The organism is Enterococcus sp. 2201sp1_2201st1_C11_2201SCRN_220225, assembly GCF_040925905.1.
GTDB classification, from domain to species: Bacteria; Bacillota; Bacilli; order Lactobacillales; family Enterococcaceae; genus Enterococcus_C; species Enterococcus_C asini_A.
The window spans coordinates 5,028-62,698 of sequence record NZ_JBCOJC010000008.1 but is presented as its reverse complement, the minus strand read 5'-3'; the positions used below and the strand labels follow the sequence as shown (position 1 = coordinate 62,698).

Here is a 57,671-nt window from a genome sequence, read left to right as displayed (position 1 = left end):
GGCAAGAAGTCATGGTTCACGGCTCTGGTCGCACCGATGCTGGTGTTCATGCTTTAGGCCAAGTGATTCACTTTGATTTTCCTTATGAGCGTCCTTTAGAACGCATGCGTTATGCCTTGGATACTCAATCTCCAGAAGATATTGCCGTCTCTAGTGTGGAAATTGTTTCAGAGGAGTTTCATGCCCGTTATTTAGTGAAAGAGAAGACCTATCAATTTAAAGTGGATATCGGCAAGCCACGCAGTCCTTTTCGTCGCAATTACGCGAGCTACTATCCTTATCCCTTAGATTTGGAACGGATTTGGCAAGCTTTACCGGATTTAGTAGGCACCCATGACTTTACTTCTTTTTGCGCTAGTGGCAGTTCGGTGGTGGACAAAGTGCGGACAATTCATGAAGCGAAGATGGTGGTTAATGAAGCCGGGGATCAGCTGACTTTTACTTTTCGCGGGGATGGTTTTTTGTATAAGATGATTCGGATTTTAGTAGGCACTTTGCTGAAGATTGGCAATGGGCGTTTGGCGGCGGACAGTATTCCCGCTATTATTGCCGCAAAAGATCGCAATCTAGCCGGGCCCACCGCCCATCCAGAAGGACTTTATTTAGCAAAAGTCAGTTATGGCGATGAAAAGGAAATAAAGCTTTAGTATTGGATGCTTAAAAGCTCTTTATGAGGCTTTAAGCCACAATCTAGGGGAAAATATAAAGAAACAACGCATCTTGACTGAGGGGCTACTAAGGCCCCTATCAAGATGCGTTGTTTAGTTTAATTGGTGCTTTTTACGATACTGACGGTCATAAAAGAGAAATAAGCTTAGGCACAGGACAAAGGCAACTGCTCCTGGCTTCAATCCTTGGGGCAAGTAGTTGAAGGTGATGTTGTGTTTGCCACTAGGGACTTTAATGGCCACAAAAGCATCTTGAAAGGCGGTAACTGCTACTTTTTTGCCGTCGATTGTAGCATGCCACCCTTTTTCATAAGGAATGGTAGTCACCAAAAGTTGTTCTTGGTCACTGTCTGTAGTTCCTGTTGCGTTGTGTTTACCCACGTTAAGAGCTACTCCTTTGGTCTGCAAAACATCCATGGCTTTTTGGTAGGCCACGGTGTCTAAAAGCAAGACTTGAGGGTTTTGCAAGCCGATGGACGTAGTGCCGTAGAAGCTAGCAGTAAAAGAAATAGTCGTTTCCTGATCGTAATAACCTAAGTCATAGTACTGACCGGTGATATTAATCTGGCTTTTGCGCTGGGTACCGTTGACGAAAAGAGTCACAGTAGAGCTTTTCAACTGGGCGTAATCTTGGGGGTACAAGCTGAGATAAGCCTGTTGATGAGCTGGAATCGTGACTTGCCAAGTGACGTCTTTTGCTAAGTTGCCTTCTTCTTCTGTGATGGTGGTGTAGATGCCGTTTTGAGTTACCGTGGCATTGCTCGTTTCGGTAATGGCAATGGGCTGGAAGGTAAAGTATTGTTGGTTTAAACCTGCCAAGGCATTTAATAAGTTTGTTTGGCTGGTTAAATTGTCATTTGCCGGTTGCTCTACATCGACAGCCTTAGGATCGGTTAAGAGGCCTAAAGGTAGTGCATTTTCATTTTCATAAGAGGTATAGTTCTTCGTATTGTCATTTTTGGTAAAGCCGTATTTGCTTAAAGGCTCTTTAGTCAAATTGTATTTAATGCCCATTAAGCTATCCATAATTAATGTATTGTTGGCATAGCGAATGTTTAAATTGGTGCCTCGAGAGCGGAAACCTAATTTTTCCAAGTAGCCAGAAGAGTGGCGATTGCGAATGGACGAAAACATACTGATGCCACTGTAGCCGTAATTCAAACCGTCATTGGAAGAAACAGGGTCAAGGTTTTCTAAGCGATAAAAAGTATCGGGATTTGCCTTGGCATTGTCATCTACCAGTTCTTTGATTTCTGGATAAGGCTCGGTGTACAAGCTGCGTGAAGCGTAGTTCCAGTCGTTTAAAATTCCCCGCAACATGCCATTGGTATTGGCTCCCACTTCAATACAAGTCAATAGTAAAACTAAGAACGTAAACTGTTTAATGGTAAAGAAATTCCACTTGCGGAAAGTGAAGAGCATTAAGTAAATTGCGAGAAAGATCAAAGTTAAAATAACAGAAGAAATCTTGATGTAGTTGTAACTTCCCTTAGGTCGCAAACCGTATGCTAAAGCAAAAGTGCCCATTAAAACTAAAAGTAAGCTGGCAAAGGTTTGCCAGTGTTGGTCTTTTAATTGCTCCCAGCCATAGCCTGCCAACATCACCACTAGAAAGGAAAACAAGAAGGCGTAGCGGAATAAAAACATATTAGGCGCGTGCATGCCATGCCAAAAGAGATTTAACGGCACCAGATAAAAACTAGCAATTAAAATGGCGAAGAGACTAGCGTAGAGTACTTTGTGAAGCCAAGGTACTTTCCGACTAATAAAGTAATAAAGACAGAGCGCTAAGGGCAATAATCCAGCGTAAATAAAGGGAATAGAGCCGTATTTGGTAGTATCATATACTGCCACCATGTTTTTCATAATCAAATCTAGCGGCGCCGTTGCTTCGGTTTTTAGCTTAGTGACAGTGGATAAGGTTTCCCCATTTGCCTGTAAATCTAAGACTGCTGGCAAAATCATAATCATAGAAGCGCCTGTGGCCAGTCCAGCGGTAAGAAAATAAGGAAGTAAACTTTTGAGTTGTTTTTTCGGTGCCATTAAAAAGCGAGTGATAAAGTACAGGCCGGAAAATAAAGCGACCATAAAGCCCATGTAAAAACTGGTGATAAACATAAGCAAATAGCTGAAAAACAATAGTTTCGGGCTTTTTTTCGCTAATAAGCGGTCAATGCCCCAAATAATCAATGGCAACCAGACAAAGGCATCTAACCACATGATTAATTCAGAATGAGCGGTAGTAAAGGACATTAAGGCGTAAAAAATTGCTAAAATCACATAGGCCAAATTCGGTAATTTAAAGCTGTGTTTGGCGTAGAGCCAGAAGGTCAATCCAGCGGCACCGATTTTTAATAAAGTCAGAAAATACAAAGCATCTGGCATGTATTGATTAGGAAACAAAATTACAATCGGCGTAAAGACGCCGCCTAAGTAATAGGAAACCAAAGACAAGTAGTTTAGGCCTAAAGACGCATTCCACGTGTAGAAAAAGCCTTGCTTGCCTAGCATCATATTGCGGAAACTGGCGTGAAAATTGGAAAATTGGGAAAAAGCGTCACTAGCTAACACGCTGCGACTACTGCCGGGATAAATACCTAAAGTCAAATAGACCAAGGCCATAATCAGAACTGGCAAGGCAAAACTAGCCAGCAAGTAGCGTTTATTTGCTTTGATAAATTGTTTTTGGGAAATAAACATCAAGTCACCTACTTCTAAATTTCTCTGATAAGTTTACCATATTCTCTAGGGATTGAGAAAAGTCTGCTGGTTTTACTAGCGGATTTATGAAGATGTTAAGAAGGTAAAGCAATTACTGGCTAAGTATGTGGCGTGGCACTTTTGGCGGTCTTGTGGTGGTAGGGCTAGAAGGATTTTGGGATGAGGTGAGTGAGGGCACTATTTTTATCGGCAAGTCCTGCTGGTTTGCGGGATTTGTTGGTTTTCCAAGAATGAAAGGCACAAAAAAACCGCCTGCTAAACAGACGGTTGCAAATTTGTTGTGAATTAAACGCGCTCAACTTTTCCTGATTTCAAAGCACGAGCAGAGACCCAAACTTTCTTAGGTTTCCCGTCGATCATCACGCGTACTTTTTGCAAGTTAGGTTTAACTGTACGTTTTGTAGCGTTCATCGCGTGGGAGCGGTTATTTCCACTTTTTGTTTTGCGTCCTGTAAAGTAGCAAACTTTAGCCATGTGATTCGTTTCCTCCTTTGCCTTGATCTTGGAGCGCAGATTTCGCTCATACCAAAAGAATTTACCACAAATCCAGAAACTTTGCAAGTAGATTTTCGGGGAAACATTGACAAGTGAGGGGAAACCATGTAAATTTGTAACGTTGCAGTCCAATAAGTAAAGGCTAAAGGGACGCTACTTTTAATTCCTGCGGGCCTATGATAGAATATTATAGAAATAATTGGGCGTATTTTGCGTCAAAGGAGGCTTATTCATGGCTGTAAAAATTAAGACTCAATCCGGCACAATCGAAATCACCAATGAAGTGATTGCAACAGTGGTCGGCGGTGCAGCAACCGATGTCTTTGGCATCGTGGGCATGGCCAGTAAAAAACAAATCAAAGACAATATCAACGAAATTTTAAAACGGGAAAATTATTCCAAAGGGGTTGTGGTGCGCCAAGAAGAAAATGGCATCGCAGTGGATGTTTACACCATTGTGAGTTATGGTACCAAAATCTCTGAAGTTTCTCGAAATGTGCAAGAAAAAGTGAAGTACAATTTGGAAACCATGTTGGGAATCACTGCGAATTCTGTTAACGTGTTTGTCCAAGGGGTACGAGTACTGCCTGACTAGGTAGCGGATCTGCTGTCTTTACCGGTGGCGATCGATTTGAAGGAGGATTACAGTGAAAGTAACGAATATTAGTGCCGGCCAGTTTTCTGAAATGGTGCAGGCCGGTGCCAATCGCTTGCAGGCAAATGCCGAATATGTCAACTCTTTAAATGTCTTTCCAGTACCCGATGGCGATACGGGCACGAATATGAACATGTCGATGGAATCCGGAGCAAAAGCTGTAGCGGATTCTCCTGCGGAAACCGTGGGAGCTTTGGCTCAAGTCTTTGCTCGGGGTCTTTTAATGGGCGCTCGAGGCAATTCTGGGGTAATTTTGTCCCAATTAATCCGGGGTTTTTCCAAACAAATTCCTGATGTGGTGGAATTAGGGGCGGAAGATTTGGCCCATGCCCTTACCCACGGGGTGGATACTGCTTATAAAGCGGTAATGAAACCAGTGGAAGGGACGATTTTAACGGTCGCCCGGGTAGCCGCAGAATACGGGGAACGAAAAGCCAAAGAAACCGATGACTGTATCGAAGTCATGGAAGCTGTCGTCAGCGGGGCAAAACGGGCTTTAGCTAAAACACCAGACTTATTACCAGTCTTAAAAGAAGTTGGCGTAGTAGACAGTGGCGGCCAAGGTTTGCTTTATGTCTATGAAGGATTTTTGGCTGCTTTAACCGGCGAATACGAAGCTACTGAAGCCTTCGAACCAACTCCGGCAGCTATGGATGAAATGGTCAACGCAGAACATCACCGTAGCGTTCAAGGACATTTAGCCACAGAAGACATTAAATTTGGTTATTGTACGGAAATCATGGTGAAAATCGGTGAAGGGCCAACGGTGGATGACACCTTTGATTACGAAACTTTCCGGAATTATTTAGACGGAATTGGGGATTCTTTATTAGTGGTCAACGATGATGAAATCATCAAAGTTCACGTCCATACAGAACACCCTGGAGAAGTCATGAACTATGGTCAAAAATTTGGTTCATTGATCAAAGTCAAAGTGGACAATATGCGTCTTCAACATGAAACCATCTTGGAACACGATGAACAAGTGGATACTTTTGTGGAACAATCAAAAGAACGGATTCCCTATGGCGTAGTTGCCATTGCAGCTGGAGCGGGCTTGCAAGAGCTGTTCACTAGCCTTGGAGCTAATTACGTGATCAATGGTGGACAAACCATGAATCCAAGTACAGAGGATATTTTAAAGGCCATTGAAGAAGTTAATGCAGATAAGGTGATCTTATTGCCAAACAATAAAAACATCTTTATGGCAGCGGAACAAGCGGCAGAAGTTGCAAAAATTCCAGTAGCAGTCATTCCAACCCGGACCATTCCTCAAGGGATGACGGCAATGTTGGCCTTTAACGAGCAACAAGACTTAGACGACAACAAAGTTAATATGACCGAAGCGATTGCGGGGGTGGTTTCTGGCTCAGTGACCCATGCCATTCGAGATACTGCCATTGATGGTGTAACCATTACAGAAGGCGACTTTATCGGCATGGTAGACGGCAAAATCATCTACTCTGAAAAAGATCGCTTGCAAACGGCCATTGACACTTTAAAAGCCATGGTCAGTGAAGAGACAGAAATCTTGACCATTATCTTTGGAGACGAAGCAGATGAAAAGGAAGCCCAACAAATCGCCGATGCTCTTCAAGCTACTGACAGCGACTTAGAAATCGAGCTTCACCAAGGAGATCAACCGGTTTATCCTTATCTCTTTGCAGCAGAATAAACAGTAAGTGTAAACTAGTTTGCACTTAGCGAATAGTTGAATTTGGTAGGAGGCTGGGACGCGTTTGTCCTAGCCTCCTCTTTTACAAGGGAGGGTGAGCAGTGAAAGACGTTTCGGTGCAGTATTTAAAAGGTGTGGGAGAAAAGCGAGCCCAAGATTTAGCTGCCTTAGGAATTGAAAATGTGGCGGATTTACTCAGTTACTATCCCTTTCGTTATGAGGACATTCAAGAACGAAAGCTGACAGAAATCAACGACCAAGAAAAAGTTACCATTAAAGGAGTGGTAGTCGCTCCAGCTGTGGTCAATCGCTTTGGGTATAAAAAATCGGTCTTACGCTTTCGCATGATGCAAGATCACGCTGTCTTCAATGTTTCTTTTTTCAATCAACCCTATTTAAAAGATCAAGTGGAACTAGGAGAAGAGCTGGCAGTTTACGGCAAGTGGGATGCAAAGAAAAAAGCCTTAACCGGCATGAAAATTTTGGCAAATGGTCACCAAGGAGACTTTGCGCCAATTTATCACTTGTCCCAAAAAATAAAGCAGAAGACCTTGATTCCTTTGATTCGCCAAGCCTTTCATGATTATGGGGAGCAAATTGAAGAAAACCTGCCTTTGGCTTTGCGAGAGAAATATCGCTTAATGGACAAAGGGGCCGCCATGTACGCCATGCACTTTCCTAAAGATCCTAAAGAACATCATCAAGCGAAACGTCGAGTGGTCTTTGAAGAGTTCTTTTTGTTTCAAATGAAACTCCAAGGGTTAAAACTCAAGGAAAAGTCGGTTTCTCAAGGTTTAGCCATTCAATACGACAATGAACGCTTGAAAGCTTTTATCGCTAGCCTGCCTTTTGACTTAACCAAAGCCCAAAAGAAAGTTACCAATGAAATTTGTCGTGATTTAATGAGCCCAGAACACATGCAGCGTTTGTTGCAAGGGGATGTGGGGAGCGGTAAGACGGTAGTAGCTGCTATCGCTTTATACGCCACTATGACTGCAGGGTTTCAAGGTGCGTTAATGGTACCTACAGAAATCTTAGCCCAGCAGCATATCGAAAGCTTAAATCAGCTTTTTGATCCCTTAGAAGTCACGACTGCTTTATTGACCGGTTCCACACCTATAAAAGAGCGCCGAGTGATTTTAGAAGAATTAGCCAATGGCACCATTGACATCGTGGTAGGGACCCACGCTTTGATTCAAGAAGGCGTAGCGTTTAAAAATCTGGGACTGGTGATTACCGATGAACAACACCGTTTTGGGGTGAATCAGCGAAAAGTATTGCGAGAAAAAGGCTGGCGTCCAGATGTGCTCTTTATGACGGCAACCCCTATTCCTAGAACGTTGGCAATCACCGCTTATGGAGAAATGGATGTGTCCATAATTGATGAATTGCCAGCAGGACGGATTCCCATTGAAACGCGCTGGGTGCGCCCAGGACAGCTAGACAGTGTATTGGATTGGAGTCTTAAGGAATTAGGCCGCAACCATCAAATGTATGTCATCTGTCCTTTAATTGAAGAATCAGAACAGCTCGATGTGAAAAATGCTGTGGAAATTCATGACCACCTAGCGGCTTTTTACGGGGAGCAGTATCAAGTGGGCTTGTTGCACGGACGGATGAAAAATGCCGAAAAAGAAGAGATTATGACGGATTTTAAAGAAGGGAAAACCCAAGTCTTAGTCTCCACTACGGTAATTGAAGTAGGCGTTAACGTGCCCAATGCTACGGTCATGTTGATTATGGATGCGGAACGCTTTGGACTGGCGCAATTGCACCAATTGCGGGGGCGAGTGGGCCGGGGAGCGGAGGCTTCTTATTGTATTTTAGTGGCGGAACCGAAAAATGACATGGGCAAAGAGCGGATGAAAATCATGACTGAGACCAATAATGGCTTTGTTTTAAGTGAAAAAGATTTGGAACTCCGGGGCCCTGGTGAAGTCTTTGGTTTCCGACAATCGGGACTACCTCAGTTTGTGGCAGGAGATTTGGTGGCGGATGCCAATATTTTAGAAGTGGCCCGTGAAGAAGCTAAAGCGTTGTGGCAAATGGAAAACTGGCAAGTCTTACCTAATTATCAAGGACTGGCTAAGGAACTTGCAGATCCCGAGAAGGCTTTCTTTGATTAAGAAACGAGGCGCACTTTACTAGTCCTTTTTCTTACAGGAAGTTCTATGCTATACTTTGTAGAAAATTAATTCTTTTCCAGGAGGATTGGAACAAATGATGAGAATCGCAGTGGATGCTATGGGTGGCGACAATGCCCCTAAAGCCATCATCGAAGGGGTTGTTCTTGCTAAGAAGAAATTTCCCGATATTGAATTTCAACTTTACGGCAAAGAAGCCGAAATCAAAAAATATTTAGACGATGAAAAAAACATCAAAATCATTCACACAGACGAAAAAATCAACAGCGACGACGAGCCGGTGAAAGCCATTCGTCGTAAAAAGCAAGCTTCCATGGTCTTAGCAGCCCAAGCGGTGAAAGACGGGGAGGCAGATGCAATTTTTTCAGCGGGGAATACGGGGGCCTTACTTGCTGCCGGACTCTTTATTGTGGGGCGGATTAAAGGGGTGGAACGTCCCGGCTTGATGTCCACATTGCCGGTTATGGGTAAAAACCAAGGTTTTGATATGCTAGATTTGGGTGCCAATGCCGACAATAAAGCAGAACATTTGGTGCAATACGGGATTTTAGGTTCTTTTTATGCTAAAAATGTCCGCAATATCCAAAATCCGAAAGTGGGCTTATTGAACAATGGCACGGAAGAAACCAAAGGCAGTGAGTTGACGAAAAAAGCGTTTCAGCTGTTAAGCGAAGAGCCAAGCATTAACTTTATTGGCAATGTGGAAGCCCGAGAATTATTAAATGGCGCAGCTGACGTGGTGGTGACCGATGGCTTTACCGGGAACGCTGTTTTAAAATCCATTGAAGGCACGGCTTTAAATCTTATGGCCTTGTTAAAAGATGCCATTAAAGAATCGGGCACCAAAGGCAAGCTAGGGGCTTTCTTTATGAAAGATAGTCTCTATGCCTTAAAGGATGCCTTAGATTATTCTCAATACGGTGGTGCGGTACTCTTTGGCTTAAAAGCACCGGTTATTAAAACCCACGGAGCGACAGGACCAGATGCAGTGGCAAATACCATCAAGCAAATTCATACAATGTTGGAAACCAATGTAGTGGGAGAATTGGTTGCCCAATTTGAAAAAGAATCAGACAAAGACGTGCAATCTAATTGACATCTTTGTCATAATTTTGAAAAATGTTCTGGACAAAGTGTCATAAAGAAAGTAAAATGACTATTAGCTAACTTTGCTTGTTGGTCAAAAGCGTGGAGGTGAATGCAATTGACGCGAGAAGAAGTCTTTACAAAAGTAGCAGGAGTTATCGCCAATCACTTTGAGGTGGATCCTGAAAAAGTAACGGATCAGATGAGTATTAAAGACGATCTAAATGCTGATTCTATCAGTGTCATGGAATTTGTATTAGAGCTTGAAGACGAGTTCGGTACTGAAATTTCTGACGAAGATGCAGAACAAATTGAAACAGTGGGCGGCGCCGTGGATTATGTCTACAATCGCTTGAATAAATAAGCCCTTGAACTTGGAAAAGACCGCAATTTGCGGTCTTTTTTTCATAGACTGATAACCAAATTTTGTGGGGAAATGAGGTGGATATTTGCTTTGCAGATTCAAATGTAGCGTAAGTTTCTCGTCCATTTTGGTATACGGTTTTTAAAGTGGCTAAATAGAGTAGCCCTCTTTAGTAGATAACGTTATTTCAATTCTGCTCTGCTCCCAGACTACTTAACACGCCGATGTCACAATCCTTCGTACGGTTTTTCTGAAAAAGCTCAGAAAACAAGGCGGTTACAAGTCTGAAAAAAGTCTTTTTTACTAGTAATCGATACTTTTCCATTAGAAAGTGTTTGTTTTTATAGACTTTTTTGTTTTTTTTTATTACAATTACACGTAGATATTTTTTAGGAATGCTGGCAAGTCGACAAAAAACCTTCGTTATTAGAACAAGTGCAAAGCGCTAATGATGACGCAGCTGTTTGATGAGTTCAGAAAAACTTAAAAGATACGAATTTTTTCACGGGGGAATTTTAATAATTAATAAAAATTCCTGACTCTTTCAACTAATTCGGTAGGAAGATTAAAAAAATATGTGAGAAAATTCGCTTTTTTTTACAAAAGATTTTTCTGATAATTCAAAAATAATAGATTTTTTTGAATTGACAAACCGACGTTATTCCGATAATATCTGACTAATTTCATAAAGCGGTTGATTATGGAAAAAAGGAAAATTGGAGGTATGGACATGAAAATGAAAAAAGTACTAGCTTCTCTGTTTGTTGCAACGCTTGCTCTAAGTGCTTGTGGCGGTGGAGGAAACGACTCGAAAGGCTCTGATAAAGGAGATGGCGGTTCAGCAAGCGAATACAACTATGTATTTAAGACTGATATCGAAACTCTAGATTACACCTTCTCTCAACGTCAAAGTAATAGTATCCATTATTCTAACTTTGTGGACGGATTGTACGAATGGGATCCAGAAGGAAATTTAGTACCAGCTTTGGCTGAATCATATGAAGTTAGTGAAGATGGTTTGACCTATACCTACAAAATTCGTGAAGGGGTTCCTTGGGTGGATGCAGAAGGCAATGAATATGGTGCTGATGTAACGGCCAATGACTGGATCACTGCTTTGAAACACGCAGTCGAAAAGAAATCTGAAACTTTGTACATCGTAGCTGACAGCATTAAAGGTTTGTCTGACTACATTGCTGGGAAAACCGATGATTTTTCTACCGTGGGTGTGAAAGCCGTTGACGACTACACTTTGGAATACACCTTAAACGCTCCTGAAACATATTGGCCTTCTAAATTGACTTATGGAATTTTGTATCCAATCAATGAAGAATTCTTAAATGAAAAAGGCGATGATTTTGGTCTACCAGAACCAGACTCCATCCTTTACAATGGACCATTCTTATTAGCTAGCAACACGGCAAAATCTTCTATCGAATACACGAAAAATGAATCTTACTGGGATTTAGACAACGTGAATATCGATAGCGTGAAATTGACCTACAATGACGGCTCTGATCCAGACTGGTTGTACAAACAATATCAAGCTGGTGATTTAACTGAAGCACGGGTTTATCCAAACTCTGCCGGTTATAAAGATGTGCAAGCGGAAAACGGCGACAACGTCAACTTCGCTTTGCCAGGTTCTTCTACCTTTAACATGACCTTCAACTTTAACCGTCAAGCTTATGAGCACACTTCTAAAGAAACAGACAAACAAAAAGAAGATACCAAAAAAGCAATCATGAACTTGAACTTCCGGAAAGCCTTCCAGTTCGCGTTCAATAAAACAGCTTACCGGGCACAAAGCGTTGGGGATGACGGTGCTGCAGCTGCCTTGCGCAACACCTTAGTACCAACTGACTTTGTAACCATTGACGGCAAAGACTTCGGTGCAGTGGTTCAAGAGAAAGTTCAAGCCGCTGATGCAGAAGCCTTTGGGGATATCAACTTGGCACAAGGTCAAGACGGTACGTACAACGTAGACAAAGCCAAAGAATACTTCGCTAAAGCGAAAGCTGAGTTGGAAGCGGAAGGCGTAGAATTCCCAATTCACTTGGACTTGCCAGAACAAGAAACGGCTGAAGTACTCGTAAATGCGGATAAATCCATGAAACAATCCGTAGAAGATGCCCTAGGCAAAGAAAACGTCGTAATCGACATCCAATTGCTAAACGAAGATGCTTATTACGCAGCAACCTACCAAGCAACTTCTTCTGCCGCAACAGACTACGATATCTCTACTGCTTCTGGTTGGGGACCTGACTACATGGACCCATCTTCTTACTTGAATATCTACAACTCTCACTCTGGGGATATGTTGACTACATTAGGTCTTGATGCTGATACAACCCTTGAAGGCGAAGACACTGGTAAGGCAGCCAAAGAAGCCTTGAAATTGTCTGAATACGATGCGTTGTTAGATAAAGCGTCTGCTATTACTGACGATGTAAACAAACGTTACGATGCTTACGCTGATGCAGAAGCATGGTTGGTGGAAAATGTTATCCAAGTGCCAATCTTTGCTAGCCAAGGATTCCCATCTGTATCAAACGTTGTACCATTCTCCACAGCCTTTGGTTACTCTGGTCTAGGATATGACGGTTTAGGTCTAGGACGTTACAAATATATGGAAGTCCAAGACGAAGCAGTTAGCCAAGATCAATGGACGAAAGCTCATGACGAGTGGTCAAAAGCTCGTGAAGAAGCTGCCAAAGCGGAATAAGTAAAAACATGATTCAAAAGGGTTTGCTCCTTGTCTCTCACAGGGAGCAAGCTTCATCTAAATAGTTGGTTCACCGGTAAAAAAGGCTAACGGCGAATGCTTACTAGCCTTTTTTACATGAATGATAAAGTCTAGCTGAAGCTGAGTAGCAATAAGACCTGCTGTGATTGGTTTTTTAAAACAGCAGGTGCTTATTCTTCTAAGCGATTCTGGCTTAACTTATAAGTGTATAGAAAGTAGGAGATTCATAGTGAAACGATACCTGTTTTTTCGGATCCTGAGATCAATCCTAAGTATCTTTTTAGTTACTACCTTAACTTATGGTGTGATTTACAGTCTGATCCCTCGAAAGACCATTTTTCAAAACGACGTCACTTATGGGAAATTAAAATCCAAACCGGATGATTTAAAAGACTACGAGAATACGGCGTTTAGCAAAATGGGTTATTTGGATTATCTGCCTTCTAATAAATTGATTGCAGAAGTCAAAAAGGACCATCCAGAAGTAACCACTGAGGATACTACGGCAAATACCAAGATTTTTAAAGAATGGACGAAGGCAAACGGCTATGATCTGGAACAATTTCCAGTGAGCAAAGGCTATTATGCGATTAAAGAATTGCCTTTAACCACCCGGGTCTTCCGATTCTATAAAAATTTGATTCAAGTCGACCATCCCTGGAAGATCAATGACCCGGACAATGAAGACATGAAGCGGGGCTACAAGATCACCAATGATCCATTAGCTGGTTGGTCTGTCGTAGGTAGTGGTACGAAATACAAATACCAAATTTACTTCAATGGCCAGTTCCCATTTATTCACCAAAATATTTTCCATCTCAATCTGGGAACCTCTTATCCAACTTTCGCAGGACAACCTGTAACCCAAGTTATCGGTGGGGACCAAGGGAAAGCTGATTCTCAAGAAGTAACCCTTGAAAACGGCAAGACGTCCAAAACATCCATGGACATTTATTCCCGTCAATATCAAATGACGGCAAACTTATCCACCAGAGAAAAGAACATGTTCTCAGATAACTACACCGTTACCGTAAATAACAAACAAGATCCATCTATGATTGGGAACTCCATGCGCATGGGGATTATCGCTGTCTTGATTTCTTACGGGGTAGCAGTGCCGATGTCCATGATTATGTCCCGTTACAAGGGCAAATGGCCGGATAAAATTGGCGTGGCTTTGGTTACGGTCTTAATTTCCGTACCATCATTGGCGTTCATTTACTTCTTCCGTTTTATCGGTTCAAGTGCATTCGGCTTGCCAGACTTGTTCCCAACTTTAGGTGCACAAGATATTCGTTCCTATATTTTGCCAACGATTATTTTAGGTCTTTTGTCTGTTTCAGGGATTGTCATTTGGTTGCGTCGTTATATGATTGATCAACAGTCCGCAGACTACGTGAAATTTGCCAAAGCAAAAGGTTTAAGTGCAGGGGAAATCAGTCGTAAGCACATCTTTAAAAATGCGGCGATTCCTTTGGTCAATGGGATTCCTTCAGCGGTTATCGGAACAATTGCTGGGGCTACCATTACTGAAACCGTCTTTGCAGCTCCAGGGATGGGGAAAATGTTACCAGATGCGATTAAAGCCCATAACAACCCGATTGTCATCGGCTTAGTCTTTATCTTTACTACTATTTCCATCTTCTCGATTCTTTTAGGGGATATCACCATGACCTTAGTAGATCCACGAATCAAACTTTCCGAAAAAGGGGGTAAGTAACTTGGAAGTCAAAGAAACCAATAACGACTTTAGTTTCGTCAAAATGGACGAACACGCCTCTGAACGAATTGATGCCCCGGTTTACTCTTACTGGCGGGCAGTTTGGCGCAAGTTCTTCTCTAGTAAAGTAGCCATTGCGATGTTAGTTTTAATGGTAGCAATTCTCTTAATGTCTTTTATCCAACCAATGCTATCTGGTTATGATTATATGAATGTAGATGGTATCAACGACTTCGGTAAACGATACAATCCACCTAGTGCAGAAAACTGGTTTGGGACCGACGCCAATGGCCACTCTTTATTTGATGCGGTATGGGCGGGAGCGAAAACTTCTATCTCCATCAGTGTGATTGCCACGGTAGTTTGTACGTTGATTGGGGTGGTTGTAGGAGCAATTTGGGGAACTTCGAAAAAAATCGACCGCTTTATGATCGAGATTTACAACATTTTTTCTAATATCCCTCAATTGTTGATCATCATGGTTTTGTCTTATTCCTTTGGTAGTGGTTTTTGGAATTTGATTTTTGCCATGTGTTTGACCAGCTGGTTGGCTACGGCTTACTTCATTCGGGTTCAAGTTATGATTATGCGAGATCGGGAATACAACTTGGCTTCTAAAACCTTGGGGACACCGACTATGCGTATGATTTTCCGTAATATCTTGCCTTACTTGACGTCAGTTATTGTAACGGATGTCTCTCGGGCATTACCGTCTTTTATCTCTTATGAAACCTTCCTTTCCTTCTTGGGAGTTGGTCTTAGTGCCAATGTTCCTTCTCTAGGGAAATTGATTTCAAAATACACTGCAAATATGAGTAACTATCCGTATCTGTTTTGGATCCCTGTTGCCGTTTTGGCCCTTGTGTCGGTATCATTGTATATCGTCGGCCAAACCTTGGCGGATGCTGCCGATCCACGGACACATATGTAATTAGGAGGGATATCATGGAAAAAGAAACAGTATTATCCGTTGAAAACCTCTCTGTAGGCTTCACCGTCCGTAATCGTGAATTAAAAGCGATTCGCAATGTCTCTTTGGAAATCAAAGAACAAGAAACGCTAGCCATCGTAGGGGAATCCGGCTCTGGTAAATCTGTTTTAACTAAGACTTTTACCGGGATGTTGGAACAAAATGGACACATTACCAATGGAACCATTCGTTATCATGACAAAGTCTTAAGTGACTTAACCAAAGACAAACAATGGGAAGGAATTCGCGGCAAAGAAATTGCTACGATTTTCCAAGATCCAATGACATCTTTAAACCCAATTAAAACAATCGGGTCTCAAATTTCTGAAGTGATTATTAAGCACCAAGGCAAAGACAAAAAAGAAGCCAAAAAAATGGCGATTGAATTGATGAAACGCACCGGGATTCCTGATGCGGAAAAACGTTACGAAGAGTATCCTTTCCAATATTCTGGGGGAATGCGTCAACGGATGGTCATCGCCATTGCCTTAGCTTGTCGGCCAAAAGTTTTAATCTGTGATGAGCCGACTACGGCTCTTGATGTGACCATTCAAGCTCAAATTTTGGACTTGATCAGAGAACTACAAGAAGAGTACAAGTTTACTACCATTTTTATCACCCATGACTTGGGTGTAGTAGCAGCGATTGCCGACAAAGTAGCGGTGATGTACTCCGGTCAAATCATTGAAACCGGCACGGTGGAAGACATCTTCTACAATGCCAAACATCCTTACACTTGGGCGTTGTTGTCCTCACTACCGCAATTGAGTCAAAAAGGTGACGAACTGTATTCCGTGCCCGGTACACCACCGTCATTGTACAAAGATATCGCTGGGGATGCGTTTGCCCCACGGAATCCTTATGCCATGGAAATTGATTTCAAACAAGAACCACCGATGTTCCAAGTCTCCGATACTCACTTTGCTAAAACCTGGTTAATGGACCCAAGAGCGCCTCAAGTAGAAAAACCTGTGGCAATCCAGAATCTCCATGAAAAACTAGTGGCCCTTCAAGAAGAGATCGCACCTGAGGACTATGAAGCAAAAGATCTTGAAGAGGGAGGAGAAGTCGTTGGAAGCTAAAAATCAAGAAGTATTACTATCCATTAAAGATTTAGAAATTACTTTTGGCGAAGGTCGCAACAAGTTTGTCGCCGTTCAAGATGCCAATTTTGATATTTACAAAGGGGAAACTTTCTCACTAGTTGGGGAGTCTGGTTCCGGCAAGACCACCATTGGTCGAGCGGTGCTAGGGTTAAACGACACATCTAACGGAGACATCATCTTTGAAGGTAAAAAAATCAATAAAAAATTATCTGCCAAAGAACAAAATGAAATCATCCGTAAGATTCAAATGATTTTCCAAGATCCTTCCGCTTCACTAAATGAGCGGGCGACCGTGGATTACATCATTTCAGAAGGATTGTATAACTTCCATCTCTTTGATAACGAGGCGGATCGCCGGGCCAAAGTGGAAAACATGATTGAACGAGTGGGCTTGTTACCGGAACACTTGAACCGTTATCCTCACGAATTTTCAGGAGGTCAACGGCAACGGATCGGGATTGCCAGAGCATTGATCATGGAACCGGAATTGGTTGTTGCTGATGAACCAATTTCTGCCTTGGATGTTTCCATTCGGGCGCAAGTTTTAAACTTATTAAAAGAATTTCAGCGGGACAAAGGAGTTACTTACTTCTTTGTTGCCCATGACTTATCTGTGGTGCGCTTTATTTCTGACCGGATTGCAGTTATCCGCTCTGGTCGGATCGTGGAGTTGGCGGAAGCGGAAGAACTATTCCGCAATCCGTTGCATCCTTATACCAAAGCCTTGTTGTCTGCTGTACCAGTACCAGACCCTATCTTGGCTCGTAAAAAAGAATTGCATGTGTATGACCCTAGCATGCATGATTACTCCGTAGACAAACCCAAATTTGTCGAAATCATTCCGGGACACTTTGTCTACGGCAATGAAGCGGAAACCGTCGGGTATCGAGCAGCTGTTAAAAGCTAACAGTTGCTATAATCTATACCACTTTCTGTACCAAACTATTGAGAGACAAAACAGGCAGACGATTCCGTCTGCCTGTTTTGTTGTGTTTGAGAGTAGTTTGGCTAGTGGTTGGTGAAAGACAATGCCTGCTAATATCTTCTCGTAAAAGGAGCATGATACAATGGAAAGTGAAGAAGGTGAGATTATGTATTCATTGGCAAAACAGATGATTAGTGAAAAAGAAGTGCGGCGGAAGATTACGATTTTGGAGCAGTTGTTAAGTACAGCTCAAATGACAACAAAAGATTTGGCACAGCAGCTAGGTGTCTCCCAAAGGACCGTTTTTCACGATTTGCAAACTTTGCGCTATGAACTACCAGAGGATTGGCAGCTGGAAGCCCAAGGCAATCAAGGAGTCTCTTTGACCGCCAGTCGTCCGGTAGCCCTTTATGAAGTCTGGGAGTTTTATATGGAACAATCTTTAGCCATGGCGGTGTTAAAGGGACTGCTTTTTAAACGGGAGCTTTCGGTGGTAAGTTTTCTGATGGACAATGGAGTCTCTTATGAAACCTTGAAACGGCAAGTACAAAAGATGAATCAAGAACTGACAGATTTTCAGTTAACCATTCGTCTCACCCGCTCACAGCTAAGTTGGGTAGGAGAAGAGTCTTCTCTACGTGTTTTTTACCACCGCTTGCTGACACCTTTTACTCATCAGCATTTCTTTTTTGAAGATTATCAAGTTCATGAATCCAATTATCGAGACTTTTTAGCTAGTTTGAAACGGCAAAATAAACAGGCGAAAACGGAAGAAATCTTTGGTATTTGTTGGTTTTTTATCAATACGATTCGCATTAAAGCCGGTTGTTCGATTGAAAATCTACATTATGAAGAAGATGATTTGGCTTTCAGTTATCAAGAAAGCATTCAAGCACTTTACCAAAAAGAAGGCGTCTTGTTAAAAGGCGACGAAGCGTTCTTTGCTTATTTTTGCTTTTTGGAAAGCTGGAGTTATTTACTTTCTCCAGATGTCTCTCAACTATTACAAAAAAATTATGGTCATTTATTTCAGCGAGGGAAAGCTTATTTAAACACTCTTGTTGAAGGCGTGTTGCTAGCAGACGATCAGGAGTTATTAGAGGACTTGGTTTTATTTCAAGTGAAGTATTACGAATCAAAAAGTTTAACGGATAAATTTCTAGGTGAATATGCAGAAGTTTTGCACGTTTGCCAAGAAAAATTTCCTAGCTTGTACCAAGATGTAGCCAGAAGTTTGGCGACAGGCGAGTTAGAAGGGATTACCGAGGTTTCCAATCATGCAGTAAGCAATTTGGTTTTGTTAATTCAAACGGCAAAAGCTCGCTTAAATCTCCAGCCCTTATGTGTCTTTTTAATTTTTCAAGGGGAGCCTGCTTGGAAGCAATTTTTAATTCAAGAATTACAGGATTTAGCAGGGAAGAGAGTGAAACTGATCGAAATCAATGCAACAGAAGTACCAACTGATGTGAAAAAGACTGATATCATTTTGTCAAACTTACCCCTTGAAAAAACACTCGCTTCTGTAGTATCCCTGTCTATGGTTCCCACCGATAGGGAGCTGTGGGAGTTTCGTAAATTAATTCAAAAACGCTATCTATGATATAAGTGAGAAACGGGCAAAGAACTGTCCGTTTCTTTTCATGCTTCAGGGGGAGGTTGCTTGGGAAATTGAGGTTGTAAGTTTTCTGAAAGTTCGATAAAATAACCAATAGCAACATCGTTTCAGGATGTTTATTTTTTTTAAAATATTCCTTTAACGATACAATTTAGGAGGATTATATATGGAACAGCCTCAACAAGAATTATCCCGCAGTCTGAAAAATCGTCACGTTCAGTTGATTTCCATCGGTGGCGCGATTGGAACCGGGCTTTTTTTAGGCTCAGGGAAATCGATTCAACAGACGGGACCTTCGATTTTATTGGCTTATACGATTACCGGAGGCATTTGTTTTTTGATCATGCGAGCCTTAGGAGAACTGTTACTTTCTAATACGGATAACCACTCGTTTTTGGATTTTGTGGCAGAATACTTAGGGAAGAAATGGGCCTTTCTCACCGGGTGGACCTATTGGTTTTGTTGGATTGCCATTGCCATGGCGGATTTGACGGCCATGGGACTGTACGTGGACTACTGGTTTCCTAGCTTGCCTCAATGGTTGCCGGAAATCTGTGCCTTGGTGATTTTAGTGGCGTTGAATCTGGTAGCTGTCTCTTTGTTTGGCGAGTTGGAATTTTGGTTTGCATTAATCAAAGTGGTGGCGATTATCGTTTTAATTGCCATTGGCGCTTATTTGATTATCACTCATTATCCCACTTCTGCGGGTACCGTAAAAATCTCCAATCTCTGGACGCACGGTGGCTGGTTTCCAAAAGGGGGCAAAGGATTCTTACTATCTTTTCAAATGGTAACCTTCGCCTTTGTGGGCATTGAATTAGTGGGATTAGTAGCCGGGGAAACTAAAGATCCAGAAACAGTCTTGCCAGAAGCTATTAACAATATTCCCATTCGGATTATTTTGTTTTATTTAGGTTCACTGTTTGTGATTATGGCGATTTACCCTTGGGATAGTTTAGTAGCTTCTGAAAGTCCGTTTGTGGAGGTCTTTTCTGAAGTGGGGATTACGGCAGCCGCTACGATTATTAATTTAGTAGTGCTTAGTGCGGCAGCTTCCGCTTGCAACAGCGCCATTTACAGTACGGGACGTATGATGCGCTCGTTAGCTCAAGAAGGCAGCGCACCGAAGACTTTTGTAAAGTTGACTAAACACCAAGTACCCGCTAATGCCATTTTCTTTTCGGCAATTGTGATTTTTAGTGCGGTAATTATGAATTATGTCATGCCTAGCCAAGTTTTTACTATTATCACTAGTATTGCCACCACCTGCTTCTTATTTATTTGGGGAATTTTGATTTATACCCATTTGAAATACCGTCGCAGTATTCGCGGAAAACAAAGTCACAGCTTTAAAATGCCTTTTTATCCTTTGAGCAATTACTTGATTTTTGCCTTTTTAATTTTTGTGGCGGGAGTTTTGTTATGGTCACCTGAAACGAGGCTGGCTGCTTTGTTCACACCGGTGTGGTTTATCGTATTACGTTTGATTTACTTTTTCAAATACGAAAAGCAATAAGAAAAGAGAAGTTCCCGCTGGATGGGGAACTTCTCTTTTTAGCTAGTCAGCAACTTAACTTGGAAGTCGACTAAGCGATTTTTTCCTCTTGGCGCGATCGCTTATTCTTCAACAACTTTTTCTCCAACTCTACAATAGCGAAAATCAATAACGCACCAGCTAAGAGCACTAGATGCTGAGTTACGCTCAGTGAGGTCGTACCGATTAGATTTTGCATAAAGGGCAGTGTCAGTAGCGAGCCTTGGACTAAAACTAAAGCGCCTAGAGAAATCCACAGTGCTTTGTTTTGGAGCATGCTCTTGTTTAAAGAAGCATCCAGTAGCTCTCGGCAGTTAATCATGTACAGTGCTTGGGCTAAAACGATGCTTTGTAAGAGCATGGTTTGGGCGACTACCGGGTCGGCCACTTGGCTGCTGAAGAGGTAAGCAGGAATCGTAATTAATACCGATACATAGAGGATACGAGCTAGGCTGTGTAGGGACAAAATTTTCTCTTTAGGATCTCTCGGCGGGCGTTTCATGGTGTTCTCATGGGCTTTTTCAAAACCTAAAGCGTAGGACAAAGTAATGGTGGTCACCATGTTTACCCAGAGAATTTGCACCGGGCTTAAAGGTAGCGGACGGTCGATTAAAAGGGCGAAGATGACTAGTAGTCCTTGAGCAAGTGCGGAAGGTAAAAAGAAGTTAATGGTCTTTTTCAAATTATCAAATATGCGGCGACCTTCTTTAACAGCAGTGGCAATGGTGGCGAAGTTGTCGTCGGCCAAGACCATATCGGCGGCTTCCTTGGTAACTTCGCTACCTTTAATGCCCATGGCAATCCCGATGTCGGCTTTTTTTAAGGCAGGAGCATCGTTGACCCCATCGCCGGTCATCCCTACGATTTCTCCTTGCTCTTGTAAGGCAGTGACGATGCGCAATTTATGCTCTGGGGTAGTGCGAGCGAAGATGTCGGTTTTTTTCACTGCTTGGGCGAAAGCTTCTTTAGAAAGCCGGTCAATGTCAGCACCTTCCAAGACAGAGTCGTGTTTTAAGCCGATTTGACGACCAATAGCTTGGGCAGTATCTTTGTGATCGCCAGTAATCATCTTTACTACAATGCCGGCTTCTTGACAGCTAGCCACAGCTTTGATGGCAGCGGGTTTTGGTGGATCGATAATGCCAGCTAGTCCCATTATGGTCAAATCCTTCAGTTCTTCTTGAATCACTGCCTCGGGCTCTAAGTCTTTTTTAGCAAAGGCTAAAACCCGTTGCCCTCTTTTAGCCAAATTGGCAATTTCTGTTTGCCAGTAAGTTGATTCTGCTGGAGTTAAATTGGCTTTAGCTAAAAGGACTTCAGGGGCACCTTTGACAAATAAAGTGAGTTGTTCTTCCATTAAATGAGCTGTAGCCATGTACTTGTGTTGAGAATGAAAAGGAATCTTTTGAACTTTTTCAAGAAGTTCTTGGTTGGCATCTTCTGCATAGCGCAAGAGGGCCAGTTCTGTGGGATTTCCTTGTAATTGACTGACCGCTTGTTGCTTGCTGGTGCGCAAATCTTGACAGTTGTTCATAATCAGTTTTAAGTCGGCAATGGCAGAAGTAGGAGCCTGTTTGGGTAAGATCAGATCGGTAACCGTCATTTCATTTTTGGTTAAAGTTCCGGTTTTGTCAGAACAAATAACGGTCATGGAGCCCAAGGTTTCTACAGCTGGCATGCTTTTTACAATCGCTTTTTGATCGGACATTTCCTTAACACCCATGGATAAAATCATGGTCAAAACAGCCGGTAACCCTTCTGGAACAATGGCTACGATTAAGGCAATCACTGCCGATAAGAGAAGATTAGCTTCCATGCCGTAACGCAGTGTAGTAAAGAAAACGAGAAAGACGATGAAGAGCATCAAGCCTTTAAAAATCTGTTGGTTTAATTGATTCATCTTCCGAATCAGTGGCGTAGTTTGCGGAGCGACATTTTGCAAGGCGCTGTTGATTTTGCCGATTTCCGTTTGATCCCCGGTATCGGTGACAATACCAATGGCACTGCCAGCTTGAATTTGAGTACCGGAAAAAGCCAGGTTCACTCGGTCCCCTAGAGGTAATGTCCCCGTCAAGGTCTCAGCCGTTTTTTCAATCGGCAACGATTCACCGGTTAAGGGGGCCTCTTCTACTAATAAGTCGTGGGCTTCCAGGAGCCGCACATCTGCCGGTAAAATATCACCACTGTGTAAGAGTAGCAAATCTCCTGGAACTAAGGTCTCTGCGGCGACTTTTTTTCGATGCCCTTCCGTTAAGATTACCGCTTCTTTTGCCATCATTTGCTTCAAACCATTTAAGGAAGCCTCAGCTTTCCGCTCTTGAAAATAGCCAATCAAACCGTTGATGATGACCACGGCGAAAATAATGCTCATTTCCACGTAGTCGCCGGTGATCCCTTTTAAAATACCGGCGACAATTAAGACCACCATTAAGAGGTCGATAAAGTGTTTGCCGATTTTTTGCCATAAGGGTTTTTGTTTGCTTTCTTTTAACTTGTTGGGCCCGATGCGTTCCAGTCGTTGCTGGCGTTCTCCTTGGGGGAGGCCTTTTCTAGTCGTATCGAGATGTTTTAACGTCTTATCCGTCGTTTGATTGTAGTATTTCATGAAAATTCCTCCTGTCTTGTCTTTGCCGTAAAAGAAGGGGCGTCCTTCTCTGGCATGACTTTAGTATAAAGGGCACAAGCTTATAATAAATTGCGATTTTTTCATACCTTTATGAAAATTCCTCAAAGCTTTGTTCTTCTAGCGCTAGTTTTAGCTTTGTCGTGGTATAATTCAAAGGATTTCAACACTAGATATTCAGCAAGGGAAGTCTTTTAGCAAGAGCGCGAAATCAAGAAGCAAACTTTGCAGGTCTTTTGCCCTTAGCGTTTTCTTATTGGGCAAAAAACAGTATAATAGTACAGTATTGAATAATTTAAAGGGACTGAAAACCAATGGACAATCAGTTAGCGAAACTGCTAGAAGAACGCTTTGGAATAGTTTTCCACGATATTAATCTGGCAGAACAAGCCTTTACCCATTCTTCTTATGTGAATGAGCACCGCAACTTACACTTATCAGATAACGAACGCTTGGAATTTTTAGGAGATGCAGTCTTAGAACTCCTAGTCTCCCAATACCTTTACCGGGAATACCCCACTTTACCAGAAGGCAAATTAACCAAGACCCGGGCGGCCATCGTCCGAGAAGAAAGCTTGGCCCAATTTGCCAAAGATTGTGGCTTTGATGCCTATGTAAAACTGGGCAAAGGGGAAGAAAATTCCGGAGGGCGCACACGGCCATCGCTTCTTTGTGACTTATTTGAAGCTTTTTTAGGAGCTTTGTATTTGGATCAAGGACTGGCTACTGTGCTGAAATTCCTTGAAACCGTGGTTTATCCTCAAGTGGCGGCTGGTGCTTTTTCCCATGAGCGGGATCACAAGACGCGCTTACAAGAAGTCTTACAGAAAAAAGGCGATGTCTTAATCGACTACCGCTTAGTCAAAGAAGAAGGCCCAGCCCATGAACGCATCTTTGTGACGGAAGTGTACTGTGACGAGAAGATGATTGGAGTTGGCCAAGGAAAATCCAAGAAATTAGCGGAACAAGCAGCCGCTTATAATGCGTTACAAAGTTTAGGGCAATAACCCTAGACTGGGCCTGAAGCTTAGCGGGTCCTTGAAAGGAGCAACTATTTGTGTATTTAAAGAAAATCGAGATCGCCGGGTTCAAGTCTTTCGCCGACCGGACGGTGATCGATTTTGAGAATAGCGTTACTGCCGTAGTCGGTCCCAATGGCTCCGGTAAAAGCAATATTACCGAAGCCATTCGTTGGGTACTGGGAGAGCAATCGGTTAAGAGTTTACGAGGGGGCAAGATGCCGGATATTATCTTTGCCGGTTCTGATTCTCGTAAAGCCTTGAACATTGCCGAAGTGACGGTGGTTTTAGACAATAGTGACCACTATCTCCCTTTGGATTACAGTGAGATTAGCGTGACCCGTCGCTTTCGCCGGACTGGTGAAAGTGATTTTTTCATCAATAAACAAGCTTGTCGCTTAAAGGATATTCAAGATTTATTCATGGATTCAGGGCTAGGCAAAGAATCTTTTTCGATTATTTCCCAGGGGAAGGTGGAGGCGATTTTTGCCAGTAAACCAGAAGATCGCCGGGGAATTTTTGAAGAAGCAGCGGGTGTTTTGAAATACAAACAGCGAAAGAAAAAAGCGGAACAAAAGCTGTTTGAAACAGAAGACAACTTAAGCCGGGTCCAAGATATTGTCTATGAATTAGAAGATCAATTGACACCTTTAGCAGAACAGTCTCGCATTGCCAAAAAATACTTAGAATTAAAAGAGTCATTAACCAAAGTGGATGTAGCCTATACGGTGACGGAAATCCAAGAAGAAAAACGCTGTTGGAACCAAGAAGATCAGCGAGTAGTGCAGCTTAATGGTCGGTTGGAGCAGATTAGTCGAGAAATTCAAGAAAAAGAAGTTTTTTTGCAAGCCCAACGGCACAAGCGTAGTTCTTTGGATGAGTGGTTGGAAAATGCCAATCAAGAGCTTTTAGCCTTAACCGAAGCATTAAAGCAAGCAGAAGGACAACAAGCCCTTTTGGCGGAGCGCTCAAAAAACACGTTGCAAAGCACGAAGGAATACCAACAAAATATTGAAGCTGCCCAAGAGCAAATGGACAGTTTAGAAGAGCAAATCAGCGAACAAATTGGCCTCTTGTCTCACAAAAACCGAGAGCATCAAGAACTGGAAGAAGCCATTGCCACTCAACAGGCAGAACTGGTGAAATACCAACGGCCTACAAAAGAAGTCCTAGAAGATTTACGGGGCCAATACGTGGAAAAGATGCAAGAGCATGCCAATATTGGCAATGATTTGAAATACTTAGAACGTCGCTATTCCCAAGAAGCTGCTAAAAACCAAAAAGCGTTGCAAAAACAAGAAGAGTTAACGGTTAAAATTACCGCTAGTCGCCAGCAAAAAACGCAGTTAAGCCAGCAAATTAAAGCTGCCACTGAAGAGTTGGACCAACAGCGAAAAGATTATTTGCTTTTACAAGAACAAGCAAAGACTAGCAAAATACAGCTGGATAGCGAACAAAAGAAAATGTACAACTTAATGAGCCAGGTTCAACAAACTCGAGCCAAAGAAAAAAGTTTACAAGACATTCAAGAAAACTATGCCGGCTTTTATCAAGGTCCCCGAATGATTTTAAAACATCGCCAAGAGCTTTCGGGGATTGTGGGAGCAGTGGCAGAATTATTAGAAGTACCAGCAGACTATGCTTTGGCCATTGAAACAGCTTTAGGTGCCAGTGCGCAACATATTTTAGTGGAAAATGAGCAAGCTGCTCGAGGGGCCATCACTTTCTTGAAGCAGCAACGAGGCGGCCGGGGGACTTTCTTGCCATTGACTACAATTCAACCGCGACAAGTTCCTCAAGCACAACTCCAAAATGCTCAGCAAATTGAAGGTTTTATCGGAATTGCAGCAAGCGTGGTGCAATTTCCTGAAAATATCTCCAACGTAATGCACAACCTTCTAGGAGGGATTTTGCTGGCAGAAGACTTGCAAAGCGCCAATGCTATCGCTAGAAGTGTTCACTATCGTTATCGAGTGGTGTCTTTAGAAGGGGATGTGATGAATGCCGGGGGTTCCATGACCGGTGGCGCCGTGAAAAAAGGTAACAGCGGTAACCTCTTTTCCCAAGGCAGTGAACTGCAACAACTGCAAAGAGAGCTAGCTCAATTAGACAGTCGCTTGCAAACGACAGAAGCCCAAGTTGCCCGTTTAGATGCTCAAACCAAAGAGCAACAAACACAATTGGAAAGTTTGCGCGCAGCTGGAGAAACCGGGCGGCTGGCCTTGCAAGAATTGGAACATCAGCGGCAAACCAACGCAGGGGAATTACAACGACTGGAACAAGAACAGTCGGTCTTCACCTTTGAAAATCGCGAAGTCCAAGAATTCTTGGCAGAATACGATGAAAAACGAGGGAGTTATTTAAAGGCCCAAAAAGAAGTCGAAGCTGCCCGAGAAAAAATCAATCATGACATCCAAGAATTAGGTCGAACGGAAGATTTAATTGAAGCCAAACGAGAAGAACTCAGCCAAAGTTTAGCACAAAGCCAATCACAAATGGCGGTCACTCAACAGCAAATCCTTCATTTGAAAGAGCAAATTCAAGGAAAAAAAGCGGAATTAACTGGGATAGCCGAACGAAAAGCTAGTCTTGAGTTACAGTTACAAGCGTTAAACAGCGATTTTTCCAGCCATGAAGTCACGGAAGAATCCTTGGAAAAGCAAGTCCGTGAATTGTCGCAAAAACAAGAAGAAATCAAACTAAATCTAAGTCAAAAACGACAACAGCGTAGTGAAGTGCAAAGTACAATCAGTCGTGGAGATGAAAGTTTAAGCGCTCAAAACCAAGAACAAAAAACGTTGCTTTCCCAAAAAACAAGAGCCGAAGTGGAGAAAAAACGAGCGGATATTCGCTTGGATACTCTTTTGAACTACTTACAAGAAAGCTATGCCATGACCTTTGAGCTCGCTTTAGAAAGTTACGGAGTAGTGGCAGAGCGGGATGTAGCCAGCATGGAAATCGCCAACTTGAAGCAACGGATTGAGATTTTAGGGCCAGTGAATTTAAATGCCATTGACCAGTTTGAACAAGTCAATGAGCGCTACCAATTTTTAGTGAGCCAACGAGATGATCTTTTGCAAGCCAAAGACCAACTCTTTACCACTATGTCGGAAATGGACGAAGAAGTGAAAGTCCGCTTTAGCGAAGTCTTTGAAGCCATTCGCTTGAAATTTAAAGAAGTCTTCCCGAATATGTTCGGCGGTGGTCGAGCAGAATTACTTTTAACCGATCCCGAAGATTTATTGAATACCGGCATTGAAATCGAAGCCCAACCACCAGGCAAGAAACTCCAAAGTCTCAGCTTATTGTCCGGTGGAGAACGAGCCCTAACGGCGATTGCTTTACTCTTTTCCATTATCCAAGTGCGGCCCGTACCTTTTTGTGTATTGGATGAAGTGGAAGCCGCGCTAGATGAAGCCAATGTGACCCGTTTCGGTAGTTACTTAAGCCGGTTCCAAAACGACACCCAGTTTATCGTAGTGACCCATCGCAAGGGCACCATGGAAGCTGCTGATGTGCTCTATGGCGTGACCATGCAAGAGTCTGGAGTGTCGAAAATCGTTTCGGTGCGTTTAGAGGATGTAAAAGAAGGCGGCAAGATTGTTGCCACTGATGCCAAGTAAAGGAGGCAGACAAAGTGATTAAGTTAATTGCCATTGATTTGGATGGTACTTTATTAAATAACAAAAAAGAAGTGAGTGCTGCCAATAAAGCAGCTTTAGCCAAAGCCAAAGAGCAAGGTGTAAAAATTGTGATTTGTACTGGGCGACCATTGCGAGCAATTCGGCCTTATTTAAAAGAATTGAATTTGGAAGAGCCAGGGGATTACAGCATTACGTTTAATGGAGGATTGGTGCAAGCCAATGACACAGGAGAAGTGATGGAAAAAGCGGCATTGTCCTTTGACCAAGTAAAAGAACTACTGCAACTGGGACGAGAGCTGTCATTGCCGATTGATGTGCTTTCGGAAGAAATCGTGTGGATCGTACCTACTGATCCTGAGCACCCTTCGATTTACCGTCAGTTAAATCCACTGTTAGATTACCGTGACACTACAGAAGCGGCCTTAGATCCGAGTGCACTGTATAATAAAATCGTAGTAGCTTACGAACAAGGTTATTTAGACCAACAAATTACTAAAATACCAGCCTCCATTCGAACAAAGTACGAAGTGATTAAAACCCGGGATGTCTTATTGGAATTCATGCCTAAGGGAATCACGAAAGCATACGGGATTCAGTTGTTAATTGAAGACTTAGGAATTGAGCCTGGGGAAGTCATGGCCATTGGGGATGAAGAAAACGACCTGCCGATGATTGAATTTGCTGGTATCGGCGTGGCTATGGAAAATGCGGTACCTCAAGTGAAAGCCACGGCAGACGTCTTAACCGCCTCTAATGAAGCAGATGGGGTGGCACAAGTTATTGAAAAATATGTACTAGGAGGGAGATAAGATGGGCTTTTTCGACAAGATAAAAAAGGCATTAATGGGAAAAGAAGAATCAGAAGCAGTAACGCCAAAAGAAACGGAAAATGATCAGGAGCAAGTCGAATCTGAAGAAGAATCCGCTGAGAAAACAACTGTTACGGAAGAATCAACGCCAGCTGAACCAGCAGAAGCTACTCCAGAGATTGAGGACAATCTAACTTCTGATACCGTGGATTTAGAAATACCGACAGACACTGCGCCAGTTTCTCCTGAAGAAGAGACAAAAGAACAGCTTGAGAACAGTCTTTCTGAAGAAAATGTTTCACGGGAAACATTTTCCGAACCGCTTCCTGGGGTGAATCCCACTCCTGAAGATGTTACCTTAGAAAATCTCCAAGAACCCCTAGCAAAAGAAGTGGTTGAACCAACTGAGCCAGCTAAATCAGTTGAACTGCCCCCAGCAACGGACACGCCAGCGCCAGAGCTTTCAGAAAGTCCTGAAACGACGGAGGGAGCAGAAGTCTCAGAGCCAGAAGTGACAGAAGCACTTGTACCCGAAACAATTCCTGAAACCCAAGAAATTACCGAAAAATACGATCAAGGGTTAAAGAAAAGTCGTAAAACCTTTGGACAACGGTTAAATGAACTCTTCGCCAACTTTCGTAGTGTGGATGAAGACTTCTTTGAAGAAGTAGAAGAAACGCTAATTGGTGCCGACGTAGGCTTTGATGCTGCGATGCGAATTGCCGATGAAATGCGCCAAGAAGTTAAGCTGAAAAACGTTAAAAAACCAAAAGAAGTTCAAAATGTGATTATTGAAAAACTGGTAAATCTTTATGATGAAGCCGGTGAAGGCGAAAATCATGCTTTGAATATCCAAGAAAATGATTTAACGGTGATGTTATTTGTCGGAGTCAATGGGGTGGGCAAGACCACCAGTATTGGCAAGCTGGCCTATGAATATCGCATGGCGGGTAAAAAGGTTTTAATGGCGGCAGCAGATACGTTCCGGGCCGGGGCCATCGACCAATTAGTAGTTTGGGGAGAACGTTCTGGAGTAGAAGTAGTTCGCCATAATGCCGGTGGTGATCCGGCGGCAGTAGTCTTTGATGCGGTGAAAAAAGCCAAAGAAGAGCATTACGACATTCTTTTGGTGGATACCGCTGGCCGCTTGCAAAACAAAGTCAACTTAATGAAAGAATTGGACAAGATTAAACGGGTAATTCAGCGGGAAGTTCCTGCTGCCCCCCATGAAGTCTTACTAGTAGTGGATGCGACCACCGGGCAAAATGCTATGGTCCAAGCCAAACAATTCAAAGAAACCACAGATGTTTCCGGCATCGTCTTAACCAAATTAGATGGTACGGCTAAAGGTGGGATCGTTCTGGCGATTCGCAATGAATTGCATTTGCCGGTGAAACTAGTAGGTCTGGGTGAAGGCATTGATGACTTAGAAGCCTTTGATCCAAATCAATTTGTGATTGGCTTGTTTAAGGGCTTGATTCAATCATAAGCGGACGTTAACACTCTTGGAACAGAAATAGAAATGGAGAAAAGATATGACACAAAAGCGATCCTTATTAGGACGCATTGGGATTTTTATTGCTTTCGTCTTTTTACAAAACCTCTCGACAATAGGGCTGCAAGTGGAAGTCTTAATCGGTCGTCCTTTGTCTGAATTTACCTATGCATTGGTAGTTTCCGTGATTTTCTTAGCGGTGATGGTCTATTTTATCAAATATTACCAAGGCCAGTTGCAAGAATACAATCCCCGCGATTTTGGGGAAAATCTGTCTTTTAAAGGGAAAGTTGGCTGGATTATTTTAACCGTGGTGGGGATTTACGCCTTTTTGATTTTGGTCTCTCCGCTATTGCCTCAAGGTACCGCAGAAAATCAACAAGTAGTGAATCAGATGTTTGCCAACCACGTTTTGGGAGTGACGTTATACGGGGCGGTTTTAGGCCCTATCATCGAAGAACTCTTGTATCGAGGCATCTTCATGAATTTCTTCTGGAACCAAAAAGGTCGTCTTTACGACGTGCTAGCGGTGTTAAGTTCAGGGGTGATTTTTGGACTGCTCCATGAACCTCAGCTTTCCCTATACTTAGTGGTGTATGCAACCATCGGCGTCTTTTTAGGTATGTTGTATTTGAAAACCAAGGACATCCGGTGCAATATGATTGCCCATATTTTGTATAACGGCATCACATTTTTAGTGATGTTCCAGACACTATAAGGAGGGCCAGATGAAAAAGACATTACTCCTATCCACTGTGGTTGGCGCAATCTTATTGGCGGCAGTTTTAAAGTTGGAACCAGTAAAAGCGTTGGTTTACGGAGAAGGCTGGCCGCGAAGGCTCATTGGTCTGGTGCTATTTTTGGTAGTGGTGGGCTTTGCAGTTCAAAGCTTGCGTAAATCCCAACACTTTCACAAAGAGTTCAAAGCGTATGTAGATACCTATGATTTGACACCAGAGAAACTATCGCGACTAACGGAATTTAATAAGTATGATTTTTCTTATGATGGAAAGACCCTGCGCTTTGAACAAGGAACTACGGAAAATCGAGAACGGCTTTTAGCTGATTTACGGAATTATTTCGGACCGATTGAAAAAAGTCTACTTGATTAAAGACGCCAGTCAATATTAAAGAAAACACTCAGCTATCAAATATTTCAAGATAGCTGAGTGTTTGTTTATTTTATTTCATTTGTCAAATTAACCTAGACACAATCTCATCATCCCTGTAACTCAAAAAAAAATCCACTGGGGTTCGGTAGTTCAGTGATTTTCTGGGAATATAATTTCTTTTTAAAGAGATAGATTGGATAAAGACTTGATTAACCGTGTTAAAATCCATTTGTTTTGGAAGTCCATCTTTTCGTAACAACCCGTTTGAATGTTCATTTAAGCCACGTTGGGAAAGTGTACTTGGACCTGCAAAATAGATATCAATATCGTACTTGATTACTGATTGCTTTCCAGTTAGAAAATTCTTTTCTGCAATCAAACATAATCGATTTGAATAGATTACGTTTGAAGCCAGTTGCTTAAGGTTGACTCAATATCTTTTGCTTTGCGACCTTCTGACTTTAACGTAATAATTGCTTTTGATTGGCGCTCCACCAGTGTGATTACTGCACTTTTGTGATGCGCCTCGACAATTGTGTCCGTTTGCTAGAAAGCGAAATACGTTATAAATAGTTTGACGAGCCCGATTTAATCGTTTTGCGACTTTCCCAACAGGCTGATGAGTATTGAAATAAGACTCTATTAAAACCAGTTCGTCTGTAGTAAGTAAGATAAGTATAGGTCATTTAGGTTCGCTCCTTATCTTTCTTTAGGCGAAAATATAAGTTGAGTGTAGCATAAATGACTTTTTTCGTTGTATAGCTTAGTTTTACAATAGATGATTTGCTTATCAATACTAAGCTAGTATGTTTTGTTTTTATTTTGAGACGGTACTTTCAAATTTTGTCTTGTACGCTGGATATTTAGAAGTTTCATACTCAAAAGGTTTGCGTTCCTTTGTAAAACCAATACTGGTGAAAACAAAGACCGGCTCATGGGTTTTCAATTCTAGATATAAATTATCTAATTCACTAGGAGGAGTTACTTCAATAGAACGCCTCGCAAAAGCTAAAATAATTCCCTTATCTTCTAGAACTGAAAATAGGGATTCTTTGGCAAAGTCATAATTCACAATATCCGGTAGTATGCTTAAAGGAATACAAGATTTTGCAATACATGTAGGTTTATCATCTATATAGCGAATTCTTTCTAAAACCAAAATTAAATCACCGGGTTTTATCTCTAAGTAGGTGCTGATTTCTTTGCTAGCGGGAATAATTGTTTGTTGGATAATTTTTGAACTGATTTTTTTTCCTTGTTGAATTGCATCTTGAAAGAAACCGATAAAGGAATCGAGTTCGTGATCGACGTACTTTTCTGTTGTGTGGTTGACCAGATAGCCTCGTCCTTCATTTTTGGTGATATATCCTTCTTGTTCTAAAGAAGATAGGGCCTTTCTCACCGTCGGACGACTAACAGAAAACTCTTGAGCAAGATCACGCTCAGAAGGGAGTAAATCAGACAAGTCACTATTTGTAATATATTTTGCTTTTATTTGCTCTTTTACTTTATCGAAAATCATAAACCAACCATCCTTTTCCCAAGGTATAATACTCATTCTACCATGTTTACCAAGGTACAAGAATTATTTTTCCATCCTTTTGACTTAAAATTCCGTAATTGTTTTCTAATAGAGAAGAAACAGCTACACTACCCCATTTATGCCCCATGTAGCGATCATAAAAAGTTGGTGAAGCTCCTCGTTGTAAATAAGATAAATTTATATATTTCGTTTCTTTTGGTAAATTTTTGGTAAGAAATTCTATTGTCTTTTGTTTATTTGGTAAGCCTTCTGGTAACAATATAATTGGTGAATAAAAAATATTTTCGTATTTTTTGCATAAGTTGTGTAAGTATTCCTTTTCATCGCTTTCGATTAGTGATGCGAAAGAAGCAACTGCTCCGTGTTCAGCTAAGGCAAAGCAATTTCGTCCCATTACTTCCATTAAAATAATTCGGTTATGGGCTTGCGCAGTAGTAGTTAATTCGTCAACAGCTGCAATTAGCGTATTTAATGCTGTATCGAAGCCTAAAGTATATTCTGTTTCAGGAAAATCATTGTCAATTGTTCCCGCTATTACAGACACGCTAAGATCAGATTCATCTTTTAGTAAGGTTGCCCCTTTTAAAGAGCCATTTCCACCAATGACAATCAGTCCTTCAATACCCTCTTGTTTCAAATTTTCGATAACTTGTTTCCGAGTTTTCGCTTCCCTCATTTTTTCAAAGCGTGAAGTACCGATACAAGTTCCCGCTTTGCTGATGTCAATATCCTTTTCCTCTAATGAAATTATCCAATTTTCGTAGATTCCTTGGTAACCGTTTTTAAAAAAGACAATCTCAGTATCCTTCGATAGCGCTTCTGATTGTTTGATAGCAAGAATAGTGGCATTCATCCCTGGGGAATCGCCACCACTACAAATTACACCAATTTTCATATAAAATCACTCCTAATTCAAAAAAAGAGCTACAGCAAAAGTATACGGCTAATCTGCTACGACTCAGATTTTGCGTACCTTTTGCTGTAAGCGCGATTTTTACTTAAAAAATTTTAGTATTCCATTTTTTTGTAATAACGACGAGTAGTTAACGGATGGTTCCGTTCTACTTCTAAAAAGGCGCTAACTCGTTCAAAGACAGTAGCCAAAACAATTGGAGAGATGATCTTTCTTGTTTCTGCTGAAATTCCTGGTAGTTCATAATCTTTTGTATCAATCGTGATATGAACGTCAGTGAATTTAGGAACAAAGTTTTTAACGCGTTCTGTTAAGACACGAGAATCATCTTCACCTTCAGTAATGATGACACTTACTCCTGCTTCAATTAATTCTAAAGTTCCGTGGAAGAAATCTGCTGCATGGACAGGACGTGTTTTGATCCATTGCATTTCTTCTAAAATACACATGCCATAATAATAAGCTTCTGCAAAACTATCTCCAGCACCAGTTAAAATGTGATATGGAGTATCTTTGTGCGTTTTAGCAAATGATTCAGCCATTGGTTCTGCTTGTTCTTTTGCTTTAAGAAGTGCTTCTGGCAACTTAGCAAAATCGTTTAAGTAAGTTGTATAGAGCTCTTCTGTGATTTCGTTGCGATGTTTCATCATATACAAAGCAATCATTAAACCTTGTAAATAGTAGTTTTCAGAAGAAGTATCATCCAACACATCATTGTAAACAGTGTATGTTGCAGCATCTTCTAGTGGTGTATTAGGGCTACCAACTAATGCTAATGTTTCAACATTATGTTCGTTGCAGTATTCAACTAACTCAATTGTTTCTTTTGTAGTTCCTGAAAGGGAAGGAATAACCACTAAAGATTTGTCAGAAAATGTTTTGTTAGGATGTAACATGAATTCAGCTGCAATTACGCGATGGAATGGAAAGGCGCTTCGAGTGCGAGCAAATTCAATTGTGGAGTCGAATAAAATACCAACACCACCTGAACCGATAAAGTAAATTTCTTCTAATTTGTCTGCTAGTGGAGCTAAAATTTCGGTAAGTTTGTCGTTAGTAGCGACGGCACCAGTTTGGGTTTTCAAAAAACGTTCTTGATCAAAATTAAACATTCAAATTCTCTCCTTTGATTACCAGTGGTAATTATTTGTTTGCACACATAAGATACCATGGGTAAAATACATTGTCAATTACTTTTGTTAAAAAATTACCACAGGTATTTGTAAACGGATAGATTTTTTTCGAGAAATCAAGTATATTAGGGTATAGAAGGACATAGGAGGAATAAAAATGAAGCAAAAAATTTTAGCTGAGTTGGTAAGATTATTAGAGCCAATTGATTTTCCCCAAGAAATATCGGAAAAGTGTAACGCTCAATATTTGGCCAACAAATTTGATATTCGTCGTAATACTGCTAGCAAGCATTTAAATGAGTTAGTAGAGCAATGTGAATTGGTTAAAATTCAAGGGCGACCAGTCCTATTTGTCCCTATTTGGTTTTTGAAGGAAAAATCTGGAAAAGATATTTGTCAAAGTGAGTTTACTTCAATAGAGGAGTTTAGAGATACATTTTGTGATCTCCAACAAGATCTCTTTACCAGCGTGATTGGCTATTCACAAAGTTTAAAGGATGCTGTTCAGCAAGGTATATCTGCCTTGAAATATCCTAATGGGTTACCTATTATGTATTTTGGTGATTCTGGTGTTGGGAAAAGTTTTTTAGTAGAAAAATTAGCGGAATATTGTCGAGAAAAAGGAATCATTGCTAAAGATGCCCCCTTTATGGAATTAAACTGCGCGCAGTACTACCATAATCCTGAATTGCTGACTAGTCAGTTGTTTGGTCATATGAAAGGAGCCTTTACTGGTGCGGAACATGACCAGATTGGCATCATTGAAGCCGCAAATGGAGGTATTGTTTTTTTAGATGAGATCCATCGCTTACCTCCAGAAGGTCAGGAAAAGCTTTTTATACATATGGATAAAGGTGTTTTTCATAGAATGGGAGAGACTGGCCCTTGGAGACAATCCCAGATTCGCTATATTTTTGCGACGACTGAGCAGAAGGATGGATTCTTTTTGGAAACATTCAAAAGACGTATTCCGATTGTCTGCACATTACCAGCCTATAAAGATCGTAGTGTTGGGGAAAGAAAAGCAATTGTTTTTCATTTGTTTGAACAAGAGTCTGCTTTAGTTCAAAAGGATATTCTGGTGTCTGAGGCGGCACTTTCTCATTTGATTCGGCTTGATTTGCCAGGCAATATTGGTGAACTAGCTGGTCTAATTAAGCAAACAGTAGCAGGAAAACTGACTTTTGAAGATGGAAAAAATTTTTTAGAGATTCATATAGTTGATTTGCCAACGAGGTATTTAGTTTTTGATAATCAACAGTTTCCTAAACGTGCGCGTAGTCAGCGATTGTATGTCTTTAGTAATGGAAATTATGTCCATGATGATGAGGGGACAGCTACTTTTGCGATGTATCAGGAAGCTTTATTCCGTAAAATTTTTATCTGCTATGAAAAATTTGTTAAAAAAGACCTTTCTGACAATGAATTTCGACAAGTTACCCAAAATTATCTTTCAGATTTTAATGAGCATTATATCAACGAAGGTAAGACTGATTTATTGAAAAACTATTATGTGCCAGAGTTGCAAAAGGTAATTCAAAAGGTCTCACCGAGTCTCTTTATCCATCTTTCTGGTTATACGATTCAAGCGATTGCCAATTATTTGTCAATGCGAGACCCCTGGGATGATTTTGAACATACTGAGAACAACTTAGAAAATCAAAAACTTTTAGCCAGCTTTAAAAAACGCTATATCCGTGATTTAGATATGTTTTTAACATTCTTTGAGGAATCCTTGGATATCAAGCTGACATTGAGTGATCGTTTATATATTGCAATTTGCATTGTTTGTGATGTAAAAAGTGAGAACAATGATGTCAATGCCATTATCTTAGCCCATGGTTTTGCTACGGCTAGTAGTATTGCTAATGTAGCAAATCGCTTAGTAAATCAACCAATATTTGATTCCATTGATATGCCGCTAGAAAGCTCTAGTAAAGAAGTGATTGATCGCTTAATTCAGTACATTGAATTTCGTAAGCCAAAAGGTGGTCTCGTTATTTTTGTTGATATGGGCAGCTTGACTCAAATTCAAGCGGATATTGAGAAGTTGATAGAGGTTCCAACGGTTATTATTAATAATGTGACCACGGAAATGGCGATTGAAACTGCTTTTTTGATTCAACAAAATGATGATATTCAAAAGGTAGTGAAAGATTTGCCTTTTTCAACTTTTGAAAAACAGGTTATTTTTCCTAGTAAAATTCGTAAACGCACAATTATTGTCTCTTGTAGTACGGGACTGGGTGCGGCGAGTAAGATCAAAGAAATGTTGGAGAAAAATTTACCACCAGAGCTGGGTATTGAATTCGTTCCTTATGAAGTGGAATTATTGCATGACGGTGTACAAACAGAATTTTTGCTAAAGACTAAAGAAATCATCGCAATTATTGGAACTGATGATCCTAAAATCGAAAGAATACCTTATATTACGTTGGAAGAGCTTTTTGAAGGAGAAGTTGGTAAACTCTATGAGGTCTTTTTACGACTTTACGGAGAAGAGGTTGCACGTTCGGTTAATCAAAATATTGTAAAAAATAGCACTTTAAATCGGTTAATTGATAGTTTAACCATTCTTGATGCGGAAAAAGTGATGAATCAGATTGAAGATTGTTTAAAAGAATACCAGTTGTTTTCTGGCAAAGAGCTTTCCTCCATGAGTAAAATTAATTTATATGTGCATATCAGTTGTATGATTGAACGTTTAATCCGCAATCAAGGAGTAACTAGTTTCCCTAATTTAGCTCAATTTTGTCAAAAGAATGAACAAGAAATCAAAGCGATAGAGAATGCTATGAAACATTTAGAATCCTTGTACAATATCAAAATCCCCCAAGAAGAACTAGCTTATGCAACTAATATCATTACCCATTATCAATGATCATAAGAAAGTGACACTGTTTTATTCTAAAAAAACAGTGTCACTTTTTTTGGAAAATCCGCTAGAAATCACGGTGACAGTTTTTTGGCACGGAACTTGCTTTTAGTTTGGTGGAAGGAGGATAAGTTATGAGAAGGATTTTATGTATGAGTCACGGTCCCTTGGCGAAAGGAATGATTGAAACATTAAAAATTATCGTTGGTGAACTAAATAATGTGGATGTTCTCTGTGCCTATATCGATGGAAACAATGATGTAGAACAGATGATCGATGCTTATTTAAAAGATCACGTTGACGATGAGTTGATTGTAGTCACTGATATTTTTGGGGGAAGCATCAACAATGAGTGGTTGAAACGGTTGTCTAAGCTCCCTAAAGTATTTCTAATTTCAGGGATGCATTTAAGTTTATTAGTGGAATTATATCTGAAATGTCAAAGTGTTCCATTTTCCAAACTACTTGAAACGCTAGATAACATTATCGGGGAAGCCTCAAGCTCTATTCAATTATGTAATCGACTAAGTTATGAACTAATACCAGATGAGTTTTAACTTTAACTAAGAAGGGAGGGAAAAGACATGATTAAATTAGTCAGAGTCGATCATCGTTTAATCCATGGGCAAGTAGCTCTTACATGGACTAATGCGATTGATGCGGATTGTATTTTGGTAGCAAATGATGATGTCCTTAATGATCCAATCCAAAAGACAACATTAAAATTGGCTGCGCCACACAACGTAAAAGTTGTCATCAAATCCATTGAAGACTCAATACAAGCAATTAATGACGGTAAGACGGATAAGTACAAATTATTTATTGTAACCAAAACAATTGGGGATGCTCATCAATTGGCTAAGGGAGTAGAACAGATTCAGAAGATTAATATTGGTAGCGTGAAAGAAACGGGTTCAAGTTCTGCTTTAACCCATACTGTATTTGTCACAGATGAAGAAAGAGCTGAATTAAAAGCCATGGTTAGTGAAGGGCTTCAAGTATATGCACAACAGGTTCCAACAGATAAAGAGGTTGATTTAGGTAAATCATTATAAAAAGGGGGAAAAATCATGGATAGTCTATTGGTTCAATCCATTTTGCTTGCTATCTTGACTGCCTTGATTGTCATTGACTGGATGACTGGGACGAATAACCTTTCTCGTCCAATTGTCACATCAGTCTTTGTAGGTTTAATCATGGGCGATTTAAAGATGGGCATCATGATGGGTGCGACATTAGAACTAGCTTTTGTAGGAGCAATAACAATTGGAGCGGCACGTCCGCCGGATATTGTTTCTGGGGGGATTTTGGGGACCGCCTTTGCAATTGCTACAGGAAAAGGAGCTGAATTTGCTTTAACTTTGGCCTTCCCAATTGCTGCGTTATTCTTGATTGTTGATAATGTATTGACTTTGTTAGTTTTACCAATGATTGCTCGAAAAGCAGATCATTTTGCTGAGCAAGGGAATTTAAAAGGCGTCTCAAGAATGCATGTTTTAGGATTTATCTCAGTGAAGAGTATACCACGAGCTTTGTTTGTTGGATTCTCCTTTTACTTAGGAAGTCCTGTGATGGAACGCATTTTGAATGCGATTCCAGTCTTTGTTCAAGACGGAATTAATATTGCGGCGGGGATTATGCCAGCACTAGGGTTTGGGATTTTGCTACAAATGCTGCTTAAAAAAGACGTACTAGTCTATTTTGTGATTGGTTTTGCTCTATTTAGTTACCTGCATGTTCCAATTTTAGGGATTGCAATTTTCGGCGTTTGTCTAGCTTATATCATTGTTTCAATGGAAAATAAGACTAAATTGATGACTAAGGAGGCGACACTTGATGATGACTTCTAATTCTAGTACAGGTGTGTTAACAAAAGAAGATCTAACGAAGATTTGTATTCGTTCTTGTGGCCTCGAAGCATCATGGAACTTTGAACGCCAGCAACATATGGGGTTTGCTTTTGCGATGATGCCAGCCTTAGAAAAAATCTATGGGGACAATGAGGCCGAAAAAAGCGCAGCTGCAAGCCGGCATTTGGAATTCTTTAATACAGCGCCACCCTTATCAACTTTCATTATGGGGATTGTCGCGGCTATGGAAGAAGAAAATGCGAAAAATCCAGAACAATTTGATACTTCGGCTATTCGCTCGATAAAAACAGCATTAATGGGACCTTTGGCAGGTATTGGGGATTCACTCTTTTGGGGTACTCTTTTAGTAATTGGGATTGGTGTCGGGGCATCTTTTTCAAAAGAAGGTAGCATTTTAGGACCGATAATGTTCTTGCTGATTTTCAATGTTCCTAATTTTATTCTTCGTTACTTTGGTGTGATGCAAGGCTATAAGTTCGGTACTAAATTATTAGAAAACATCGAAGCTTCTGGTGTTATGAGAACCTTGACTCATGCAGCATCTATCTTGGGGCTGATGGTTATCGGCGGAATGTCTGGAAGCATGGTGTCGATTCAATTAGCAGGGTCAATTGGTCAGGGTGAGGAAGCAACGACAATTCAAAGTATTGTGGATGGTATTTTACCTAATATGCTTTCCTTGCTGTGTGTCTTGGTAGTTTACTGGCTATTAAAGAAAGGTTTTAAGACCACTCATATTTTAGTTGCAATCTTTGCTTTTGGGATTATTGCCGCATTCTTTGGCTTTTTAACCACATAAAAAACTTTGTAACAGATTAATTAGGAGGAAGTAAGAAATGTTGAATTTTGATGCAAAAGAGATGGAAGAAAAGGGAAACCGAATTTATGGTATTCGCGAAGAAGTTGAAGGGATTGCTAAAAAGGCTTATGAAGCTGGCATCCGTAATATCTTTTTCACAGCATCTGGGGGTTCTGTAGCGGTAATGCAACCTTTTGAATACATTTTGGCTACTAAATCTGCAATTCCAGTTTATTCTCTGACTGCGGCCGAGTTGGTATTAACAGGCCATAAACAGCTAGCAAAAGACTCTTTAGTGATTTTATACTCTAAATCGGGAGACACTAAAGAAACTATTGCAGCTGCAGAATACTTAAAAGATTTGAATGTACCGACAGTAGGGATTGTTAGTAAAGAAGACACACCACTGGCTGCCTTAACTACGTACTCAATTAATTATTTAGATGGTAGACCACAAGAAATGCCGTTGTATTTCTTCATCATGTCAATCTTAAACTTAAACGGTGAATTTCCTGAATACCAACGCTTTGCAGATGAGTTAAAGGGTTTGCCTAAAGCATTAAATGCGGTTCGCCAACAAGCAGATGAAAAAGGCGAGTTGTATGCAAAAGAGTTTCAAAATGATCCTTACCAAATTTGGGTAGGTAGTGGTAACCTTTGGGGAATTACTTATTCATACTCCATGTGTGTTTTAGAAGAATCACAATGGTTGCGGACAAAATCAGTGACTTCCCCTGAATTTTTCCATGGCACTTTGGAATTAGTTGAGTCAGATGTCTGTGTAACCTTACTTAAAACAGAAGGTGAAACAAGACCTTTAGATGAACGAGTAGAAAGATTTGCTAAACAATATACCGACAAGTTTACTGTTTTTGATACCAAGGATTATGAATTGCCAGGGATCAGCGATGAATTCCGAGAGTTACTTTGTGCTCCTGTAATGTGGGCCGTTTTAGGAAGAGTCAGTGTTCATCTCGAACATATTCGGAATCATTCTCTTGATAAACGTCGGTATTACCGAGTTGTAGAATATTAAAGTAGGTGAAGAAATGTCACAGTATGTAGTAGGTTTTGGCGATAATGTCGTAGATTACTACGTTAATTTTAATCGGAAATATCCTGGTGGTAATGCAGTTAATTTTGCTGTGAATGCCCAAAAAAGTGGTGTAAAAGCCTATTATGTTGGCAGTTTATCTTCAGATTCTGATGGCGTGTTGCTACAACACGCCATCGAATCTGAGCAGGTGGATATTTCTTATTGTGAGATTATCGAAACGCAGACCGAACAAGCTCATGTGAAAATCAAAGATGGCGATCGAGAATTTATTGGTGGAATCCCAGGACAAAGGAAGACGCCTGATTTAACACAAGAGCGAATTACCTTATTTCAAAACAGTGCGCTCGTTCATACTAGTTGTCATAGTCGAACTGAGGATAAACTTAAAGAATTGAAAAAATATAATGTATCTATTTCGTTTGATTTTTCGGATGTGGCTAAATATCGAACGGAAGAATATTTAGCTGACGTTTGTCCATCACTTTATATGGCTCAATTTTCAGTAGCAAATGATGATGAACGAGAAATCCATCGCTTGATTGGAACTTGTCAATCGTTTGAAGTTCCATATATTCTTTTGACAAGAGGGAGCAAGAGCCCGATTTTTGTGGATACTGTTAATAATAAGACCTATCAAGGTTTTATCAAGAAAGTGGAAGCACCTCATGACACTATGGGAGCAGGAGATGCATATTTTGCGGCTTTTGCCAGTCACTTTGTTTTAGAAAGAAATGGTAAAACCATGGAAGAGCATGTGATTGATTGTTTTCATCAGGGAGCAGATGTCGCCTATAAAACGTTATCTGTAGACGGATCTTTTGGACATGGTGAACCAATCAATCCTTAGTTGCGGAATTTATTTTAAGATATTTTAAGATTAAGTATGGAAATAAGTTTGATGTTGAAATGACATCAGACTTATTTTTTTAGTTAGGTAGGCTCTAAGTATGTAGCTTAAAAAGGAATATGAGGTGCAATTAATAACTTATTATTGTGCGCTAATTGATCGAGGACACGTTCTAAAGCAAATTTAATCCAATCAATAATGTAAACTTTTAAATGGTGGTATGAAGTTATAACGAGCTTTGAAGTAATTAGCTCTTAAATAAGTGAAAAATCAGTAGGATAGGTTTTAGTAAGAATAGATAGTTAAGGTTGTAGCTGAATGTGTAAAAAAATCTCGGCTTATCTGCACTTGATCATTAGTAAATCAAGTACGGATAAGTCGAGAATGTTTTTTTATTGCAAGAGCATTTAACCTAGTAGGCCAATATAGACACCTAAAATACTGAATATAAAAATTGCTAAGATAATCCAAAGCACTTTGACATTTTTCTTCAACAAGAAATAAACGAAGAAAGTTAATCCGAGTGAAAGTAATCCTGGGAAAATATCATCTAGCATTTGTTGAACGTTGATCTCACCGCCTTTTGTTTCAAAGACTGCGGGGATAGTGAAGTTTACTAATGATGAAGTCATTGCGCCAATTGACATTAGTCCGACGATTGAGGCAGAAGTTGAAAAGCTTCCTAAATAGTCATTGTTAAATGCTTTCTCAATGGCATTTGCTCCCATTTTATAGCCAATGCGTAAACAACCATAACGTCCAAGGAAATGTAAAATAGTGTAAATTAGAAAATAAAGAATAGGACCTAGTAAATTACCTTGAGCAGCTAAAGACAGCCCAATTCCTGCTGCGATAACTCGAAACGTCCCCCAATAAAAGCTATCTCCTATACCGGCTACAGGACCCATTAATGCTGCTTTTATAGAAGAGATTGTTTCAGTTTGAAAATCATCGGTTTTGGCATTCTCTTCTTCTAATGCCAAGGTCATTCCCATAATAAAGGTTGAAACATGAGGAGTTGTGTTAAAGAACTCAGTGTTGCGATATAAAGATTCATAGTACTTTTCATCATCAGTGGCATATATTTTCTTCAAGGCTGGGAGGATGGAATAGCTATAGCCCATTCCTTGCATATCTGTATAGGACTCCGATCCTTGTAGGGCAAATGAACGCCAAAAAACTTTATTTAACTCTTTTTTTGATAATTTTACTTCCTCCATTTATTCTTTTCCTCCTTTTACGCATCTGCTGGATGACGTTTAGATTGAACAATCAGCAAAGCAATCATGATAGCCGCTACAGCAACCCCTACTACTGGTACTTCTAAATAAGCAGTTAAAAGGTAACCAATGAAAAAGAAAGGCGCCGATTTTTTGTCGATCATCCCTTGAATTAACATGGCAAAACCAACGGCAGGTAATAAACCGGAAGCAACGGTAAAGCCACTCATTAGCTTTTCTGGCATCAGATTTACAAAAATTTCAGTGGCATTGGCACCGAAATAAACTACTAGAAAAGTTAAAATGGCTGATGGTAATCGAACAATTAAAGGAAAAAAGTGCCATTTTTGGAAAGTAGAAATATTGTGTCGTTCTATTGCTTTACGACCTTTTGAAACAGTAAAGGAATTAATAGTGAAGGCAAGCATGTTTAAGCCTTGAGCCAGCACAGCAAAAGGCATTGCAAGGGTCACGGCAACATCCGCACCAGCACCACTTTTAATTGCCAAAGCAGTCGCAATTGTACCAGCAATTCCGACATCAGGAGGTAATGCTGCTCCAATTGTGACAATACCAATAAACATAGATTCTAATGCTGCCCCAATCAGGATACCTTGCTGCAAATCACCTAGAATTAAACCAACAACAGGACCTACGATAATTGGACGATTCATCATGGAAGCCCCAAAATATCGCTCATCAATGGTTGTGAGGTATCCGACTAGACCAATTAATATGCATTCAATCATTTATTCTCCCCATTTCCTAGAATTCTTTTGATTTACCATTAGGTGTTGCTTGCATAATTAGTTGATAGTTATTTTCTTTTAGTTTTTGTAAATAGTCTTTGTCTTCGGGTGTTAACGCGATGTATTCATTTATTTTTTCTTTACTGTCGTTGTAACGCAGACCACCTAGATTAATAGTAGATAAAGGTTCGTCGATAACGCTTACAATTTCGAAGGCATTACGTGGAGAGCTAGTTACAATCATTACATTCTTTTGTTTATTTGCTTCATATACAGATTTAAAGTCACTTAATGAGACAATATCCAAGCCTGTTGAGGCGGGTTTTGCAAGAGTTAGTATCATCATTTTCATTTTGTCACTTGCTGATGGATCATCTACTACAATAATATGATCAGCAGCAATTGATTTGGTCCAAGCCATAGCTACTTGACCATGAATGAGGCGATCGTCAATACGTAAAAGTTTTATCATTTTCTTTCCTCCTTAATTAGTACCGAGCAATTCATAATACTTGCCTGTGCGGATTCAATAATAGCTGGTAATTCTTGCCAAATGGTTGGATTTGTAAGATTTGTACACAATTCCATTACTAATGATAAAGTCATTCCTGAAATGATGGTAACTTTATCAGCCAGTTCATGTTCATAAACATAATTCATCCAGTGACTATTAACACTACCACCGATTACGTCTGTAACTACGAGTACTTTATCAGTATTTAGTAAGAGTTGATGTGTATCCTGTTCAATGTCGTAATCGCTTGTCTCATAAGCAGTCATAACTCGGATTGCTTCGGTATTTCCTATAATGTATTCTGCGGTTTCCTTCATCCCTTTCGCTAATGTTTTGTGGCTTGCTAAGATAATTGTAACCATATTCCACCTCCATTCATGACTCAATATTAACCAATGGTAAAATAAAAGTCAATGATATTTTAAGTAAACGAGCCAACAAAATTACCAAAAGTAATTTTGTTGGCTCGTTTACTTAAACTGATTTAAAAAGTCATTTTTAATTTTTAAACTGGGGTTTTTGAAGAATTTCCTCTATAATAAGTGCAAGAAAATGAATAAATGAGGAAAATATAGATGAATTTCAAAAAGATGCTCCAATCTGCTTCTGTAGCACCGCTAGCTTTAAATGCCCGCTTTGGTTTGGAAAGAGAAGGCCAGCGAGTTACTTTACAAGGAAAACTAGCCCAAACCAATCATCCTAAAAAATTAGGCAATCGTAATTATCATCCTTATATTCAAACAGACTTTGCGGAAACGCAATTAGAATTAATCACTCCAGTGACCGATTCACCAGCTGAGTTGATGGATTGGCTAGCGGCACTTCACGACGTGGCTTACCGTTCGTTACCAGAAAATGAAGCATTATGGCCTTTGAGTATGCCCCCGGCTTTACCTGAAAACGAAAGTGAAATCAAACTAGCGGAGTTAGATGCTTTTGAAGATGTCTTATATCGCCGTTATTTAGCTCGAGAATATGGTCGTCGCAAACAGATGGTTTCAGGGATTCATTTTAATTTTGAATTTGGACAGCCTTTAATTCAAGCTTTATTTGCCCAGCAAAGTGAGCTTTCCTTGCAAGACTTTCAGACAGAAGTCTATATGAAAGTTGCCCGCAATTATTTACGTTACCACTGGTTGCTGACGTATCTCTATGGGGCAGCACCAATCAGTGAGGCCAATTACTTCACGCAAGAAGAGCGGCCTAAAGAACCATTACGGAGTATTCGCAATAGTAAATACGGCTATCGCAACCATGATGATGTATCCGTTTCTTATGAAAGTCTTACTCGTTATTTAAGTGATATTGAACAACTAGTAGAAAACGGGCAACTTTCTGAAGACAAAGAATACTATGCGCCTTTGCGATTGCGAGGAGGCAAGCGAGTACAAGACTTAAAGGACTGTGGCATTCGCTATATTGAATTGCGAGACATTGATTTGCAGCCTTTTGAACGCTATGGTTTTTCTGCAAAACAAGCCCAGTTTTTGCAAGTCTTTTTATTGCTAATGCTGTGGTTACCGGAAGAAGAAGTTGCTGATACTTGGGTCACAAAAGGCGCACTGAAGAATGATGAGGTAGCTTTGGAACATCCTTATGCTAAGACTGCTTATGAAAAAGAAGGCCGTTGGTTGCTAGAGGAAATGGCTAACTTAATAAAAGTGTTGAACTTGCCTTTGCCGGCAGAATTTTTAGACTGGGGTAAAGACTGTCTAGCTAATCCTAGAAAAACCATGGCAGCTCAACTGTTAGCTCAATCTGAAACTAGCTCCCAACAGGCGGTAGCTAGTGAGCTTGCTCAAAAAAATCACCAACAAGCTTGGGCGAAACCGTATCAGTTAGCTGGCTTTACTGACATGGAATTGTCCACGCAAATCCTCCTTTTTGATGCCATTCAAAAAGGTGTGAAAGCTAGGATTTTGGATCGATCCGATCAGTTTTTACAATTGGATTTTGCCAATCACAGAGAATATGTCAAAAATGCCAATATGACCAGTAAAGACAGTTATGTGGTACCTTTAATGATGGCCAATAAGACGGTGACCAAAAAAGTTTTACATCAAGCCGGTTTTTGTGTACCTGCTGGGGGAGAATACGGGGATATTACCAGTGCACTTCAATCTTTTTCCCAGTTTCAAAACCGAGCCATCGTAGTAAAACCTAAATCCACCAATTACGGTTTAGGCATTTCAATTTTTAAAGAAGCCCCGAACTTTGATACCTTTAAACAGGCAGTGGAAATTGCCTTTGCTGAAGACGAGGCCATTTTAGTGGAAGAATTTTTACCAGGTACGGAATATCGCTTTTTTGTATTAAACGGCCAAGTAGAAGCTATTATGCAGCGAGTACCCGCCAATGTAGTGGGAGACGGAAATCACACCATAGGGGAATTAGTAGCTGCTAAAAATCAAGATCCCTTACGCGGCACTCATCATCGTGCCCCTTTGGAATTGATTCAATTGGGCTCGATTGAAGAGTTGATGTTAGCAGAGCAAGGTTATCGGTTTGATTCCGTGGTGGACAAAGGCATTACCGTTTATCTGAGAGAAAATTCCAATGTTTCCACTGGTGGGGATTCTATTGACATGACAGATGAAATCAACCAAGACTATAAAGACGTGGCGGTAGCAGCTGTAAAAGCCCTGGGAGCTAAAATCAGCGGCATTGATTTGATTATTCCCAATAGTAAAATACCTGCGAAGACCCCTGGTGCATACGGCATTATCGAGGCAAACTTCAACCCGGCCATGCACATGCACGTCTATCCTTATCAGGGAAAAAGTCGTCGTTTAACGCTGGCGGTTTTAGAATTTCTCTTTCCAGAATTGAAAGCATAACAAAAGAGCAAAACACTGAGTATTGTGAAATCAGTGTTTTGCTCTTTTTTCGTTCTTAAAAGAAATCGATTAATATTCAAACTCTTTAATTTCGATTGTTTGCTTGGTTTCTTCTACTAGAAGGCCGGTTAGCTGTTCCCACCAAGCTTTCATTTCCTTTTCGTAGGTAGTGGGAAATTGTTCCACGATTTCTAGTAAGGAAACATTATTGATTTGCGCATAAGGAAAATGCAAAGTTAAATTGTACTTCAGTTCTGTCAGCAAACTATAGTATTGAAACATTTGGTAATTCATTTCTTCAGGATCTTCTTCAGCCAAGACTTTTGGTGCCCGGTCAAAGATAAAACCTAAACTGCGCATCATAAACATAATGCCATCCAAGTGGCTATCTTGAATGTAAGAAGCATCTTTTAAGATATCAATGTGAGTATCCAAAGCTTCCAATAGTTCTCCTTTTAAGACTTCATAAGTTGGTACAGTCATTTTATTTCCCCCTTTGTGCTAGTTTTTCTAGCGTTTATTTAATCATGATGGAACAAGCGATCAAAAAAGCCAGGTTTCTCTTTTGTTTCAGGTTCAGTGGGCAATTTTTGATCCGGGTATTTTTCGTCGACATCAATTACAGGCTGGTTGACGGCTTCTTTTGCTACTACTAAAAGACCGATATCATCCGGTGATTCTCCGGAAAAATTATTCACCACAGTAAAAGGATACTGGGCTTTAGTAATCAGCTGAATATACGCTCCTTGTAAGGATTCTGAAATTTGGCCATTCAATAAAATTTGACTGCCAGGATCATTTTGTAATTCTGTTAGCAATTTTTGTTGATTGTCCTTGTCTTTCATTTGGTCAATGGTCATGCTCAAATAACAGCGTTCCCGAAATGTACCCAAATATTTTCGTTGCTCATCGGGATTAATTTGGGGCGTGCCGAAACGGCCTTTGTCTAAATGTTTTTGGATTTGGTCGTCTGCCATGGGGATGCTCCTTTTAAGTAAAATCAGGGGTAGCCCTTTTCTTAGCGGGCAATGATCGACGGTGAATACCGTTACATTAATTATAGCACTTTCAAAAAAGAATACGAATGAAAAACTAAAGAAGATAAGGCAGTCTAGCTAAACTGATCTACTGAAATAATCAGTTTGAAAAAGTTTTGAAGTTTATTTGCTACGCACAAAAAATAGAGGCAACGGGATTTTTTCCTTTTTCCAAGGTTTTCGACTATAATTTAAACAAAGAAATGGGGGATTTCATGGAAAAGGAAGTATCGTTAACGCTGCTTTTGGCGGAAAATCAGCTGATTGAGACTCCACGCCTGCTTTTGCGACCGGTGGGTTTAAGAGATGCTAAGGATATGTTTGAATACGCCAGTGATGAGGAAACCACACGTTTCATCTTTCCCACCCACCAATCATTGGCGGATACCCGGACAGGAATTGCAGAGTATTTTTTAAGTAGTCCTTTGGGAAAATATGCTATTGAAGAACGACAATCAGGCAAGATGATTGGTACGATTGACCTGAGAGTAGATAAAGAAAAATATTGCGGAGAACTGGGCTATGCCTTAAATAAGACTTATTGGGGACAAGGTTTGGCACCCGAAGCGGCGATGGCCCTTTTATCTCTAGGTTTTGACCGATTGGGCTTGGTCAGCATTCAGGCAATTCACGATGTGCGCAATCCTAGTTCCGGCAAAGTAATGGAAAAAATTGGAATGAAAAAAATCGGCCAAGTTCCTTGTGCTCAAAAAATGAAAGGCCAAGTGGTAGATACTTGTCTTTATAGTATCTCCATGAAAGAATGGCAACGACATATTTTGTAATGGAAAGGATGAGAATTATGAAAATTATTTTAGATGACCGTGTAACCGAATGGCTAGAACCAAAATTGCAGACAGGAGACCGATTGTATTTTGACTTTGAAGATGGAGTAGGTCCTTTTGCTAATACGGAAATCAGCTGCCGACTTGACTTGAGCTTTCGCTTAATCGTGACGGGAGCAGAATATCCATCAACAGGCTTAGAAGTTTATAATATACCGGTGGAAACGGCGGTAGGCATTTTTTACATTAAGGAAACGTCACTGCCTTATTTCGAGGAAGAAAATTTTTTGACTTTTAATCCCCAAAATGGACTGCGCTTAAAAGGAAAATCTGGCATTGTGGCGGATAATATTGCCTTTTTACGTATGGAACAAAGTCAAGCAACTGGGCAAAAAGCGTGAGTCGGCTGGCGATTATTTCCGATTTGCATGTGGATATTAATGGCTTTTTCGAAAAAGAATTGAGTGTATTGGCGACAGTTTTGCGGGAAAATGGAGTTAACCAGCTTCATCTAGCTGGAGATATTGCCAATAAAGTAACGCGGGCTTTGGAAGTGGTGACGTTTTTTGAAGCAGCGGGTTTTCCTACTAGCTTTAACTGGGGCAATCACGAAATGGCGGATTTGGAAGAAGAAGAGATTGAAAACTATCACAATCCAGCTTTTTTAAACTTTCAAGAGCGACCATTGACAAAAAACAAAGTGCTTTTAGGCTATAACGGCTGGTATGATTATTTGTTTGCCACGGACTATGATTTAAAAAAGATTGCCAAGTTAAAACAACTTTACTGGTATGACCGTATGATTACTAGAAGTCACAGTGATCCGCTTGTGGACGCAGATTTGTGTCAACGTCTGAAGCAAGTATTGGATCGGCTGCAAGTGGAAGGCAAAGAAGTGATCTTAGCCACTCACTTTGTGCCGAAAAAAGAATTTATCGTCTACCAGACGGACCCCAAATACCAACGCTGGAATGAACTGAATGCTTTTTTAGGCTCCGGGGAGTTAGGAGAGTTGTTGGATCGGTATGAGAATCTTAGCCACTGCGTCTTTGGGCACACTCATCGGCGCTTTTCCGATTTGACTATTGGGAAGACGGTCTACAGTTGTCGACCTTTTGGTTATTATTTTGAATGGGAATTGACCCGGGAGTTTGTCTTTATCAATCAATTAGTCACAGAATACGCACCGATGAAACTGCGGGGGATTTTGCGACGGCATCAAGAGGAATTTGAGAAGTACAAGCAGGAACATTTAGCGACAGAATTTCGCCGTGGGATGACGATTATCGACTATTAGAGGCGCCAGAAGTTGCTGGTCAGCCTCTTTTTTCTGGCATATAATGGACAAAACAAGGAGGAGACGGAAATGACATTTGAAGCGATTTTACCGGAATTAAAAAAGGGTGCAAAAATTTTACGAACAGGTTGGAGTGGCTATGAACTTTATGTGACATTAGTTGTTGGGGATACGTTTGAAGGGGCACCAGTGACTCCTTATTTATTGATTAAGACTAGTGATGAAGGTTTCTCTAGCTTTGCTCCGACAGTCTGCGATATTTTGGCTGAAGACTGGGTTGTGGTGCAATGAGTTCAGAGTTTGCGGGAAAAGTGGTGCTAGTGACCGGTGGCGCTTCAGGGATTGGCTTAGCCCAAGTGCGGGCTTTTTTAGCTGTTGGTGCAAAAGTATTTGCTGTGGACAAGCAAGCTTTTCCCCCAGCGTTGTTAGAAGAGGCACAGCTTGTTACTTTTTGTGGCGATGTTTCTCAAGAAGCAATCTGTCAAAAGACAGTGGCTGAATGTGAAGCCTGCTTTGGTCCAGTAGAAATCTTATTGAATACGGCGGGAAAACTGGATGCCTACGCCCCGCTATTGGAGACTGATACGGCACTGTGGCAAGAAATTCTTCAGACTAATGTGAACAGCATGTTTTATTTGACTAAGGCAGTGTTACCGAAAATGCTGGCTAATAAGCAAGGAACCATTATCAACATGGCTTCTGTGGCGAGTTTTGTGGCTGGAGGTGGTGGAATTGCTTATACTACAGCAAAACACGCGATTGCCGGTTTTACGAAACAGTTGGCTTTGGATTACGCCAGTCAAGGAATTCACGTTTTGGCTTTAGCGCCGGGAGCAATTCAAACGCCGATGAATGCGGCCGACTTTGCCGGCGATGGTGCCATGGCAAAATGGGTGGCAGAAGAAACTCCGGTCAAACGCTGGGCTCAACCGGAAGAAGTAGCGGGTGTCACTTTGTTTATGGCTAGTAGGAAAGCCCGTTATCTTCAGGGAAATGTGATTCCCATTGATGGGGGCTGGTTATTAAAATGACTCAGCAGTTAAAAAGAGCCCAAGTGGTGGAATGGCTCAAAGCTGACCAAGAGATAATGCAGATTTTGCAGATTATGGCTAGTTGGCAATTACCGGATTGTTGGCTTGTGGCAGGGACTTTGCGAAACTTTCTTTGGCAAAAGCTAAGCCAGCTAAAAGGGCCACAAAATGATGTGGATGTGGTCTTTTTTGATGATTCCATAAGTTATGAGGAAAGTGAAGCTTTAGCTGCACAATTGGCGGCTAGTCATTCTGAAATCAACTGGGAAATCAAAAATCAAGCTTGGATGCACCGGCACAACTTTGCAGAAGAGGTCCCTTATGTCAGCAGTTTGGATGCCGTTAGCAAATATCCCGAAACTTGTACGACGCTAGCTTGTCGTTTAGAAAATGGCCAACTTGTCTTTAAAGCGTTATGGGGATTAGAGGATTTGGCAAATTTTGAAGTACGTCCCACTCCGCACTTTAGCCAAAATGAGGAATATTTAGCGGTCTATCAAAAGCGAGTAGCTGCTAAAAATTGGCCCACTTTTTGGCCGGATATCAAAATTTATCTAACGTAAAAAGCCCCATTTTATTCCTACTCTTTTCTTTAGCCAAAGAAGGAGTATAATGAGGGCAAATGAACAGGAGGAACAAATTATGAACGCAATTATTAGCGGCAAAAAACGAATTGCAGAAGGCGGCTGTAACGCTTGCGAATCTTTCGCTCTTCATGTTTTTCGCTTGACCTTTGAAGATGGAAATGAAGTCTCCTTAGAAAACTTGGATGTGCCTTCATTGGTAATGGCTTTTGCACAAAAAGATCATTGGAAACAAGCCTTTACTATGTTAGGTATGGACGAAGAAGCGATGGTTTATAAAAAAGAGGGTCAAGAAATCATCAACCAAGAGACAAGCCACAGTGTTAGTTACCAAAAAGGAAACGAAAAAGTCACTGCGGACAAAAAATACTGTGATATGGAAGACTTGTATCGCCACACCAATGAAATTTTAGCTTTATTTGGGATTGAAGCAGTATCTTTTGAATATCAATTAATCGAACCACAACCTTTGTATCAAGACTAGGCAATTCCTAGAAGACCCTTGATGTAGCAAGGATTTGTCAGAAATGTAAATTTAATTAGCTGAAAAGAAATGGTTTCCAGTAACGAAAGCAGGCTGAATGATTATGGCAAAGAACGTGTAAAAGTCTATTGTGTCAGCCTTTTTAGCAGATTCTCAAAATAATAAAAAGACAGCGGGATTCTCCATTTGATTATTTAATCAAATTTCAGAAAGGGTTTTCTGTTGCGGAGTAATGGGGATTTTGCTAGAATAATACGTAGGGATTATTCAATATCCCAATTATTTTATTCCTAGGAGGAATTATTCATGAATAAAGCAGAATTAATTTCCGCAGTTGCCGAAAAATCAGGCTTAACTAAAAAAGATGCTACCGCAGTTTTAACTGCCATCGTTGACACTGTTGAAACCTCTTTGAAAAATGGCGACAGTGTTCAAATCATGGGCTTCGGTACTTTTGAAGTTCGCAATCGGGCTGCTCGTAAAGGCCGCAACCCACAAACTGGGGAAGAAATCGAAATCAAAGCTTCTAAAACACCAGCTTTCAAACCTGGTAAACAATTGAAAGACGCTGTGAAATAAGCGAATAAATGAATGAACCTGTTGCCTTGGGGTAACGGGTTTTTTGTTGCAAAAATAGCGATTTTTTCTTGGGATTTTTCTAAAAAACAAGGTGGCTTCCATTGCAAAAGAGGAATTGATTTTATTACCATTTATCAAACCTTGGTCGAAATTTCGTTTTAGTGTTACAAAATAGTTGTTACAAAGGGTGAATACTATGTATGATTTAATCATTAGAAATGCGCGACAAATTACCGGTGACGTGGTGGACATTGCCTTAAAAGCCGGCAAAATTGCAAAAGTTGCTCCGAAAATAGCTGAAAGGGCTAAAAAAGAAATCAGCTTAAAAGACAATCAATACCTTTCAGCCGGTTGGATTGATGACCACGTTCACTGCTTTGAAGAGATGACCTTGTATTATGATTATCCCGATGAAATCGGCTATAAAAAAGGAGTCACTACGGTGATTGACGCTGGGACTACGGGAGCAGAAAATATCGGTCACTTTTATGAATTAGCTAAAGCTGCGAAAACCAATGTCTATGCCCTAGTTAATATTTCCAAATTTGGCATTGTGGAACAAGATGAATTGGCCGACTTAACTAAGGTCCAGTCTGAACTAGTTGCTAAAGCCATAAGCGATTATCCGAATTTTATTTTGGGAATTAAAGCGCGCATGAGTAAAACCGTGGTAGGAGATAATGGCATTAAACCATTAAGGATGGCTAAAGAAATTCAAAAAGATAATGGGAATTTACCGATGATGGTGCACATTGGCTCCAATCCGCCTGAATTAAGAGATATTTTACAGGTGATGGAAGCTGGTGACGTCTTAACCCATTGCTTCAATGGCAAGACCAATGGTATTTTGGATCAACAAACGGATCAAATAAAAGACTTTGTCTGGGAAGCTTATCGTCGAGGAATTGTTTTTGATATTGGTCATGGAACGGATAGTTTTAATTTTCATGTGGCAGAAGTTGCCTTAAAAGAAGGGCTGAAATGTGCCTCCATCAGTACAGATATCTACATTCGCAATCGGCAAAAGGGACCGGTGTTTGACATGGCCACGACTTTAGCCAAGCTTCATGAAGTTGGTTATTCATGGAGTGAAATTATTGAAAAAATCACTAGGGTACCAGCCCAAAACTTTCACTTGAAAACCAAGGGTCAGATTGCAGCAGGCTTTGACGGGGACTTCACCATTTTTGAAATTCACAATGACAAGCAAGAATTAATCGATTCCAATGGTCACAAGCGCATTACTGACGAAGTGATTGTGCCGGTGCAAACCATTGTAGGAGGAATTATCTATGACAATTAGTTATCAAAAATTTGGCTTAAAAGAAGTCATCAACGCTTCGGGACGGATGACTATTTTAGGGGTTTCCAAAGTGTCAGAAAACGTGTTAGCCGCCCAACGTTTTGGGGGCGAACATTTTTTTGAAATGAGTGACTTGTCGGAAAAAACTGGAGCATATTTGGCAAAGCTCTTAAAAGTAGAAGATGCTCAGATTGTTTCGTCGGCTTCTGCAGGAATTGCCCAAGCAGTGGCAGCTCTAATTGGCAAAGGAGATCGCTATCATGCCCATCATCCTTACACCAAGCGAGTAACCGCAAGAGAGATCATTTTGCCTAAAGGACACAATGTGGATTACGGGACGCCGGTAGAAGTGATGGTCAATCAAGGTGGCGGTGAAGTCGTAGAGGCAGGTTATGCTAATATGTGTTCTCCGGAGCATCTGGAAATGATGATTACCGAACAAACGGCAGCAATTTTGTATATTAAAAGCCACCATACCGTACAAAAAAGCATGCTCACGGTGGCCGAGGCTGTTCAAGTGGCAAAACGGAATGATTTGCCTCTAATTGTGGATGCGGCGGCAGAAGAAGATTTGTTCCGCTATAGTGCTGCCGGTGCAGATTTGGTGATCTATTCCGGTGCCAAAGCCATTGAAGGTCCTAGTGCCGGACTGGTCATTGGGAAAAAAGAATACATCGAATGGGTGCGTCTACAAGGAAAAGGAATCGGTCGGGCCATGAAGATTGGCAAGGACAATATTTTAGGCTTTACTCAAGCGGTGGAAGATTATTTGGCCAATGGCAGTGAAAGTGGTGAGGCCATGCAAGCGCGTTTAGCCCCTTTTGTAGAAGCAGTCAATGAAATTACCGGCTTAAAGGCTGAGATTGTCCAAGATGGCGCTGGTCGTGATATTTATCGAGGCAGTGTTACCGTTAGTGGTACCAAAGATGCCAAGGAAGTCATTAACGAATTAAAAGCTCAAAATCCCGCCGTTTATACTCGAGAATACCAAGCCAATAAAGGAATTATCGAATTTGATATTCGTTCTGTAAATGAAGCAGAAATGAAAAAAATCGTTACACGCCTGAAAGAAATCATGGCTTAAACTAATCGAAAAAAGGAGCAAAACAAATGTCATTACTCCTCTATGGCTGGAGACGTTCCTTTGACAACCATTAAAATGGTAGAAAATTATTTGAATTATCCAGAAGTGGATTTGCTAAGATAAAAAACGCCGCAAGCATCGAGCTTGCGGTATTTTTTATCTTCGTTATTTTGCCGGGGTTAAAAATTTTTCTGGTAAACGTTGGGCAATCAAGACACCGATGATTGCTGCTGCGACACCTTTTAGTAAACCAGGAATCAAAAAAGGGATAACGGCAGCTTGTAAGGCAGCGTTAAACGTAATGCTGGTACTGAATTGTAACCAAAGGGCCCCAAAAAGTAGTACGACAGCGGCTCCTGCCAGATTTGCGATGATGGCAGACCAATAGGTGCGACCTAATTTTTCTAATAACCCGCCAGTGACAAGGCCATTGAAGAGAAAGCCGAGTAAAAAGCCTCCCGTGGGTCCAAAGAGCGTATGCAAGCCACTGCCACCACCAGCAAAGACTGGCATGCCAATCAAGCCGATAAGTAGGTAAATGCCAATTGCCCATGTACCAGTTCGGGTGCCTAAAATGGTTACTGTTAACCCAATGATGAAAGTCTGTAGGGTAAATGGCACCACAGTAATGGGCAATGTCAAAGTAAATTGAGATAAAATGGCAATAATGGCAGCAAAAATAGCAGCGGTGACTTGTTCTCGTAAGTTGATACGCATGAATTCTCCTCTTTTCGTAAACTGATATATTTTTGTTGGTTAACGTGGTGTTAACTAGATTATATATAATGGTTAACAAAAGGTAAAGAAGTTTTTTTATTTTTATAAATACCCAGGCTAAGGATGTTTGACTTTACGAACTAGCTCTCTTGGGACTTAAGTCAAAACATACGCCTGATAAAGAGCGTTATTAGGTGCCGGTTCCATCTTAATTCTCGAGAACTGAAGGAGTTTGCTCAACCATTCTTAAGGAAGACTTACTTTAAAACATTAGAAGGATTATAGGAATTCGCATATCTAAGCCAAACCTTCGAAAAATCGGGGATTATTTGTTATAATTCAATAATAATTAAATGAAAAATAGAGGTGAGGAGATGCTACTAACTGCGTATCGGTCGATTTTAGTCTTGAATTTGCTCATTAGTACTGGTTTTACCTTTGGTGAAGCCCAGTCCCACTATTTTGGATTGCAACCTTGGGGCTATTATGTGCATTTAGGCTTGTTACTTTTGTTCATTTGTCTGTTGTTGTATAACGCCAAACGTAGTCGTCTGCTCACTAGTCGTTTTTTGTTCGCAGTAGTTTATAGTTTTGTTTGTTTTATCTCTTTGGAAATCATCTTGCACCAACAGAGCTTCATTGATTTGCAAGGACAAGCAAACAATCAAATTTACTGGTTTATTGCCGAAGTCTTGCTTTGTGCCATGTTGCTGAAAAATGATTTCCACATGCAAATTTCGCTGGATCGCAGGCTTGTTAACAGTGATTCAGCAATTAAAAGGAAAAAATAAATGCCCGGCTACAAAAAAGCCCATTTCAATTTTGCAAAATTTGTCTTAATTAGAGGTAAGAAACAGGAAAACGCCGAGATTCTACTAGAAAAGATACTAGGTAGAGCCTCGGCGTTTTTCTGTTAAAAATTTTAAGACTAGTTTTTTTAACCATTAAACGAGTTATTTGCTTTTACTGTGTCACACGCTGATTTTTTGCTTATTCTTGAAGCAACGCAACTAGAATTTGTCCAAATTCAGCGGTGGTGACTTCGGTGGCATTTTCCATAGAGTGAGCAAAATCCGCGGTGACTTTTTTATTAAGGAGCGCTTTTTCAATCGCCTGCTCTACTAAATCACTAGCTTCTTGCCAACCAAGATAGGCTAAGAGCATGCTCCCAGACAAGAGCATGGAACAGGGATTAGCCTTGCCAAGCCCGGCAATGTCTGGTGCGGTACCATGGGTGGCTTCAAAAATCGCATGTCCGGTTTGGTAATTGATATTGCCTCCAGGAG

53 protein-coding genes and 1 pseudogene (1 of these 54 only partly in view) are annotated in these 57,671 nt (G+C 40.8%); 39 read left to right on the top strand and 15 right to left on the bottom strand.

The genetic code is table 11. The annotated features are described in order from the left end of the window. A protein-coding gene (gene truA, locus AB5754_RS03960) for a tRNA pseudouridine(38-40) synthase TruA (RefSeq protein ID WP_368250531.1) crosses the window boundary here: on the top strand, window positions 1-647 show its 3' portion. Its footprint begins 121 nt before the window's first position; only the last 647 of its 768 coding nucleotides appear in the window; the start codon falls outside the window, past its left edge; its stop codon occupies window positions 645-647. Between the two features lie 114 nt (window positions 648-761). Here truA and AB5754_RS03955 read toward each other — a convergent pair whose 3' ends face one another. Both AB5754_RS03955 and rpmB read right to left on the bottom strand, forming a co-directional pair. After that, entirely contained in the window at window positions 762-3,368 is a 2,607-nt protein-coding gene (locus AB5754_RS03955; protein ID WP_368250532.1) for a YfhO family protein, read from the bottom strand. 306 nt (window positions 3,369-3,674) lie between these two features. Further along, on the bottom strand, window positions 3,675-3,863 hold the full coding sequence (gene rpmB, locus AB5754_RS03950) for a 50S ribosomal protein L28 (RefSeq protein WP_010754734.1): 189 nt from the start codon (window positions 3,861-3,863) through the stop codon (window positions 3,675-3,677). A 253-nt stretch (window positions 3,864-4,116) separates the two neighbouring features. Here rpmB and AB5754_RS03945 point away from each other — a divergent pair, with 253 nt between their 5' ends. The 12 genes from AB5754_RS03945 to AB5754_RS03890 all read left to right on the top strand — a co-directional run bounded on the left by AB5754_RS03945 (window position 4,117) and on the right by AB5754_RS03890 (window position 20,406). After that, on the top strand, window positions 4,117-4,479 hold the full coding sequence (locus AB5754_RS03945; RefSeq protein ID WP_311833809.1) for an Asp23/Gls24 family envelope stress response protein: 363 nt from the start codon (window positions 4,117-4,119) through the stop codon (window positions 4,477-4,479). 52 nt (window positions 4,480-4,531) lie between these two features. Next, complete coding sequence (locus AB5754_RS03940; RefSeq protein ID WP_368250534.1) at window positions 4,532-6,214, top strand: DAK2 domain-containing protein; 1,683 nt, start codon at window positions 4,532-4,534, stop codon at window positions 6,212-6,214. 101 nt (window positions 6,215-6,315) lie between these two features. Continuing rightward, the gene (gene recG, locus AB5754_RS03935) at window positions 6,316-8,340 is read left to right on the top strand and encodes an ATP-dependent DNA helicase RecG (protein WP_368250536.1); all 2,025 of its coding nucleotides are present in this window, start codon (window positions 6,316-6,318) and stop codon (window positions 8,338-8,340) included. A 97-nt stretch (window positions 8,341-8,437) separates the two neighbouring features. Beyond that, entirely contained in the window at window positions 8,438-9,454 is a 1,017-nt protein-coding gene (gene plsX / locus AB5754_RS03930; RefSeq protein WP_311834088.1) for a phosphate acyltransferase PlsX, read from the top strand. 108 nt (window positions 9,455-9,562) lie between these two features. Further along, complete coding sequence (gene acpP, locus AB5754_RS03925; protein ID WP_311833812.1) at window positions 9,563-9,808, top strand: acyl carrier protein; 246 nt, start codon at window positions 9,563-9,565, stop codon at window positions 9,806-9,808. A 736-nt stretch (window positions 9,809-10,544) separates the two neighbouring features. Continuing rightward, a complete protein-coding gene (locus AB5754_RS03920) occupies window positions 10,545-12,533 on the top strand; it encodes a peptide ABC transporter substrate-binding protein (protein WP_368250608.1) in 1,989 nt (662 codons plus the stop codon). Window positions 12,534-12,783: 250 nt separating this feature from the next. After that, window positions 12,784-14,274, top strand: coding sequence for an ABC transporter permease (locus tag AB5754_RS03915; protein ID WP_311833813.1), 1,491 nt, complete (start codon window positions 12,784-12,786; stop codon window positions 14,272-14,274). A gap of 43 nt (window positions 14,275-14,317) precedes the next feature. Then, entirely contained in the window at window positions 14,318-15,205 is an 888-nt protein-coding gene (gene oppC, locus AB5754_RS03910) for an oligopeptide ABC transporter permease OppC (RefSeq protein ID WP_368250610.1), read from the top strand. A gap of 14 nt (window positions 15,206-15,219) precedes the next feature. Further along, a complete protein-coding gene (locus AB5754_RS03905; protein ID WP_311833814.1) occupies window positions 15,220-16,326 on the top strand; it encodes an ABC transporter ATP-binding protein in 1,107 nt (368 codons plus the stop codon). Further along, window positions 16,316-17,257 (top strand): ATP-binding cassette domain-containing protein, encoded by a 942-nt coding sequence (locus tag AB5754_RS03900; protein ID WP_368259470.1) that lies wholly within the window; start codon window positions 16,316-16,318, stop codon window positions 17,255-17,257. The genes AB5754_RS03905 and AB5754_RS03900 overlap by 11 nt, the downstream gene beginning before the upstream one ends. A gap of 160 nt (window positions 17,258-17,417) precedes the next feature. Next, entirely contained in the window at window positions 17,418-18,875 is a 1,458-nt protein-coding gene (locus AB5754_RS03895; protein WP_368259469.1) for a helix-turn-helix domain-containing protein, read from the top strand. Window positions 18,876-19,056: 181 nt separating this feature from the next. Next, window positions 19,057-20,406 (top strand): amino acid permease, encoded by a 1,350-nt coding sequence (locus AB5754_RS03890; protein WP_368250542.1) that lies wholly within the window; start codon window positions 19,057-19,059, stop codon window positions 20,404-20,406. A 70-nt stretch (window positions 20,407-20,476) separates the two neighbouring features. On the opposite strand, the gene AB5754_RS03885 is transcribed toward AB5754_RS03890, so the two are convergent. After that, the gene (locus AB5754_RS03885; protein ID WP_368250543.1) at window positions 20,477-23,029 is read right to left on the bottom strand and encodes an HAD-IC family P-type ATPase; all 2,553 of its coding nucleotides are present in this window, start codon (window positions 23,027-23,029) and stop codon (window positions 20,477-20,479) included. 332 nt (window positions 23,030-23,361) lie between these two features. On the opposite strand from AB5754_RS03885, the gene rnc reads away from it, so the two are divergent. From rnc to AB5754_RS03855, 6 genes are read left to right on the top strand one after another with little or no spacing between them, the layout of a single operon-like run. Then, window positions 23,362-24,054 carry a ribonuclease III gene (rnc, locus tag AB5754_RS03880; RefSeq protein ID WP_368250544.1) on the top strand — a complete coding sequence of 231 codons (693 nt, stop codon included), beginning with the start codon at window positions 23,362-23,364 and terminating at the stop codon, window positions 24,052-24,054. Window positions 24,055-24,104: 50 nt separating this feature from the next. Further along, window positions 24,105-27,689 (top strand): chromosome segregation protein SMC, encoded by a 3,585-nt coding sequence (smc, locus tag AB5754_RS03875; RefSeq protein WP_368250545.1) that lies wholly within the window; start codon window positions 24,105-24,107, stop codon window positions 27,687-27,689. Window positions 27,690-27,703: 14 nt separating this feature from the next. Further along, complete coding sequence (locus AB5754_RS03870) at window positions 27,704-28,519, top strand: Cof-type HAD-IIB family hydrolase (protein ID WP_368250546.1); 816 nt, start codon at window positions 27,704-27,706, stop codon at window positions 28,517-28,519. Between the two features lies 1 nt (window position 28,520). Beyond that, entirely contained in the window at window positions 28,521-30,008 is a 1,488-nt protein-coding gene (ftsY, locus tag AB5754_RS03865) for a signal recognition particle-docking protein FtsY (RefSeq protein ID WP_368250547.1), read from the top strand. Window positions 30,009-30,054: 46 nt separating this feature from the next. Then, window positions 30,055-30,732: a lysostaphin resistance A-like protein gene (locus AB5754_RS03860; RefSeq protein ID WP_368250548.1), complete on the top strand. Its 678-nt coding sequence runs from the start codon at window positions 30,055-30,057 to the stop codon at window positions 30,730-30,732. Window positions 30,733-30,742: 10 nt separating this feature from the next. Then, window positions 30,743-31,126 (top strand): hypothetical protein, encoded by a 384-nt coding sequence (locus AB5754_RS03855; protein ID WP_311833824.1) that lies wholly within the window; start codon window positions 30,743-30,745, stop codon window positions 31,124-31,126. Window positions 31,127-31,208: 82 nt separating this feature from the next. On the opposite strand, the pseudogene AB5754_RS03850 reads toward AB5754_RS03855, so the two are convergent. The 4 genes and pseudogenes from AB5754_RS03850 to AB5754_RS03835 all read right to left on the bottom strand — a co-directional run. Beyond that, a pseudogene (locus AB5754_RS03850) lies at window positions 31,209-31,672 on the bottom strand (IS30 family transposase); the annotation flags it as partial. Window positions 31,673-31,943: 271 nt separating this feature from the next. Beyond that, window positions 31,944-32,648, bottom strand: a complete 705-nt coding sequence (locus AB5754_RS03845; RefSeq protein WP_311833825.1) for a GntR family transcriptional regulator — start codon at window positions 32,646-32,648, stop codon at window positions 31,944-31,946. Window positions 32,649-32,694: 46 nt separating this feature from the next. Then, window positions 32,695-33,564, bottom strand: coding sequence for an ATP-dependent 6-phosphofructokinase (locus AB5754_RS03840; protein ID WP_311833826.1), 870 nt, complete (start codon window positions 33,562-33,564; stop codon window positions 32,695-32,697). Between the two features lie 113 nt (window positions 33,565-33,677). Next, the gene (locus tag AB5754_RS03835; RefSeq protein WP_368250549.1) at window positions 33,678-34,694 is read right to left on the bottom strand and encodes an SIS domain-containing protein; all 1,017 of its coding nucleotides are present in this window, start codon (window positions 34,692-34,694) and stop codon (window positions 33,678-33,680) included. A gap of 178 nt (window positions 34,695-34,872) precedes the next feature. On the opposite strand from AB5754_RS03835, the gene AB5754_RS03830 reads away from it, so the two are divergent. The 7 genes from AB5754_RS03830 to AB5754_RS03800 all read left to right on the top strand — a co-directional run bounded on the left by AB5754_RS03830 (window position 34,873) and on the right by AB5754_RS03800 (window position 42,164). Continuing rightward, entirely contained in the window at window positions 34,873-37,596 is a 2,724-nt protein-coding gene (locus tag AB5754_RS03830; RefSeq protein WP_311833828.1) for a sigma 54-interacting transcriptional regulator, read from the top strand. Window positions 37,597-37,724: 128 nt separating this feature from the next. After that, a complete protein-coding gene (locus tag AB5754_RS03825) occupies window positions 37,725-38,147 on the top strand; it encodes a PTS sugar transporter subunit IIA (RefSeq protein ID WP_368250550.1) in 423 nt (140 codons plus the stop codon). 27 nt (window positions 38,148-38,174) lie between these two features. After that, on the top strand, window positions 38,175-38,645 hold the full coding sequence (locus AB5754_RS03820) for a PTS sugar transporter subunit IIB (protein ID WP_311833830.1): 471 nt from the start codon (window positions 38,175-38,177) through the stop codon (window positions 38,643-38,645). A 15-nt stretch (window positions 38,646-38,660) separates the two neighbouring features. Then, window positions 38,661-39,440 carry a PTS sugar transporter subunit IIC gene (locus AB5754_RS03815; protein WP_311833831.1) on the top strand — a complete coding sequence of 260 codons (780 nt, stop codon included), beginning with the start codon at window positions 38,661-38,663 and terminating at the stop codon, window positions 39,438-39,440. Next, the gene (locus AB5754_RS03810) at window positions 39,427-40,260 is read left to right on the top strand and encodes a PTS system mannose/fructose/sorbose family transporter subunit IID (RefSeq protein WP_311833832.1); all 834 of its coding nucleotides are present in this window, start codon (window positions 39,427-39,429) and stop codon (window positions 40,258-40,260) included. Before AB5754_RS03815 ends, AB5754_RS03810 begins: the two co-directional genes overlap by 14 nt. 37 nt (window positions 40,261-40,297) lie before the next feature. Beyond that, entirely contained in the window at window positions 40,298-41,296 is a 999-nt protein-coding gene (locus AB5754_RS03805; RefSeq protein WP_311833833.1) for an SIS domain-containing protein, read from the top strand. Between the two features lie 13 nt (window positions 41,297-41,309). Then, window positions 41,310-42,164 carry a PfkB family carbohydrate kinase gene (locus AB5754_RS03800; protein WP_311833834.1) on the top strand — a complete coding sequence of 285 codons (855 nt, stop codon included), beginning with the start codon at window positions 41,310-41,312 and terminating at the stop codon, window positions 42,162-42,164. A 407-nt stretch (window positions 42,165-42,571) separates the two neighbouring features. On the opposite strand, the gene AB5754_RS03795 is transcribed toward AB5754_RS03800, so the two are convergent. The 4 genes from AB5754_RS03795 to AB5754_RS03780 are packed head-to-tail and all read right to left on the bottom strand — an operon-like array spanning window position 42,572 to window position 45,009. Beyond that, window positions 42,572-43,384 carry a PTS system mannose/fructose/sorbose family transporter subunit IID gene (locus tag AB5754_RS03795; RefSeq protein WP_368250551.1) on the bottom strand — a complete coding sequence of 271 codons (813 nt, stop codon included), beginning with the start codon at window positions 43,382-43,384 and terminating at the stop codon, window positions 42,572-42,574. A gap of 17 nt (window positions 43,385-43,401) precedes the next feature. Beyond that, window positions 43,402-44,133, bottom strand: coding sequence for a PTS mannose/fructose/sorbose/N-acetylgalactosamine transporter subunit IIC (locus AB5754_RS03790; protein ID WP_368250553.1), 732 nt, complete (start codon window positions 44,131-44,133; stop codon window positions 43,402-43,404). A 16-nt stretch (window positions 44,134-44,149) separates the two neighbouring features. Then, the gene (locus tag AB5754_RS03785; protein ID WP_368250554.1) at window positions 44,150-44,605 is read right to left on the bottom strand and encodes a PTS sugar transporter subunit IIB; all 456 of its coding nucleotides are present in this window, start codon (window positions 44,603-44,605) and stop codon (window positions 44,150-44,152) included. Next, entirely contained in the window at window positions 44,602-45,009 is a 408-nt protein-coding gene (locus tag AB5754_RS03780) for a PTS fructose transporter subunit IIA (RefSeq protein ID WP_311833838.1), read from the bottom strand. Before AB5754_RS03780 ends, AB5754_RS03785 begins: the two co-directional genes overlap by 4 nt. 213 nt (window positions 45,010-45,222) lie before the next feature. On the opposite strand from AB5754_RS03780, the gene gshAB reads away from it, so the two are divergent. Then, a complete protein-coding gene (gene gshAB / locus AB5754_RS03775; RefSeq protein WP_368250555.1) occupies window positions 45,223-47,484 on the top strand; it encodes a bifunctional glutamate--cysteine ligase GshA/glutathione synthetase GshB in 2,262 nt (753 codons plus the stop codon). 69 nt (window positions 47,485-47,553) lie between these two features. Here the strand turns inward: gshAB and AB5754_RS03770 are convergent, their stop codons facing one another. Together AB5754_RS03770 and AB5754_RS03765 are read right to left on the bottom strand one after the other, a co-directional pair. Beyond that, window positions 47,554-47,967, bottom strand: a complete 414-nt coding sequence (locus AB5754_RS03770; RefSeq protein WP_311833840.1) for a hypothetical protein — start codon at window positions 47,965-47,967, stop codon at window positions 47,554-47,556. A gap of 38 nt (window positions 47,968-48,005) precedes the next feature. After that, window positions 48,006-48,461 (bottom strand): YueI family protein, encoded by a 456-nt coding sequence (locus tag AB5754_RS03765; RefSeq protein WP_368250556.1) that lies wholly within the window; start codon window positions 48,459-48,461, stop codon window positions 48,006-48,008. 275 nt (window positions 48,462-48,736) lie between these two features. Between AB5754_RS03765 and AB5754_RS03760 the strand changes: the two genes are divergently transcribed. The 11 genes from AB5754_RS03760 to AB5754_RS03710 all read left to right on the top strand — a co-directional run bounded on the left by AB5754_RS03760 (window position 48,737) and on the right by AB5754_RS03710 (window position 55,668). Then, window positions 48,737-49,306, top strand: coding sequence for a GNAT family N-acetyltransferase (locus AB5754_RS03760; protein ID WP_368250558.1), 570 nt, complete (start codon window positions 48,737-48,739; stop codon window positions 49,304-49,306). Window positions 49,307-49,323: 17 nt separating this feature from the next. Next, window positions 49,324-49,707, top strand: coding sequence for an iron-sulfur cluster biosynthesis family protein (locus tag AB5754_RS03755; protein ID WP_368250559.1), 384 nt, complete (start codon window positions 49,324-49,326; stop codon window positions 49,705-49,707). Continuing rightward, window positions 49,704-50,603 (top strand): metallophosphoesterase, encoded by a 900-nt coding sequence (locus tag AB5754_RS03750; RefSeq protein ID WP_368250561.1) that lies wholly within the window; start codon window positions 49,704-49,706, stop codon window positions 50,601-50,603. The genes AB5754_RS03755 and AB5754_RS03750 overlap by 4 nt, the downstream gene beginning before the upstream one ends. A 69-nt stretch (window positions 50,604-50,672) precedes the next feature. Beyond that, window positions 50,673-50,894, top strand: coding sequence for a DUF2829 domain-containing protein (locus AB5754_RS03745; protein WP_368250562.1), 222 nt, complete (start codon window positions 50,673-50,675; stop codon window positions 50,892-50,894). Further along, window positions 50,891-51,634, top strand: a complete 744-nt coding sequence (locus AB5754_RS03740) for a 3-oxoacyl-ACP reductase (RefSeq protein WP_368250563.1) — start codon at window positions 50,891-50,893, stop codon at window positions 51,632-51,634. Before AB5754_RS03745 ends, AB5754_RS03740 begins: the two co-directional genes overlap by 4 nt. Continuing rightward, window positions 51,631-52,197, top strand: coding sequence for a nucleotidyltransferase family protein (locus AB5754_RS03735; protein ID WP_368250564.1), 567 nt, complete (start codon window positions 51,631-51,633; stop codon window positions 52,195-52,197). Before AB5754_RS03740 ends, AB5754_RS03735 begins: the two co-directional genes overlap by 4 nt. Before the next feature lie 79 nt (window positions 52,198-52,276). Then, window positions 52,277-52,702, top strand: coding sequence for a DUF4809 family protein (locus AB5754_RS03730; RefSeq protein ID WP_311833848.1), 426 nt, complete (start codon window positions 52,277-52,279; stop codon window positions 52,700-52,702). Window positions 52,703-53,008: 306 nt separating this feature from the next. Beyond that, entirely contained in the window at window positions 53,009-53,281 is a 273-nt protein-coding gene (locus AB5754_RS03725) for an HU family DNA-binding protein (protein ID WP_311833849.1), read from the top strand. Between the two features lie 91 nt (window positions 53,282-53,372). Beyond that, window positions 53,373-53,456 (top strand): phospho-sugar glycosidase domain-containing protein, encoded by an 84-nt coding sequence (locus AB5754_RS03720; RefSeq protein WP_311834091.1) that lies wholly within the window; start codon window positions 53,373-53,375, stop codon window positions 53,454-53,456. A gap of 21 nt (window positions 53,457-53,477) precedes the next feature. Beyond that, on the top strand, window positions 53,478-54,584 hold the full coding sequence (locus AB5754_RS03715; protein ID WP_368250566.1) for an amidohydrolase/deacetylase family metallohydrolase: 1,107 nt from the start codon (window positions 53,478-53,480) through the stop codon (window positions 54,582-54,584). Continuing rightward, the gene (locus tag AB5754_RS03710; RefSeq protein ID WP_368250567.1) at window positions 54,574-55,668 is read left to right on the top strand and encodes a DgaE family pyridoxal phosphate-dependent ammonia lyase; all 1,095 of its coding nucleotides are present in this window, start codon (window positions 54,574-54,576) and stop codon (window positions 55,666-55,668) included. The genes AB5754_RS03715 and AB5754_RS03710 overlap by 11 nt, the downstream gene beginning before the upstream one ends. 165 nt (window positions 55,669-55,833) lie before the next feature. Here the strand turns inward: AB5754_RS03710 and AB5754_RS03705 are convergent, their stop codons facing one another. Next, window positions 55,834-56,385: a biotin transporter BioY gene (locus AB5754_RS03705; RefSeq protein ID WP_368250568.1), complete on the bottom strand. Its 552-nt coding sequence runs from the start codon at window positions 56,383-56,385 to the stop codon at window positions 55,834-55,836. Window positions 56,386-56,759: 374 nt separating this feature from the next. Here AB5754_RS03705 and AB5754_RS03700 point away from each other — a divergent pair, with 374 nt between their 5' ends. After that, window positions 56,760-57,176, top strand: coding sequence for a hypothetical protein (locus AB5754_RS03700; RefSeq protein ID WP_368250570.1), 417 nt, complete (start codon window positions 56,760-56,762; stop codon window positions 57,174-57,176). Window positions 57,177-57,375: 199 nt separating this feature from the next. On the opposite strand, the gene AB5754_RS03695 is transcribed toward AB5754_RS03700, so the two are convergent. After that, window positions 57,376-57,671 (bottom strand): isocitrate/isopropylmalate family dehydrogenase (locus tag AB5754_RS03695; protein WP_368259468.1); only part of this gene is annotated, 296 nt, incomplete at its 5' end.

Coding starts and splice junctions, on each gene's coding strand:
- AB5754_RS03955 (WP_368250532.1), bottom strand. CDS start 3,368: ATGTTTATTTCCCAAAAACAATTTATCAAAGCAAATAAACGCTACTTG.
- rpmB (WP_010754734.1), bottom strand. CDS start 3,863: ATGGCTAAAGTTTGCTACTTTACAGGACGCAAAACAAAAAGTGGAAAT.
- AB5754_RS03945 (WP_311833809.1), top strand. CDS start 4,117: ATGGCTGTAAAAATTAAGACTCAATCCGGCACAATCGAAATCACCAAT.
- plsX (WP_311834088.1), top strand. CDS start 8,438: ATGAGAATCGCAGTGGATGCTATGGGTGGCGACAATGCCCCTAAAGCC.
- AB5754_RS03920 (WP_368250608.1), top strand. CDS start 10,545: ATGAAAAAAGTACTAGCTTCTCTGTTTGTTGCAACGCTTGCTCTAAGT.
- oppC (WP_368250610.1), top strand. CDS start 14,318: ATGGACGAACACGCCTCTGAACGAATTGATGCCCCGGTTTACTCTTAC.
- AB5754_RS03905 (WP_311833814.1), top strand. CDS start 15,220: ATGGAAAAAGAAACAGTATTATCCGTTGAAAACCTCTCTGTAGGCTTC.
- AB5754_RS03895 (WP_368259469.1), top strand. CDS start 17,418: ATGGAAAGTGAAGAAGGTGAGATTATGTATTCATTGGCAAAACAGATG.
- AB5754_RS03890 (WP_368250542.1), top strand. CDS start 19,057: ATGGAACAGCCTCAACAAGAATTATCCCGCAGTCTGAAAAATCGTCAC.
- AB5754_RS03885 (WP_368250543.1), bottom strand. CDS start 23,029: ATGAAATACTACAATCAAACGACGGATAAGACGTTAAAACATCTCGAT.
- rnc (WP_368250544.1), top strand. CDS start 23,362: ATGGACAATCAGTTAGCGAAACTGCTAGAAGAACGCTTTGGAATAGTT.
- ftsY (WP_368250547.1), top strand. CDS start 28,521: ATGGGCTTTTTCGACAAGATAAAAAAGGCATTAATGGGAAAAGAAGAA.
- AB5754_RS03860 (WP_368250548.1), top strand. CDS start 30,055: ATGACACAAAAGCGATCCTTATTAGGACGCATTGGGATTTTTATTGCT.
- AB5754_RS03855 (WP_311833824.1), top strand. CDS start 30,743: ATGAAAAAGACATTACTCCTATCCACTGTGGTTGGCGCAATCTTATTG.
- AB5754_RS03845 (WP_311833825.1), bottom strand. CDS start 32,648: ATGATTTTCGATAAAGTAAAAGAGCAAATAAAAGCAAAATATATTACA.
- AB5754_RS03840 (WP_311833826.1), bottom strand. CDS start 33,564: ATGAAAATTGGTGTAATTTGTAGTGGTGGCGATTCCCCAGGGATGAAT.
- AB5754_RS03835 (WP_368250549.1), bottom strand. CDS start 34,694: ATGTTTAATTTTGATCAAGAACGTTTTTTGAAAACCCAAACTGGTGCC.
- AB5754_RS03830 (WP_311833828.1), top strand. CDS start 34,873: ATGAAGCAAAAAATTTTAGCTGAGTTGGTAAGATTATTAGAGCCAATT.
- AB5754_RS03825 (WP_368250550.1), top strand. CDS start 37,725: ATGAGAAGGATTTTATGTATGAGTCACGGTCCCTTGGCGAAAGGAATG.
- AB5754_RS03820 (WP_311833830.1), top strand. CDS start 38,175: ATGATTAAATTAGTCAGAGTCGATCATCGTTTAATCCATGGGCAAGTA.
- AB5754_RS03815 (WP_311833831.1), top strand. CDS start 38,661: ATGGATAGTCTATTGGTTCAATCCATTTTGCTTGCTATCTTGACTGCC.
- AB5754_RS03810 (WP_311833832.1), top strand. CDS start 39,427: ATGATGACTTCTAATTCTAGTACAGGTGTGTTAACAAAAGAAGATCTA.
- AB5754_RS03805 (WP_311833833.1), top strand. CDS start 40,298: ATGTTGAATTTTGATGCAAAAGAGATGGAAGAAAAGGGAAACCGAATT.
- AB5754_RS03800 (WP_311833834.1), top strand. CDS start 41,310: ATGTCACAGTATGTAGTAGGTTTTGGCGATAATGTCGTAGATTACTAC.
- AB5754_RS03795 (WP_368250551.1), bottom strand. CDS start 43,384: ATGGAGGAAGTAAAATTATCAAAAAAAGAGTTAAATAAAGTTTTTTGG.
- AB5754_RS03790 (WP_368250553.1), bottom strand. CDS start 44,133: ATGATTGAATGCATATTAATTGGTCTAGTCGGATACCTCACAACCATT.
- AB5754_RS03785 (WP_368250554.1), bottom strand. CDS start 44,605: ATGATAAAACTTTTACGTATTGACGATCGCCTCATTCATGGTCAAGTA.
- AB5754_RS03780 (WP_311833838.1), bottom strand. CDS start 45,009: ATGGTTACAATTATCTTAGCAAGCCACAAAACATTAGCGAAAGGGATG.
- gshAB (WP_368250555.1), top strand. CDS start 45,223: ATGAATTTCAAAAAGATGCTCCAATCTGCTTCTGTAGCACCGCTAGCT.
- AB5754_RS03770 (WP_311833840.1), bottom strand. CDS start 47,967: ATGACTGTACCAACTTATGAAGTCTTAAAAGGAGAACTATTGGAAGCT.
- AB5754_RS03765 (WP_368250556.1), bottom strand. CDS start 48,461: ATGGCAGACGACCAAATCCAAAAACATTTAGACAAAGGCCGTTTCGGC.
- AB5754_RS03760 (WP_368250558.1), top strand. CDS start 48,737: ATGGAAAAGGAAGTATCGTTAACGCTGCTTTTGGCGGAAAATCAGCTG.
- AB5754_RS03755 (WP_368250559.1), top strand. CDS start 49,324: ATGAAAATTATTTTAGATGACCGTGTAACCGAATGGCTAGAACCAAAA.
- AB5754_RS03745 (WP_368250562.1), top strand. CDS start 50,673: ATGACATTTGAAGCGATTTTACCGGAATTAAAAAAGGGTGCAAAAATT.
- AB5754_RS03740 (WP_368250563.1), top strand. CDS start 50,891: ATGAGTTCAGAGTTTGCGGGAAAAGTGGTGCTAGTGACCGGTGGCGCT.
- AB5754_RS03735 (WP_368250564.1), top strand. CDS start 51,631: ATGACTCAGCAGTTAAAAAGAGCCCAAGTGGTGGAATGGCTCAAAGCT.
- AB5754_RS03730 (WP_311833848.1), top strand. CDS start 52,277: ATGAACGCAATTATTAGCGGCAAAAAACGAATTGCAGAAGGCGGCTGT.
- AB5754_RS03725 (WP_311833849.1), top strand. CDS start 53,009: ATGAATAAAGCAGAATTAATTTCCGCAGTTGCCGAAAAATCAGGCTTA.
- AB5754_RS03715 (WP_368250566.1), top strand. CDS start 53,478: ATGTATGATTTAATCATTAGAAATGCGCGACAAATTACCGGTGACGTG.
- AB5754_RS03710 (WP_368250567.1), top strand. CDS start 54,574: ATGACAATTAGTTATCAAAAATTTGGCTTAAAAGAAGTCATCAACGCT.
- AB5754_RS03705 (WP_368250568.1), bottom strand. CDS start 56,385: ATGCGTATCAACTTACGAGAACAAGTCACCGCTGCTATTTTTGCTGCC.
- AB5754_RS03700 (WP_368250570.1), top strand. CDS start 56,760: ATGCTACTAACTGCGTATCGGTCGATTTTAGTCTTGAATTTGCTCATT.